This is a genomic window from Nostoc sp. (assembly GCF_036917155.1).
Lineage (GTDB): Bacteria > Cyanobacteriota > Cyanobacteriia > Cyanobacteriales > Nostocaceae > Nostoc.
This window is the reverse complement of record NZ_JBALDZ010000199.1, coordinates 1-52135: the sequence shown is the minus strand read 5'-3', so window position 1 is coordinate 52135 and position 52135 is coordinate 1. Positions and strand designations below refer to the sequence as shown.

Below are 52135 nucleotides of genomic sequence, written 5' to 3'. Positions count from 1 at the left end.
ACGCCCAGACGTTCATATGTGTTTGGTTTGATTTCAATTACCGCATGGTGGAGCGAAGCTCCGCCCATATTTTGTGCCAGTTGCGTAAGTCCTGATGCTAAACAGCAAAATATTCAATACTAGAAATAAATAGGTAATACCATCGATGACTGACAATAACAATCATTCTGGCAAGAAAAAAGTTGCAATCCTCTAGGATTGGGTCAAACTCAATTTCATAACAAGTCTAGTATTTATATAGCAGCAACAGCGAAATCCGTCTCCTGCCAGGATGAGGTTTCGGCGGATGCAGGAAGAAAACGCTCCAAAGCAGTTACAGGAAAGCTAATGGCAATCCGGTATCTGTTGGATGAACATCTGAATCCTACATATCGCTCCCAACTTGTGCGGCGCAACCCTGAATTGGTCGTGCGAATCATTGGGGATTAGGTTGTTTCAGGCTTTTACAAAGCATCCTTTGTTAATTGCGATCGCAAAAAGATAATTGAAAAATCTAGCTAAAAGCCTTGAAAGGCATATCTGTCATTTAGGCTTTTCTGTCAATGCGTAAGTCCTAGTAATAATTCATCATTTATTTCGCTCATAACCGAAAGTTCAGTACATATTAAATAACAAGATAATTTTACTCAAATTACGTTCTAGTTTAGACCGTGCGTTATAAAAAATTAGCCCTCTCCTTGTAAGTAAAGAGAGGGCTAGATTAATTTTAAAACGTCTCGTAATGTTCCGCTGAATTACGAATTACGAATTACGAATTACGAATTACTTAATATCCGCCTTCTTCTTCGTATTCTGGCTGCCTTTCCTTGACTTTCTTGGGAATATTCACAGGCTTCGGTGCATCTTCCCAAGCATCGCCGTCTACGTCGTCATAATCATCGTATTCGTCAACGTAAGGCTTGCTATAAGGCTTGGCTTCATACTTTAGCGGCTGCGGTTGTTGATATCTGTCGTTGCCCGTTGCTTCGCTCCAGTTATCTTCTTCCTCGTCTTCTTCGTATTGAATAGACTCATACTGCCGTGCCTTCATTACCTGACGCTGTGGCCTTTCTTCTTCCACATAGTCTTCATTCCATTCTTCTTCCCGCGCTACGGGTTCAGGAGCGCGAACTTTTTGCCTGGGTGGCTGTAATGGCACTCCACTAGGTAGTTGATTAGCTGGTGCAACTTGGCGCGGTGGAGTATAGCCGTATTCTTCTTCTGCATCGCGCTCCCACGGCGCTTTACCGATACCCAAGCGCTCTAGTAAACCAACTGTCAACTGGTTCACCCGTTCTTCGGCTCCCTCAAATACAATCAACCGATTGGGACCAGTGCTGACAATTTCATCTACTGAGAACTCATAAGTACTCACAAATTGATCGGGAATTTGGGGCAATCCTAAAGAAGCAATGACTATAGATTCAAGCTTCCCGTTTTCACCATTGAACTTGAAGCCCCGAACTTTGCCTAAGACTTCACCTGTTTCTGTGATTACTTCCCAGTTAATCAGATTACTGAGAGATTCAACTTCGATATCTTCAATGACATCTTCGTTATCAACCAGGATGACATCACCAATCTGGCTGATGTTGTTGAGGTACATATAGCGCGGTATGCCCGAAATGGAGATCAGGCTGTCTCGCAAACCAAGAGCCACAACCTCTCTTTGATCGATATCTACCCAGACTTGACTGATGATGCCTAGCCGCTTGCCGTTGTCGCGGGTAATCACCTGGGTATTTAATATGTCGGAACGCCTAATTATCTGTTCGGAGGTCATTCTATACCGAGTCCTGATCTCGAATCCGGTTTAACGCGATGTGCGACTTATTCTTGGAACCCCTCTCCAAACCTCTCATCCACTGGAAGAGAGGCTTTGATTTTTGCTCTCTTTCGCTGGTAGGGAAGGGGTTGGGGGTTAGGTTTGAGAGAAAGTCGGACATTACGTGGTTTATCTATACACTATTATTAACAAAAACTCAAGCAGATGTATTGGATGATTGTAACTTAATCCCCAAAACTTGAGTGTAAGCTCCTCGTGCTTGAGTAACGCCAATTGTGCGTTCGGCTGATTCTATCATCGGACGACGCAAACTCACAACTATAAATTGCGCTTGTTGTGACTGTTGTTTAATCATTCTAGCTAATCGTTCTACGTTTGCTCCATCTAGAAACATATCCACTTCGTCAAAGGCGTAAAATGGCGATGGACGGTAGCGTTGCAGGGCAAAGATAAAGCTCAAGGCTGTGAGTGATTTTTCTCCCCCAGACATGGATGCTAGGCGCTGTACGGGTTTGCCTTTGGGGTGCGCGACTAAATTCAATCCACTGCTAAAGGGATCTTCGGGATTTTCAAGTTGCAAGAAGCCGTCGCCGTCGGAAAGAATGGCAAAAATTGATTGAAAGTTTTCGTTGACAGCATCGAAAGCTTCTTTAAAGGCAAGTTGTCGCAATGTGGTAAAGTTTTCAATCCGCAAAAGTAGTTCGGTGCGTTCGCCTTCTAGTGTCTCTAATTTTTGGGTGAGTTCCTGGAGACGGTTTTGCGTGCGTTCGTATTCTTCCAATGCCAGCATATTCACAGGTTCCATTGCCTGTAAGCGTTTGGTAAGCGATCGCAATTCTTTCTGTAATTCTTCTAAATCTACCTGCTCTGGAACTTCCGGCAAGGGATTTGGTAATTCTGCTCCCACATCCCGCAATTGAGTTTGCAATGCAATTAGTTCCTCGCGCCGTTTCTCTTGGGTTTCTTGGAGTTTTTGGATTTCCCATTGCAATTGTTGTTGGCGTAAAAGGTGCGATCGCACTTCCAATTCTGTAGCGTCGCGTTTTTGTTTCTCTTCTCCCAAATTTTGCTCCATTTGACTCAACGATAAACGGGTTTGGGTGATTTGGTCGTCTATCGTTGTGATTTGTGTGGAGACGCGATTCATCGCGTCTCTACAAGAGATTTGTTGGGTTTCATATTCGGTGATTCGCGTTTCACCTTCTTGGATTTTTTCTTGCAAACGTTGTTGCTGATTTTCTAAATTTTTTAATCTTTGTTCCGCTTCCCGTAAGGCTGTTTCGCGTTGTTGCAATTGTTGCTCTTGAATTTTAATGGTTGCCTGGATTTGTTGCCATTCACTGGGAGTTTGAGACGCTTCTAACTCTGCTAAGGCGTGTCGCAATTGTTGCAACTCATTTTCTTGTCCTGGTAATTCCCGCTCTAAAATTTCTAATCGAGATTGAGCAGTGGTTAACTTTTGACTGTTTTGTGAAAGTTGCGATCGCGTCCCCTCTAATTGCGCTGTTAAATTCTTAATGTCTTTCTGCAACTGTTCCAATTGCAACTGCTGTTCGCGCCGCGCCTGACGCGCTTCTGTGAGTTCCTGGGTGAGTTTTTTGGTTCTGGCTGACAAAGTTGCGATCGCTTCAGTACAACGCTCTAAAACCCGTTCAATATCCACCAAGCGACTTCTTAAAGCGATCGCTTCATCAGATTCCGCTGCTTCCGCATTGCCAAAGCGCAAAGACGAACGCTGGGTATTACTACCACCAGTCATTGCACCGCTAGTTTCCAGGAGTTCCCCGTCTAAGGTGACGATGCGATATAGTCCTAAATTTTTCCGCGCCGCTTCCAGGTTAGCAAATACTACCGTGTTACCGAAAACATAGCTGAAGACATCTTTGTAACGGCGATCGCAATCGACTAAGTTCACAGCATAGTTAACGAAACCACTGGCAAAACGCAGTGTTGCATCTTGAGTAAATTTGGGGGCGTGAATTTTATTTAGCGGTAAAAAAGTCGCTCTCCCTGCACGTTTCTGTTTGAGGAGTTCAATCCCGGCTGCGGCGATGCTGTCATCTTCCACCACAATATGTCCCAAGCGTCCCCCAGCAGCCATTTCCAAAGCTAGCTGATGGCGAGGTTCCACCTTTGCCAATTGCACAACTAAGCCACAAAGTCCAGGTATTCCCGATTGTAAAATGACTTTACTCGCTTGGGTTCCTTGAACTTCTTGCTGTGCTTGCGCTTGCGCCTCGATTTTATCCAACTGGCGTTGTTTTTCCCGTTGTTCAAAAAGTAAGCGTTTTTGGGTTTCCTGTTGAATTTGCAGTTCTTGTTCTGTGGCTGAGAGATTTTGAGCTAAATTTTGGATGGGTTCGCTAGAGACGTTAAATTCGGTTTCAACTCTACTACACTCAGTTTGTTTTTCTGCTAACAGGGGTTCGTCGCGTTCAATTAACTGGGTTTGCTCTTGGAGAAGCTGTTGTAACTGATTATTGCGTTCCCTGAGTTGTGCTTGTTCGGTGCGTTGCGGTTCTAGGGTGTGCAGTAAAGCTTCAATTTGACGGTTGAATGCTGTTTGTTGTTGCACCCATGCTTCCGAAGCCGAGGCGATTTCTGCGGCGGCTTCGCGGGAGGTTTCTAGAGCTTGCTGTGCTTCATTTCTTTGGTGCTGGGAAGACGCGATGAATCGCGTCTCTACAATGTGTGTTTCGGCAATTTCTTCTAGGGAATGACGGTGTTTTTGAATTTCTTGCTGAGTTTGAGTTAGACGTTTGGCAGTTTCTTGGGAAGCTGTTTGTAATTCGGTTAGCTGACGCTGGAGTTGTTTACGTTCTGCTTCTTGGGTAGCGAGGGTAGATTGTACCGCCAAAAGTTCTTCTTCTCCCAAGGCTTTGACATGGGCATTGAGTTGTTCAAGTTCAGCAGTTTTTTGGACGATTTCGGAATTTAGGTTGGTGAGTTGGGTAGTCAGTTCAGTAAAATTACGATCGCCTGTTTGAATTTCGTGAACTAACTTTTCTTGTTGCGCTTGCAAGGAACGCCATGATAAAACAGCTTCCCAAGATTGTTTCGCGAGAAATTCCGTGCGGAGTTTTTGATATTTCTCAGCTTTCGCCCGATCTTGGGAAAGGCGATCGCGCTGTGCAGTTAATTCCGTTTCAATAATCCGACAGCTATCTTCCTTTTCCTTCACCTCATCTAAAGTTGATTTGGCTTGGACAATTTTGCGATCGAACGCCGCCACCCCAGCCAATTCATCAATAATTTCCCGTCGTTCCCGCGCATTCATCGAGATAATGCTGGTGACATCCCCTTGCAGTACCACGTTGTAGCCTTCAGGATAAACCCGCAGGTTACTTAATTCCCCATGCAATTCTGTCAACGTACAAGCTTCACCATTGATATAGTAATTCGAGGTGTAAGTCCCTTGGTGAGTAACTCGCAGCCTTCTAGTGACGCTCCACTCTGCCGATTTTGGATTTTGGATTTTGGATTTTGGATTTTCTTCCTCTACTTCCCCTGCTTGCTCTACTTCGTCCCTTTGTGGCTTTGTGTCTTTGTGTGAGATTTCATCTGACAAATCAAATGTCACAGTGACGCTAGCCTCAATAGAAGCGCGTCCTTTAGCTGTTTGAGTATTATTTACCAAATCCGGCAGGCGATCGGCTCGCATTCCCTTAGAACTGGAGAGTCCGAGGCAAAATAGCAGTGCATCTAAAATATTTGACTTACCCGAACCATTTGGCCCAGATATGACAGTACACCCCGGTAGCAAAGGGACTGAGGTAGTGCCACCGAAGGATTTGAAGTTGGTAAGTTCCACGCGCTTGATATGCACCATGCAGCTATTCACGTATTATCAAAACTTTCAGCCTTTACTCTCACCAAAATGCTCATACAATGCTCAAATAGCCTATTCTCAGCGTTTGAGTATCAATATTAGGTATGGAATAATACTCAGTAGTCATGCTCAAAGGATGCTCACCATCTCAGGGATAAATGTCTCTCTATCTTATGTGCAAATTTAGTCTAACTAAGTAGTTCAGCTAAATTCGCGCTACTTCCCTTTCTTCTCATCTAGTGCCTTTTGCACAGCGTCTCTACAGAACTGGGGAGGGTCGTCTTGTGCTTTAACCTCTTCCTTCATTTCCTTGGTGACACGGAAGCTTAATTGGTCGGTTAATTCCTTGCTTGGTGGATTATCAAAATTTTCAGGTTTACCTTTAGCTTTAGCCATTTATATAGAAACGTAAATATAGCTTGAAATCGATGAAACCATCGGAGTAGAGTTTCAATCGGTAGGCGATTAACCGTGGAAAGTTGCTACCTACCGATACCACTTTTACAAATGGGTAATTCTATTTTATGTTCACACGGTCAGAACTCGAAATCAAAACCATTGCTGAGTTGAGAGATTTGTGCAGGCGGTACGGCATCAAGCCAACTGGCAACGCTGGTTACAAGGTCAGCTACATAACCTCGTTAATGGCATTCCCGGCGATCGCACTTCACCAGCTACAGGAAGGTAAGGGATTAAGGAAGCTCACTTTTGAAGCCTTTCAAAATATCGGCGTAGCACTTGACCAAATGAATTCACCCACAGATGAGCAAGCAGCGTTGATCAAGCTGACAATGGAAGGGAAACGCTACAAAGCACCTCAGAGGCGGGAGCAAGAGAAGCTGCTAAACCTCTATAAGGCAAAACTGAAGCTAGAAGAGGTATTGGAACTGCTAGGGGAGTAAATTACAGCTACAGGCATTTTACCGGGGAGGCAATCAAATCTCCCCTTTTTACTATTTCTTGCAAGACTATTTTACAAGTATGTAAGATGATTTTATAGGTAAATATAATAAAGTAAATTATGCAACTAGAAGATTACTTCGACTTTCAGCGACCTGATGATATTCGACTCAAAGGTACAAGAGTAGGAATTGAAACTATCCTTTACGAGTACATCCACCGCGCTATAACTCCAGAAGAAATTGCCAACATTTATACATCACTAACGCTAGAACAAGTTTACGCGACTATTCTTTATTACTTGCACAACAAAGAAGCTGTAAGCAACTATATCGCTGATTGGTTGGAGTGGAGTCATAGAATGCAGGAAGAACAGCGACGTAATCCCCCACCAGTTGTAATCAAATTAAAAAAACTGATAGCTGAAAAAGAAGCGATGAAAAAACCACAAGAAAATGACTCTCAAATATCTGCTGGATGAAAATGTTGCCCCTCTTTATCAGGTTCAACTCAAACGACAAAAACGCGATTTAGTTGTCTGGGTAGTTGGTGATCCTGGTACGCCTCCTAAAAGTACATTAGACCCAGAAATATTATGCTGGTGTGAGGAACACTACTTTTTATTGGTTACGAATAACCGCAAATCTATGCCTGTACATTTGGCTGAACATATCGCGCAAGACCGTAATATACCAGGTATTTTTATTTTGAATGATAAATTAACCATCGGTCAGAATATCAATGAATTAATTTTAATTGCTGAAGCATCTTTAGATAACGAATATCAAAACCAAATTCTTCACTTACCACTGCTTCAAGAGCGATAATACTTATAATCTTGTATAGTTATTCTGATAAAGACTATAAAGGAGTAAATTGATGACTACTACTTTAGATGCAAGCAATCTCAGACTTAAAGATGTTCAAAGCCTTCGGAAATTGACAGAACATTTAAATGACTCATTTACATCATTGCTATCGTTAGAAAATCTCACAGAATTTGAGCAACAAGAATTACAGGTGATCCGTAATATATTCCGTGAATACTACTCAGAGGGTAAAATCTCCGATATAGTTTAGGAGTCACAGCAATGTATATGAAAAAATATAAATTTCTTTGGGACGTGACTACTAATTAACTCACCCTTATTTACAGCTATTTTCAGGTAAATAGACCACGCGGTAGGGGCACAGCAATGCTCATAGGTGTCAACTTAACGCGAAACCGCTTGTCCGCCGGGAATTGAAATTCCCGTCTCATAGCTAAAGTCATCTGAAGATGACTCAATATCGCCAAAAATTTCCAGTCTACTTCAGTAGACTTAAGCTATTAGCCCGAAAATTTATTTCCGGGCGGGCATGGAAGCCAACAGATAAGCTATTTCCAGCTTAAGTTGACACCTATGGGCATTGCCATGCCCCTAGCATAAATCTATATGTATCAGGATTTTCGTGAATTGGTATAACGTCTCCCTACCCGCTTTCAACCCTTCTGGGTGACACAAATCCAAAATTCAAAATTTAAAATCCAAAATCTGTTGATTACCCCCTTTTGCCTGGGACAGGGGAAAATAAAGACATATAAGAGCGATTGCCTGTATGAGCTACTGCCTTAATCCCCATTGTCCCAAGCCGGAAAATCCCCATCATGTCAATTTTTGCGTGACTTGCGGTTCTAAGTTACTCCTCAAAGAACGTTATCGTGCTATCAAACCAATCGGACAAGGTGGTTTTGGCAAAACTTTCTTAGCTGTGGATGAAGATAAACCCTCCAAACCACGCTGCGTAATTAAGCAATTTTATCCCCAATCCCAAGGCACAAACACTCTTGCAAAAGCTGTAGAGTTATTTAATCAAGAAGCGGTGCAGTTAGATGAGTTGGGCAAACATCCCCAAATTCCTGAACTACTGGCATATTTTACCCAAGAAGCTCGGCAGTATCTTGTACAAGAATTTATTGACGGGCAAAACTTAGCCCAGGAATTAGCACATAAAGGGGCTTTTAGTGAAACGCAAATCTGGCAACTATTAAATGATTTATTGTCAGTTTTGCAATTTTGTCACGCCAGACACGTAATTCACCGTGATATTAAGCCAGAAAATATTATTTTACGTAGCAGTGATAGCAAACTAGTATTAGTAGATTTTGGTGCGGCTAAATCTGCCACTGGCACTGCCTTAAATAGAACCGGTACTAGTATTGGTAGTCCAGAATATGTTGCACCTGAACAAATGAGAGGTCGGGCTGTTTTCGCTAGCGATATTTACAGTTTGGGTGCTACTTGTGTTAATTTATTAACCCAGCGATCGCCCTTCGATTCTTATGATACCCAAAATGATACATGGGTTTGGCAGCAATACTTGCAAACTCCTATTAGCAATCCGTTGAGTCGCATTCTGAACAAGATGCTAGAAAGTATTCCAATTCGACGTTATCAAACAGTCGATGAAGTTCTCAAAGACTTAAATCAATACTCACAAGTTGCAGCTACACCAGCGAACGCGGCAAAACCTATCCCTCAATCACCACCCAATTCTCCACCCGCTTTTTTATCGAAATCTCCTAGTCAACTTGATAGGGAATTAGAAGAAATGAAAACCCAATTTATGGGTAGCAGCAAGCCTCAACCAAATAAATTACAGTCACCAAACCCCACATCTCAGTCTCCTATTACAAATAAAATAGATCAAGAATTAGAAGAATTAAAAGCTAAATTTCTTGGTAATAACAACCCGTAAAACACACTATGAACTCTCTCATAACAGACTACTGTATAGACACATCTCCGTGCAAATTAAAGAAGAATTCAGAAGTCAGAAGCGGAGCCGGAGACGTTTCCGTTGCTCCGGCCAGAATCAAGACGCTCTCTACGTTCGCGCTGCGCGTAGCTTGCTTCCCCGTAGGGGTACGCGGACTCACTACCGCTACGCTATCAGTTGCGGGTCTGAATCCCCGACTAATTGTTCGCCTTTGGGAGAAGACTACCAAATTTTCAATTTGGTGGTGATCTTAAACCCGATTATTCATCTACCAGTCGTACAGAATTCATTCTGTAGCTTGCTTCCCTGAAAGGTTATTCTGACCGGAGGCGGAGCGTCTCCGGCTCCGCTCCTGACTCCTGAATTCTGTTCGATAAAAATAGTTATAGTAAGTTCTAAATACAGGTGATTTTTTTAAATGTTAAAACAATATGAAGATTTATAAACTTTTAATTATCTTGGTAGGAGCGATCGCACTCCTCACTAGCGCTGGTTATTATTATGTATTCATCTTAGGTGCGCCACAACTAGACCCACCCCAAGAAGAGGTCAATACTGGGCTAAAGTTTCAATTAGCTACCTTCAACTCCCAAGCGATGGGTACAGTCCGTAATTATGGCGTGATTTTGCCCCCTAGTTATAGCAAAAATCCGCAAAAGCGCTACCCTGTAATCTTCTTACTACACGGTGGTCATGATGATGCCCGTGCTTATGCTGATAAATATGCACTCTTAGACGTACTGCATGAACTTTATCAAAGTCGAAAATTACCACCATCAATTGTGATTACACCTGATGGTAATGATAATCGCGGTTCCAGTCCTTTATACGACCCTGATTACTTTGATGGGCCAAATGGTAAAGTGGGAACTTTAATTGGATCAGAATTAGTGCAAGTTGTCAAGTCGCGCTACCGCACTTTAGAAAAACCCCAGTCTTGGGCGCTGGGAGGTCTGTCTTCTGGAGGATGGGGGGCTTTTAATATTGGGTTACGGCATCTTAACAACTTCCAGATTTTGTTTAGCCACAGCGGTTATTTTACCGATAACAGTGGTTCACAAAATAGTCCCCAGCAAATTGTACAACAGCTATCACCCCAAGATCGGAAGCAATTGCGTGTTTACCTGGATGCGGGTATGAACGATAGTAATTTACTAGCTTCTACCAAAGCTTTTAACGAAACCTTGAATCAGTTAGGCATTGCTCACGTATTTTATGCGTTTCCTGGAGGTCATGGTTTGTCTGGTGCAGATATCGGCTGGAACTACTTTCACAAACATCTTAAAGATTCGCTATCGTATGTAGGTGAACAGTTTCAAAAAAGTTAGGAGTTAAGAGAAAAAAGTTAGGAGTTAGGAGTTAGGAGTTAAGAGTTTTAACGCCAAAACAAATAACTAATGACCAATGACTAATGACTAATGACTAATGACCAATGACCAATGACCAATGACTAATGACTAATGAATAATAATTTAAAAACTCAGATTGGACTTTGGAGTGCGGCATTCCTTACAGGTTTAGTCGGAGTAGTAAATTTGTTATCAGCAGTGACACCTAACCTGTATGGTAGAAATCACTGGTTGAAGGAATTTTTGCCATTTGATATCCGAGCCAGTGGTCATATATTTGCAGCCCTGACTGGGTTTATTTTACTAGCACTTGCTACTAACTTATTACGCCGAAAAAAAATAGCCTGGTTGCTTACCATTGGTTTACTAGTAATTTCCATTTTCAGCCATTTGCTGAAGGGATTGGACTATGAAGAAAGTCTACTCTCAGGAGTTTTACTAATGCAATTAATCTTGATGCGCCATTTTTTCACGGCGCAGTCAGACCGTCCTTCCATCGCACGGGGAGTCAGGGCGCTGATAGGCGCTTTATTATTTACTCTGGCATACGGAACTATTGGATTTTACTTGTTAGACGGCAAATTTTCCGAGAATTTTAATTGGCGTGAAGCGATAGTTCAGACTTTGGCGATGTTCTTCACTGCGGATAATTGGGGACTGCAACCAAAGAGTCGATTTGGAGAATTTTTTGCTAACTCTATCTATATTATTGCAGCAGTTACTATTACTTATGCAATGCTAATGCTATTGCAACCTGTGTTTTGGCGGAATCTAGCAACTACAAATGAGCGAAAAAGAGCTAAAGAAATTGTCGAGCAATATGGATGTTCTTCTTTAGCAGCGATCGCACTCTTAAATGATAAAAGTTATTATTTCAGTCCTTCTGGTAACAGTGTAATTGCTTATGTTCCCAAAGGACGGGGTGCGATCGCCTTAGGAGATCCCATTGGCCCTGTTGAAGACCGCAAAGAGACAATTGTTGCTTTCCGAGAGTTTTGCCAGCGTAACGACTGGTATCCTGGCTTTTATCAAACTTTGCCCGATGATATTGAGCTTTACAAGTCATTGGGGTTTAGAGTACTCAAGATTGGAGAAGAAGCGATCGTTGACCTGAAAAGTTTTACGTTACAAGGTAAAGCCGGTAAAAACTTTAGACCATCAATCAGTCGTTTAACGAAGCTAGGATACCAAATCGACTTTTACCAACCACCCATCGCCAATGATTTATTGCACCTCCTCAAACCTGTCAGTGATGAATGGCTAAAGATGGTACAAGGTTCGGAAAAACAATTTTCTTTGGGTTGGTTTGATGAAGCTTACCTGCGAGAGTGCGAGATTGCTGTAGTGCATAATCCTGAAGGTCAGATCAGCGCCTTTGCCAACATTCTCCGGGAGTACCAACTTAACGAAGCCACTATTGACATGATGCGACACCGCTCATCTCTTGAAAATGGTACAATGGACTTCTTATTTATTTCCCTACTCCAACATTTTAAAGAGGGTGGCTACGACAGCTTTAATTTTGGTCTTTCTGCCCTTGCGGGAGTTGGAGACAACCCAGAATCGCGCCGCTTAGAAAAAGTATTGCACTATCTTTATGGGCACTTGAATCGCTTCTACAACTTCAAGGGATTGCAAGCTTACAAAGAGAAGTTCCGCCCGCGTTGGGAACCGCGTTATTTGGTTTACCCCAGTTTAACCGCCTTACCCGATGTAGTTGTGGCATTGATTCGCGCAGATTCAGGCGATCGCCTCTTCGATTATTTCAAACCTGGAGCTTAAATGTGGACAGAAAAAATTCGCAATGATTTTAACCGAATTGCTTTGCATGAGCAAGAAGGATGGAATCCAATACTGCGTAGGTTAAGAAATTTCTTGGTTGAGGCAAGCAGGGGAAGCAGGGGTAGAAATGGAGGCTGGCGTTGAGTTTTGCCTCCCCTGCTTATCCGAGCTGTATTGGGATGGAATCACAACAGTCACTATCACAATTTTCTACTAAAACAGTTACCATTCCACTGCGAAAATGTTCTTGATATTGCTTGTAGAACTGGTTTATTCTCGCGTCTTCTAGCTAAACGTGCTGATAGAGTTGTTGCAATAGATTTATCTCCCAAGATGATAGAAGTTGCTAAACAAAAATCTCGACAGCATGTCTACTAGGAGCTACGCCTACATAACTTGGCATTTGTATGATACAATTGTACTATAAAAGGATGAATATCCGGTAAGTATGCAACGCGAAGTACAGCTTTGCCCAAGTTAGTAGCGAATGAACTCAAACAAACTTTGCGCTCCTCTGCGCTATACTCTGCGTTTAAAATTAAACCCTCAATTGTCCACGAATTTACGAAACTGTATACAAAGTTTGGTAATAATTTTTTTGTGTGTTTGCCCTTCAATTTTGCACGGTTGTAACCAGCTTATGTAGGAAGAATAATAGACTTCAACAACCGTGACTTTAAAAGATTATTGACCTTTATACGGAAGGTAGCAATATGACAAATAATCAAATTTGTCTGGTAGAATTAATTCAAATTTTTACACAGTACCGCAACAATATTATCGTCAATATCAAGCACCTACAAGAACATTATCAAAGAACAGGTATCAAGCGTGTTAAAGGTGTTAGAAACGAAAATGGGGAACTGCTTCAACCTTGGTTGAGAACAGAATATATTGATAATGCTGAGTATGTAAGTATGGGTGATTTTCAGTTTAATCGCAATACTGCTACTATCAATATGCTTATCAAACGTAAAGTCAAACTTGCCAAATTTGAAGACCAAACCCCCACTATTGAGGTAGCAGGTCTGCTAGTGAATGACCTCAATACCTTTAATAACTATACAATTGTCAGCGATGGCAAAATTAACGTAAAGTCTTTAGTAGTCAAAATCAGCAGTAAAAAAGCCTTTGACTTACTCAAAGAAAAAGGCATACTGGATGCAGAAGAATTTGACTTCCGTGCTGAACATACCATTCAGTTAGATGACTTGCCCCTTGTCGCTGCTAATAGTTGTTACAGCAGCATTGATGGACTATTCAATGAACTAGCAGAAATAAAAGTACTAACTAGTATTATTTGTGCTCAATTGAAAAAGGAGTCAGATGTATTTATTGAGGCGCAGTTAGATGAATTTAAAAAGCACTATCTGTCTAAAAATATTTACATCAACGTCAAATTCAATTTTTTTAACGTAGACGCGGAGCGGCTTGCCGCAGGCTACCGCCTTCTCTGCGAGAGGCTTTGCCAACGCGCAGCGTCTCGTAAGAGTTGGACGCCAAGGACGCAAAGAGAAGAAAGAAATGCTTAACTGAACTGTATTGCACTATATTGGCGTGGCATTGTAGGTTGGGTGGAGGCTTTGCGTAACCCAACCTACGTCTAATGCACAATTTTTTTGCTTGCCACGCCACTGCGATTAATAGCTCATTTTTATGTTTTTATGACTCAAGACAGAGTCGCTATTGTCTTGTGATTTTCATATATCACTTTGCAAAGTTAATTTTATTACCTGATATAGCAATAGATTTACTAATAATCTTTAAGAAAATTACGCAGAAATCAACTTCAATGAGACAATCTGACCTAATCTTCTCAACCGAAAGGAAGACATGAACGATCGCACAAAGGCTCTTCAGGCTCTCGCCGCTGAACGTTGGCGGATATCCCTGATTCTCAGTGGAGCCATGATATTTATTTACTTCGGCTTTATCCTATTAATTGCGTTCAATAAGCCCCTGCTGGGGTCATTAGTATCTCCTGGTCTTAGCCTGGGAATTTTACTAGGGGCGCTGGTAATTGTCTCAGCATGGGTATTAATTTTTATCTACGTGCGTTGGGCAAATAGCAGTTACGACGACCAAATCGCAAGGCTGACACGTAAGTGAAAATTGGGTATGGGGCATGGGGGAGGTGAGGGAGGTGAGGGAGATGGGGGAGATGGGGGAGATGAGGGAGATGAGGGAGTAGGGGAAAAAGAACATTGATTTATTTACCAATGCCCCATGCCCCATGCCCAATGCCCAATGCCCAATAGCTATTAGCAATTTCTAGTCCCAAATTCAAAAATACTAAACCAAAAAAGCATGAATAGTGTGTGGTTCAATCTGCCACTGGCGGCGGATATTACCAGTCTTGGTCACTTTAACCCGTTAGCGATCGCTTTCTTCTTTCTATTTGTTATCAGTTCTTTAGGCATTACCTATTGGGCGGCAAAGCTTACCAAAAATACGGCACAGTTTTATACAGCTGGCGGTAAAATCAGCGGTTTCCAAAATGGGCTGGCCCTAGCAGGAGATTTTATGAGTGCAGCTAGCTTTTTAGGTATCGCTGGACTGGTTGCACTCAATGGTTTTGACGGCTTAATTTATTCTATCGGCTTCCTGGTAGGCTGGCCGATTGTCATGTTCTTAATTGCCGAACCACTACGAAACTTAGGTAAATACACTTTTGCCGATGTAGTGGCTTATCGCTTGCAGCAAAAACCTGTACGTATCGCCTCTGCGATTGGAACGCTGGTAGTGATTAGCTTTTACTTAATCGCCCAGATGGTAGGCGCTGGGGAGCTAATTAAACTGTTGTTTGGCTTTGATTATGAATTAGCTGTGGTCATTGTCGGTTGTGTGATGATGGCTTATGTGATTTTTGGCGGGATGATTGCCACCACCTGGGTACAGATTATCAAAGCAGTTCTGTTGCTCGGCGGAACTATCTTATTAGCTATTTTAGTACTGGCACAATTTGGCTTTAACCCACTTGCTCTTTTCGCTGCTGCATCTGAGAAGTATACAGGTGTCTTAGCTCCGGGCAAACTGGTTTCTAACCCCTTGGATGCTATCTCTTTGGGACTGTCCTTGATGTTCGGCACTGCTGGATTACCTCACATCCTAATGCGTTTCTACACAGTACCTGATGCCAAAGCAGCGCGGCTCTCTGTTACTTATGCCACAGCTATTATTGGCGTTTTTTATCTCCTTACCTTCATCCTGGGCTTTGGCGCGATGGTATTGGTAGGTAAAGATGCCATCGAGAAAATTGGTACTGGTGGTAACATGGCTGCGCCGATGTTGGCAGAATTTCTCGGTGGTGATGCTTTCTTAGGTTTTATTGCGGCTGTTTCCTTTGCAACGATTTTGGCGGTTGTCGCTGGGTTGACACTTTCAGGTGCGGCTGCACTGTCCCATGATTTGTGGGTGAACGTGGTGCGTTCAGGTCATGCTGACGAGTCAGAACAACTAAAAGTAGCTCGCGGTGCGACAATGCTTTTGGGGTTAGTGGCGATATTCTTGGGTATTTTGTTTAAAGGGCAAAACGTCGCTTATATGGTAGGTTTAGCATTTGCGATCGCTGCTAGTGCAAACTTCCCAGCATTGCTTTTATCAATGCTTTGGCGACGCTTCACTACCAATGGTGCAGTTGCAAGTATGTTAGTAGGTACTGTCTCCTCTTTAGTACTGATTTATTTGTCGCCTACGATTCAAGTAACGATTCTTAAGCACGCTTCTGCACCCTTTCCGCTAAAAAATCCTGGATTAATCAGTATCCCACTGGCGTTTATTGTGGCGATTGTGGTTTCCCTATTGAGTACTGAAGAGCAAGCACAGGAAAAATTTGCGGAAGTTGAGGATCGCATTCACATTGGTTCTGGGATGTGATTTTGTTAAGCACAAAGAAGTTAAAAGGGCGGTTAGAAACCGCGTCTACAAAGGCAAAACCCACCTGCGTGGGTTAAAAAACCCTGAATTTTCTTAGTCCGCGCAGGCGGACGAAAGTTTGTGTAGCTGCGAATTCTATTCGCCTTGGCTTTTGACTACTGTCCAAGTTCTTTGATGTTATTCATCACTTGTTGGTATAAGTCATTGTTACCCTGACTTTGAAAAATGTTTGCTGCTTGTTGTAAGTCTTTGAGTGCCCCTTGTTTGTCTCCGTTAGTGGCGCGGGCGTTTCCCCGGTTATTGTAGGCAGGGGCAAAGTTAGGATTGAGGCGAATGGCTTGATTGTAATCTGCGATTGCACCCTTGGGATCTCCATTGGCAGCACGGGCATTTCCTCGGTTATTATAGGCGATGGCATATCTGGGGTTGAGAAGAATTGCTTGACCAAGATCGTCTATTGCCCCTTTTTTGTCTCCATTGGCGGCACGGGCATTTCCTCGGTTATTGTAGGCTTCGGCATAGTTGGGATTGAGGCGAATCGCTTCACTGTAATCTTTGACTGCTTCTCTGTTACCTCCTAATGAGGCGCGGGCATTTCCTAAGTTATTGTAGGCTTCAGCGTCGTTAGGGTTGATGCGGAGTGCTTGATTGTAATCTGCGATCGCTTTTTCCTTGTCTCCCAAATCGAAGTAGACTAATCCCCGGCCGTTGTAGGCAGCACCATATTGAGAATTTTGACTAATTGCCTTACCATAAGATGCGATCGCAGCTTGCAAGTCGCCATTTAAATGCTGATTCTTTCCCTGAAGATAGAATTCTCCACCTTTAGAAGTTGTAGCTGAACGACGGCTAGGTTGACTGACTCCTATTTCTGTCACCAACACATTGTCATTCTTACTACAAGAAATACTGCTAGTTGCAGCCAATGTAGTAAAAATAGCTATGGTAAATAAAGTATTTACCCTTGTTCGCTTTTGCCCAAATAAACGCCGTCTCATAAGTTAATATAAACTGCCATAATACCTGAATCGAATTAATACCAAAATCTAGATTTTAATTCTTTAACTCAATAATTATTTTAACTTTTAATAGACCTTTAAAGTTAATTGACAAATTTCCCTCATATTTTATAGATTTATCAGGGTAGGTACGAGAAAATAATTATTAAATTTCAAGATTTATGCTTCACAATAACTCTATAAATTTCGATATTTGTAGCCTGATGAACAATTTACTCATCCTCAGCTTCACTCTCTTGAGTTTTGGGAATTAGCCGCCAAGAGGTATTTTTATCAATATCTACAGACAATTGCTCTAGATTTTGCCCTAAATCTTTTTGGAGTTTCTGAGTTAGTGTAATCGGAAAATCTAAATTAATACCTTGAGTTTGTGCTAGCCTTGCCAATTCGGTAAATGTAGCTTTGATTGTAGTGCGCTCATAACTAGTCAGCTTATAATCATAAGTTTCAGATATATTCTGAGCCTGCATAGATTTTTTTATACGTTCTTGTAAATGCTCAAATTCTGAATTCAACAACTTCCATTGCTGCTCAACTTCCGAGTATCTGGTACTTAGTGATATTAAGTCTTCCGTTGCCGGATCGGGGCTGGCTTGGGCTTGTAATCGTAACAATTTTAAGTGGATTTGAGCAAGATAAATACAATCTAAGTAAGCATACTCTATCTGTTCTTCAGTTAGGGGACGTTTTCCCCAATCGCTTGTTTGTTCTTGTTTATCGATATTGTTAAAGCTACAAAGCGCTGTAGCTATGGTCTTAAGTTGGTAGTTGGGTAATGGTAAAAGATAGTAGGGAATTTTTTTTGCCGTTTCCAAAGTGCAAGTAATATTTTTGGCTTTCTTGTTACCGAGAAGCTTTAGATCGTAACTGGCGTTGTGAAAAACTTTTTCAATAGCAGAATTTATCATAATTTCTTCAATAAATTCAGCTATAATATTAGGCTGATTCAAGACATCTAAAAGATAGATGCGATCGCCACTCATATCTTGAGGATTATCTAATACCTGAATCAGTGACAGTCGGGGACTACGACTTTTATAGTCAGCGACTTCTGTATCTATCCACAGTGTTTTAGCATTGGTATATTCAGCGACAATGGCACGAATTTCGCTGGCGGAAGTAAGGTAGGGCATTGGCTAATATTTCCTGATATTTAGGGCATTGTAAGTAACCCATAGTTTTCTAAAGTAACATTTTGTTGCTAAACTTGTTCGCACAGGATTGCAAAAACCCTGAAGTTTGGAATTCGTCATAGACATCGCCAAACTGACTCAAATCTGATAATATCGAGTCACGACTGTAAAGCGGTACAGTCTCAGCTTAATAAAGCTTGTTAGCATCTACCTTAAATTGACAGATAACCACAGACTGTATGCAGACTATACTGGTCAGCAACCGTTAGGAAAATTGAATTGGCGCTTTTCAAAAATGGCTGCAAAATCTTAGCCTCCAGAAATCGTTTAAGTTTCAATTTTAAGTAACCTGAGTGCTTGCTTGGGTACTTTTACTGCCTCATATTTAATTGCTTTTTAACATCTGCTCCTCACCATGACACACATCTTAATTAATCGCTTCAAGTACTCAATTCGGAGATGATAATGAAAAAGCTAATTCCATTACTAGTTAGTAGCATTTTGGTAGTTGGTACTTTTGGCTGTCAAGAGGCTCCTAAAACTGGTTCGGAAACTCCTAGCACTACAAATGAAGCCGCTCAAGTACCAGCAAAACCAGCTTCTCAGACAAATCAAACTACGGATAAAACTATTGCCAACATTCCAGCAACAGAAACGACTCCTTCAGTAGCTAGTCCAGGTACTAAAGTTAAAATTGATTCGGAAAAAACGGCTGCAACAAAAGCTAAGAGCGACTTAAAAACGGAAGTTAGCGAAAAGTTGAACAAAGGCTTACCAGGCAATAAGTTACAAGTTGAAAACAAAGAGGGTAAAATTATCCTCAAAGGCACAGCCGCTTCTAAAGAAGAACTCAAGAAAGCTGAAACCTTGGCTAAAGAAGTTAAAGGTGTGAAAACGGTGAAAGTGGAAGCAAAAGTTGAAGCTGCGAATAAGCCAGAAAATAATAACTAAAGTTTTCAGTTAATCGTGGACTAGCTAAATCAGCTTACATCATCAAAAAATTTAAACAGGACTTACATCTGCGTAAGCCCTGTTTTTTTGCTTACAGCAGTTTTCATGTATTTGAACCACATCTGTCGTAGGGGCACAGCATTGCTCATAGGTATCAACTTAAGCTGGAAAAGCTTATCTGTTGGCTTCCATGCCCGCCCGGAAATAAATGAGTAATGAGTAATACCCATTACTTATTACTTCAAAAATAAATTTCTTTGGCTTTTAGCTTAAGTCTACTGAAGTAGACTGGAAATTTTTGGCGATATTGAGTCATCTTCAGATGACTTTAGCTATGAGACGGGAATTTCAATTCCCGGCGGACAAGCGGTTTCGCGTTAAGTTGACACCAATGGGCAATGCTATGCTTACCAAGCCCCTTCGGGGCGGGAACAGGGAACTCTTAACAGGGAACAGAAAAAAAATTAGCCCCGAATACAGGGTTTAAAGCCCCTAAATTTATTTATGAAAAGAGATAAAAATATTTGAAACGAGATGGCGTCAGCCACGATGTTTCAATGTGTCCTTGTACAAATCCCCTGATTTTAATTATGGGGATTTCCCTGTTGCCTGTTGCCCGTTCCCTGTTCCCTTTTACCAGCGTATTTGTATCATTATTAAAGTGAAATGGTATTAGAACCAAAAGAATCTAAAATCTAAAATTGGCTCGCGATGTCTACGACAGGCTACGCCTATGCACTGTTAACTACCCCATACTTTCTATAACTGGATGGAAGTAGAAGGCGAACCCCAATACTGTATAGGCAGCTAATAACAAAGTACCTTCCAGCCAATTGGATTTACCATCGGAACTAATACTGTTGGCAATTAATACTGACACAACCACAGCGACTAATTCAAAGGGTTTGAAATCCAAATCCATTGGTTGGCCTAATATCCGCCCTGCGATAACTAACACGGGCGCGACAAATAGGGCAATCTGCATACTCGATCCCACAGCTACCGAAAGGGAAAGATCCATCTTATTTTTCATCGCCACGGTGACTGCTGTAGCGTGTTCAGCTGCGTTACCGACGATGGGAACCAAGATTACCCCTGTAAACAACGCCGTCAAACCTAGCTGAGATGTCGCCACTTCCAGAGAATCGACCAACATTTCTGACTCAATTGCCACTAGCAAGGTACATACTAGCAACACGCCAACCCACAACATCATATTTGGTTTCGCATGGGGTGTTTCCTCTTCTTCTGTCTCCGCTACACCCACATCATATAGATAAGAGTGGGTTTTCATCGAAAATAGCAGCGTTAGAGCGTAAACCAAAATTAATACTACAGCAACAGCAATAGAAAGATTTTGCAGTGTTTCTTCGTTAATTCCTTGAGAAGTGTAATTCATCGCCGTTGGCATCAAAATGGCAATCACCGCCAAATTCATCGAAGCAGCATTTACCCGCGCCACAATTGGCTGAAATGTCTGTTCTTTATAGCGTAGTCCTCCCAAAAGCATGGAAAAACCCATCACCAATAGTAAGTTGCTAATAATCGATCCCGTAATACTGGCTTTGACTACATCGATTAATCCAGCATTCAGCGCTACTAGGGCAATGATTAGTTCTGTAGCATTGCCAAAGGTGGCATTTAATAATCCCCCCAATGATGGACCGACTACGACAGCAATTTCTTCTGTGGCTGTACCCATCCAAGCTGCTAAGGGCAAAATTGCTAATCCAGCTGTAATGAAAACGATCAATTCTCCCCACTCCAGAAAGTGGGCTGCTACAGAAACCGGGATGAACAGTAGTAAAGCGAAAAGAATAATGTTTTTGGTTGACATTTCTTGTTTTGGGTTGAGGGTATCTTATCGGAGTGCTGAGTTATGAGTGAAGAATAAAGAAAAAGTGTGAAGTAAGTGAGCATAATTAACTGAAAATACTTCATGGTTAGTAGTTGGTTAGCGCTTTAACGCCAACTAGGAACTTTAACTTAATTCATATTTAGCTATTTATCTTCTTTCCTTTCATTTACTCAGCACTCAGCACTCACTACTCCCATAGGATACTCTCAACCGACTGTAGACCAATTCAGAGATTGTACTGTTTTCAGTTCACCACTGCGGATGTTGTGTAAAATCAGATTGCGATATAATGAGTTTTCGTAATCTTTTGTTGCAAAAGTATGAATTTGAGCCAAGATATTACATCAAAAATGGGGTTTAATATATTAAAAGACAATTAAAATTTTGATTAGCGCCCAAGAAGAGAAAACCCCTAACTGAGGCTTTGTTCAATGGCTAATAATTTTGAGCCTTCAGGGAAAGGGCTGTGCGATAACGCAGATTTCCCACTACAATGAAACCGCTTTGTCAGAAATTTAGTTGGATTCCATAGTTGTTGTTTATACCGGATTTTGTGTTCAAACTATTGGAGAAAGGTTTACGCACAATGTTTTCGGTGCAACTGCAAATTTTTTGTTTTGGATAAATATACATGACTTCTGCTGCCCAAATGCCAGCTAGCTCTGGCTCAACGTTAACATTACATTCAGATCCCAATAACGCCAAAGAAACTGATCCCCTGAGAAAGGCTAATGGTGTTTATGTGACGGTGCATGGTCATTTTTACCAGCCACCAAGGGAAAACCCTTATCTGGACGCAATTGAACGCCAACCGAGCGCTGCACCTTTCCATGATTGGAATGAGCGGATTCATTGGGAATGCTATCGTCCGAACGCCTTTGCCAGAGTCTTAAATGACCAAGGCGAAGTGGTGGGGATCGTCAATAATTACGAGTATTTCAGTTTTAATATTGGGCCAACGCTGATGTCGTGGCTAGAACGCTACGATGTGGAGGTTTATCAGCGAATTTTAGAGGCGGATGCCAAGAGTAGCGATCGCCTGCATGGTCATGGCAATGCGATCGCGCAAGTATACAATCACATCATCATGCCTCTGGCCAATGAGCGCGACAAATATACCCAAATTCGCTGGGGTAAAGAAGACTTCCGCTCACGTTTTGGCCGCGATCCCGAAGGAATGTGGCTAGCAGAAACCGCTGTAGACTACGCCACCCTAGAAGCTCTTGTTGCTGAGGGTATTCGCTTCATCGTCCTTGCACCATCTCAAGCACTGCGTTGCCGTCCACTCCCTACTCAAGAACATCCCCATCCTGAATGGATCGAAGTTGGTGGTAGTCAGATTGATTCTACCCGTCCTTATCGTTGTTATTTGCAGCCGACACTAGACACTTCATCTTCACCGCTGAGTGCGATCAAGGAAGGGAGTGGGGAGTGGGGAGTAGGGAATGGGGATACCGATCACTCCCTCCCGTACATTGATATCTTCTTTTATGATGGCCCGATATCGCGGGATATGGGTTTTAGTGATGTCGTTTATAATTCGAGTCGCTTTGCCGGACGTATCGGTTCAGCAGTGCGTGGGGATCATCGCCCAGCACAGTTGATTTCGGTGGCGACAGATGGGGAAACCTTCGGACACCACAAAAAGGGAACTGAGAAAACTTTAGCCTACGCCTTTACCAAAGAGTTTCCTCAACAGGGTTGGACGGTGACGAACTTTGCCCACTACCTGAGCTTAAATTCTCCCCGTTGGGAAGTGGAATTAAAGTCAGTCACAGCTTGGAGTTGCGCTCACGGTGTCGGTAGATGGGAAGATGATTGTGGTTGTGGTGGAGAGGGCGGTGTTTGGCATCAGAAATGGCGCCGTCCTTTGCGGGATGCCCTAAATTGGCTACGGGATCAGCTAATTGAAGTATATGCAGAACATGGTAGACAGTTATTTCGCGATCCCTGGCTAGCACGAGATGAATATATCCAAGTATTGCGCAATCGCTCTGCTAGTAATGTCAACCGTTTTCTCTCCCGTCATCAAACCCACAAACTAACGGCAGCCGAACAAGTAGACGCCCTGCGCCTATTAGAAATGCAGCGTCACGCTTTGTTAATGTTCACAAGTTGCGGTTGGTTTTTTGAAGAAATTTCCCGTCCAGAGGGGACGCAAATTCTGCGCTACGCTGCCCGTGCTTTAGAATTGGCAGGGGATGTGGCAGGTGTGCAGTTAGAAAAAGGTTTCGTCAAACGCCTTGGTTTAGCTCCTAGTAATGTAGATGAGTTCAAACATGGTGCGGAAATTTATCGGCAACTCGTGTTAACTGCCCAACTTGGCTTTAAGCAAGTCGCAGCCCATTACGCCATTACTTCCCTATTTACCAATCAGAAACCAGCAGAAACGCACAATTCACTACCGAGAAAAGATGCTGCTGACAAACAGTCTCAGCGTTACCATAAGCGGGTTTATTGCTATGCGGCCAATGAGCTAGATTACCAACTGCAACGGATGGGATCGCTAACTCTGGCTGTGGGAAATTTAAAGCTAGTATCAGAGATTACTTGGGAAAGTGAGCATTTGGTATTTGCGGTTCTGCATTTGGGAGGCTGGGATTTCCACTGCGGCATTCAACAATTTACCGGGCGGCGTGACTACAGCCAATTAAAAGAAAAGCTGTTTGGGGCACTAAAACAAGCTAGTGCGGCTCATACGATCTTGGCGATGACGCAGCTATTTGGAGAAGAAGCTTTTAGCTTGCAAAATCTATTTGCTGAAGAACGCCACCGGATTATGCGGCTGCTGAGTCAGGAAACACTGACACGTTTAGGACAGTTATATACCCAAGCCTATCGTGATAATTATGGTGTGCTGATGGCGTTTCATCGCGACGAAATCGCAGTCCCCCAAGAATTGCAGGTAGCAGCAGATATTGCTTTAGGGCATCGCTGTCTGATGACATTGCGATCGCTTGAGCAAGATATCGCTGATTCTCAAAAGAGTTGGAATCACATCTTAGAATTGGAGGCAATCGCTACTGAAGCAAAACATCTGCGTTGTCGGCTAAATATTCCCGACGGTAAGCAAATGTTAGAACAATTAATTGCGCGATCGCTCTGGCAATTGTTGCACGATGCCAATGGTAGCTTTAATGCAGATATCCAACTATTGGAACGATTGATTGATGTCGGGGATCAACTAAATATTGATGTTTCCCTACAGCGATCGCAAGAACTATATTTTAGTTGTCTGCACAGTCAGATAGCGCCGGTGTGTATTACTAACCTTGACAATGAAGGAGATAATCAGTGTCTTCAGTTGCTCAAGTTAGGCAAAAAGTTAGCTGTTGATGTCAGTATGATCTCAAATCAGTTGCGATAGATATCGGGTAGCACAACGGTGCGCCCAAAGCGCGCCTGACCCCTCTCTCCTAAAAGGCTACGGTGTACACACAAGTCTTGTAGAGTCACCCTATAGCCTTTTACCATACTCAGTACTGAGTACTGAGTAAAGAAGATTGAATACTCAGTACTTTTGCGCTATGGTAAAAGCCCCGCCCCTTGTGGGTGGAATCTTTTGGTCAGGAGAAGGTTGATACCCCGCCCGCAAGTGGCGCGGTCTTTCAACTCAGCACGATCCTTTTTATAACCTCATGGAGTTTAAGTACTATACTCACCCAGAGGCGATTTTTGGAAGTTACGAATATACGCAAATAGGGAATAGGGCTTAATAAATTCAAAATTCAAAATTCAAAATAAATCCAGCGTGGTAAGCATTCTAGCTACTGATTGGATTTTTTATTTAGCAAGGGTTGCTTGATAGGCTCTGCTAAAGTTGCTGTGACTACTGCTAAACTTCTGGAGTCTGTCAGCATCCAAGGGTGTAGAGCAACTGGTACTGTTACTTCCCGTCCTACGGGCATTTGTGAACTATTTGCTGGGACAATCATCAAATCATAAGGTGTCCAGATGGACGTAAAATCTAGCTGCCCCAATATTACAGCATTAGAATTTAAATCCTTGAGAAAAATGCTGTTAGGGCGCATTTGTACACAACCAGGACGCCGGGAACCATAAGCAAAAACAGTTCCATGATGGGGTGAAGAGATGGTAAGAAACCTCTGCACACGGTTAATTCCTCCTAGTCGCTGGATATAGTAACGGCTAACAATTCCTCCCATGCTGAAGCCTACTAAATCTAGGCGTTGTTCTGGTGCAAAGGAAGCTGTAACAAAATCGGCTACTTGATTTGCCAATTCATCAAGACCCACATCACCATTATTAGGAACTAGATTCAGACTATAGACAGACCAACCCCGTTGTATGAGGTATGCCCTCATTTTATGAAAAACTGCCTCTGTGTCGTCAATGCCATGTATTAATAAAACGGGATTGCGTTGTTGATTTTCAATATTCATTTACAAAATCTAGCTGAATTAAGGGGGTATATTTTACCTTTGTCGGTACATACTGCTCTACAAACTGAAGCTATTGCTTTTCGGATTCTTTAAAAGATATTTTTGCAAAACAGAAATGCTTCCACAAAGATAGTTTGTATAAAATTTAACTAATCAATCTTGCCATCTGCCAATAGGCTATCACTGGTTGAGAGTAAACTGCTTGCTTAACTTCAAATAGGTATTTACCAAACAAAGAAATGTTAATTCTTGTAAAGCTTGCTTTCAGAATCTTGCTCTTAGTTACAGTAAAATTTAATAATTAGTTCTTGGTGTATGTAGTTTGCAAATGCTTGCAATAAAACATTTGCCCTGTGATTTTACTACAATGTTAATTAAGCACAAGCCTATAAAGGTTGTCACCAGAACGAGGTGACGCAAAGTAGAAAATGTAATATTTTGTCGTAATTTTTAACAATTACGGTAGAGTTCCCAATATAAAAGGTAAAAGGCAGGAGTAATTGTAATGGATTTCATCAAAAAGTTAATTTCGGGTATTCAGGGTTTTCTTGGCGGTATTCTGGGTTTCATTACGGGACTGTTACCAGGGAAGAAGGAAAGCAATGGCTACTTCTTAGAATTGGATGAAGCCAAAGATGCTGTTAAAGAGGTCGCATCCAATGCGAAGAAAGTAGCAGACACAGTTGCATCAAATGCTAAGAAGGTAACAGCAACAATTGCATCAGAAGCACCAACTTCATCCAAGCCAGATTCATTGAACGGAACAAAAACCGCTGCGGCTAAGGCAAAATCAGCTAAAAATTCTAAAGCAGCTGATGTTCAACTAGTTCAGACTGCTGAGGGTCTTAAAGTTGAACCGGCTAAAAAAGCAAAAGCCGCAGCAGCCAAAGTCATTAAAGAGCAGCCAACTGAAACCACCTTTGCGCCAAAATATCTTGCTCCTTCGACTACAAGCTCTAATGGTCGTCGTCGTCCAGGGGCGAATATGAGTGCTTATCTAGAACTGGCACGTCAGGTTAAAACCCCTAAGAATTAATTAATTTGTAGAGACGCGAAATTGCATTTCGTGCCGAAATACTAACGCGTCTCTAAAAATTAAACGTGAAGATGTAAGGTTAAGATAACTTTGCCAGTTGTAGATGGAGAAACTCTCCAAAGAAGGAGCGATCGCTTAATTTTCTCTACTACAACTGGATCTTTTAGGGTAGAGGCTTCCTCGTCTAACATTACCCGTTCTACCCGACCTTTATTGACGGTGAACTCAAAGACGATTTCACCATCGAAGCCGGAAGGAAAGTTTAGTTGTTGAAGGTGTTGGGTTAGGTTAGCAATTTCTGCTTCATCCAAGCCAGTAACACTGATGACCTCTAACTGATGGTTGATGGCTGCGTCTGATATTTCATCTTGTTCTATCTCTTCTAAATCAAAGCTCAAAGATATCTCGACTTCTTTGGCTACTGGAGATGGTGGCGATCGCTTTTGCCGGAGAAAATCGGGAGCTTCTGCTGAGGCTAGTGCTGACAATTTCATTTGAGGCGCAAAACCACCAGCCGGAAGACTGCCAAACACTCCTTGGTAACTAACGGCTTCAGGCATTTCCACTGGCACTTGCATAGACAAGTATTCGCTTCCTGGTTCAACCCGCACGTCATCGCTGACAGCCACAAAAGCGGTGTATTGAGAAAGCAGTTGATAAGTTAAGGCTGTTTCTGTAACTGCTTCTACACCAGCTTTGGTTTCAAAACTCACCATTTGATTCATCAAGTATTTGATCCGAGCGCGTCCCCACAACTGCGCTACAGCAACATTTCCTGTTTCCTCAAATATGAGGTGAAACGTTTTTTCATAGTGTTTACCGCCCGCAGCAATGCCGGAAATTTTGAGATTACCACTAGCTCTATCTTGTTTGCGACCAAATAAAACTAATGGTTGTTCGCTGAATAAATCAGGGGCTACCTTTGGGTAAATCACAGGTGATTCTGTGTCACCTTGCCAAGAGATTTGAATATTCGTAAGTACGGGATTGTTAATTTGCCTGTAAAACTTTTCGGCAACTTCTTCTGTGGGTTCATCATGACGAATAATTGTAGATATTCCCCGGCCAATTTCGGCGATGCGATTCAGTAAAAAACGGTTAACTGAACTACCAGCACCAAAACTGTAAAGGCGATTTGCTGGTTGTAGGTGCTGTTGTACCTCTGCTAAAATCTCATTTTCGTTACCGATGTAGCCATCGGTTAAGAGTACAACACTGCGTAATCTTCCGACTGGTGTGGGGAAATTTATCGCTGTACGAATACCACTGAGCATTTCTGTGCTGCCATCAGCTTGTAAATTGTTAATGTAAGCGATCGCTTGGGCACGATTTTCTGGTGCATTCGGCAGAGGTGTTGGCGATAACTGTCTGACTCTATCGGAAAAATCGATAATTGTGAAAGTATCGTTGGGATTCAACCCATTGATAAATCGCCGCATCAATTCTTGACACTTTTGCAACGGATCGCCAGATTGAGAACCAGAAGTATCCAACAAAAATACGACATCTTTGGCGACAATCTCATCCGTGGAATATTCCAAAGCTGGAATCAGATATATCGCAAAATGTCCGCCGCGATCGTCGGCTTGGGTTAATACTGTAGATTGAGTTTCCTTACCAGAAACTTGATAGCGGAGAATTAAATCTTTGTTGGGAATTGTATCTTCTCCAGCTAATTGAATCCGCACAATTTGACCTGAGTGTTCAATTTTTAATTGATGCGAAGGAGAACGCACTTGAGAAATTGGTAAACCTGTATCAATTTCGACTGTGACATTAATATTGTGACGTGAGCGCATTCCTTCTGGGACTACAGGCGGTGTAATGCGCGAAGCATCAGGAACTTGGTCTGTGTCACCGCTACTATCTATCGGTGTTCCTGGAATATATCTTGGCCCCACCACCATCGGGAAAACAAACTCGTAGTTTCCCGCCTCAAATTTTAAGCTTTCGGTGTAACGGATTGTGACATCAATTTGTTCACCAGGTTTGATATTAGCGAGAGACTGGGTAAAGATGTTGTCTCGTTCCTGTTCTAGGAGTCCAGCAGTGCGTCCTTCTTGTTTTGCCTTTTCGTAGATGGCTACAGCTTCTTCACGTTTTTTAATATTACCTTTGATGGTGCGATCGCCTATTTTGATTTCCATGTCATCCACCGCTGCCTCATCAGGTAACGGAAAGACATACACTGCCTCTAAAGGCTGCGTAAAGGGATTCTCAAAGCTTTGGATGACCTCAACTCGTGACAAGTTACCTGCAATTTTTGCTATAACTTCTGTGTGTTTTAGGGGAAAAACTAGCTGTTGTCCTTCAGGGGATTGGACGTATAAACCCCCTAGCTGTTGGTTTTTAGCACTTACTGTATTCATCGGTTTGATAGCTTTCTTTGTGTGGAACATAACCCTAGAGTAACCAAAGCAACAAGTAACTGTAACCTAACCACTCTTAGGAGCAAAACTAAATAGCCAAATTGTTATCCAACATGCATCAAAGTTCATCAGTTTGATCAACTTTAGTTTGCACCCATGTTTCAATCACTTCCTTCAACTCATTCGTCCATTGAGGGATTGATCTGAGGGGGTGACAAAACTCTTTGAACCAAAAACGCAGCAAGGGTTTTGAACGCTTGTGCCATGAAAAGATAAACATCATTTTTCGGGTTTATTGATTCCATTTTCAATAATCACAGCCCAAAAGTCTGATTTTTCTGTTGGGATAGGTTGCCAATTTGTTTTGAGCGTTTCAAGGCTCACCCTTTGATAATCCTTATTTGATAAGGCTTTGAGACGAAGTTGTCATCCCCTCAGAACAATGACACCAATTCCCCAACCCTTTACACAAGCAGTGTCTTAGCCTAAAATCGGTTCTACCGATCCCTTTATTAACATTCAATACTTCTGGCTCAATGCCTATTCTTCGTGTCTTTAGCAGTTGTAGTACTAGTGACTTCCAAATCATCATACTTATTGACTTTGTAGATGATGCTCGAAAGTAACCAACTGAATATAAAAATGGCAATGATTAAGTAACCAATTGTGCCAAAGTTATCACCTAGTTTACTAATGAAATCCCAAAATGGACTTTTCAGTTGTAACTGATCGCCAATAATATTCAAAGCCTCAATTCCGCCAATGACCACAGCAACTAGTACAGAAACAAGGGTGATGGTCATGTTGTAGTAGAGTTTGCGGATTGGTTTGACGTAAGCCCAGCCATAAGCACCAAGCATTAAAATACCGTCAGTGGTGTCAATCAGGGACATACCTGCGGTGAACAAAGCTGGAAATAATAGGATCGACCAGATAGGCAAACCTTTAGCGGCTTGATTTGCAGAAATCCCTAGCAGTGCTACCTCTGTCGCTGTATCAAAGCCTAAACCAAAAAGGAAACCTAAAGGAAACATTTGCCAGCTACTATCTATCAACCGAAACAAAGGACGGAAGATGCGACCAAGTAGCCCGCGTTGGTTCAAAAATTCATCTAAGGATTGCTCATCATAAATTCCTCCTCGCTTGACGGTTTGGAAGGTCTTATAAACATCCCACAGCACCACCATATTAATTGCTGCAATTGCTAGTAGGAAAAGTGCAGAAACGCTACTGCTAATTAGCCCCCCAACCTTTTCAAAACTGGGAAAGTTGTTATGGATAGTTGCAGTAGTTAAAGCGATCGCAACAGAGGCGGCAATTACAACGGTGGAATGACCTAGAGAAAAGAAGAACCCAACGGAAACAGGTCGTTTGTTCTCCTGCATCAATTTACGGGTAACATTGTCAATCGCGGCGATGTGATCGGCATCGACAGCATGACGTAGACCAAAGCTATAAGCTAATACGGCAGTCCCAAGTAGAAGGGGGTAGCTGTGGAATGCAATTAGGGCAACTACCCAGACCAAAATATTCACGCTAATCAAGAACGCATAGATGTTGATCACTTTACGTCTAACGTTTCTGGAACTATCGTTGAAAACACGCGAAAATCTGGATAGCATTTATCACTCCTTATAAAGACAGGCATACTTCGACAAGGTGAAAAATGAATCTCTGTATGAACCAGAGTTTTCATTCATCAATATTACTTACATTGACATCCACGTAAGGTTAAGTAAAACCTATCTAAATGACAAAGGCATTGCAAAATTATGTCAAAAGTGTGACTCATGGTGTTGCTTCCTACGGTATTTGACAGTCGATACCTTGGGGTTGATTGTTTATAAAAGCGATCGCCACTACTACGATCTAGGCTCTTGTCTCCACAAGACACCAGCCTACACTAACCCTGATTATTTACCCTGAAATGCTGTATACTTTCCTCCTAAACCTTCCACAATCGTGCGTGTATTAGCAATCAACATTTTCTGGTAAGTCTCACCCTCTGTTCCTTTCTCGCCCAAACCATCAGCAAACAGTTCTCGGTCTGAAACCTTTACTTTTGCCTCTTTTGCTACCGCCTGTATGAGTTTCGGGTTAATCGTCGTCTCTGCAAAAATCGTTGGCACGCCCTGTTTTTTTATATCCTTTGATAATGCACCTACCCGCGCAGGTGTTGGCGCTTCTTCTGTGCTAATACCCCCTAGCGCCCCTTCAATGGGAATTCCATAAGCTTTGGAATAGTAACCGAAAGCATCATGGGTGGTAACTAATTTGCGTTGCTTGGGTGGAATTGTGGCAATTTCTGATTTAATCCAGGTATCTATCTGACTGATTTCATTTGTGACTTTTTGCGTGTTGCCAGTATAAGTTGCAGCATTGTTTGGGGCTAATTTCCCTAACTCTTGAGAAATTGTCTGGGCGATCGCTATGCCATTCTGGGCATTGTGCCATACATGAGGGTCGGTAACAGTTTTACCATCATCCTCAAACTGCTGAGGTTTGGGGACTGCAATTTCATCCACAGCCACCTTGGAAGCAGGATTTGAAGTAGCTTTAATTAACTTGATTAAGCCTGGTTCAAAATTGTAGCCACCATAGAGAATTAACTTTGCTTGCTCAATTGCTTTGCTATCCTCCGGCTTGGGTTGGTATACGTGTGGATCTGAGCCTGGATCAATTAAGCACTTGAGGTCAATGGTATCACCTGCAATTTCTCTAGTTAAGCCACAAGTAACTGTGTTGGTGGCGACTACTAACGGGCTTTTCCCACTGGCTTCTGGTGCGGGTGAAGTACCTGTTTGCGGCGCTACCACATTATTAGCAGGTGCGGGAGTCGATTGGTTGGTTTCTGATGTCGGACTACATCCAAAGACTCCACAGGTTAAGGCAAGAGCCGCTAGGGATTGCAATCGCAGTTTGTAGGATATCATAAATCTGGTTGCCTCAATTATATTGATTATCATTATCATATAAATGGTAAATTTATGTTAGAAGTTAAACATTTAGCTGTAAATTATCGGGGAGTCACGGCGGTTGAGGATGTGAGTTTCCGTTCTTTACCAGGACAAATTGTGGGTGTGATTGGCCCCAATGGTGCTGGTAAAAGCACGATGGTGAAGGCGATTTTGGGCTTAGTACCAACTACGAGTGGAGTTGTGAAGTTTCGCGATCGCGCTTTGAAACAGCAATTAAATTCTGTTGCGTATGTACCACAGCGATCGCAAATTGACTGGGATTACCCGATAACAGTCTGGAATGTAGTGCTGATGGCGCGGACTGTGCATACAGGCTGGTTTCGCACACCTTCACGGCCATCTCAAGAAATAGTCAAAGATGCTCTGGCGAGAGTCGGGATGTTAGAGTTGCGATCGCGTCAAATTGGAGAATTATCAGGAGGACAGCAACAGCGAGTATTTTTAGCAAGAGCTTTAGCACAACAAGCCGAATTATTATTCTTTGATGAGCCATTTGTTGGAGTTGACAAAAAGACGCAAGGCATGATGTTTGATGTATTTGAAGAACTAAAATCACAAGGTAAAATTTTGCTGGTAGTTACTCACGATTTAGACACTACTTTGACTAAATGTGACCAGCTATTGTTATTAAATAAACAAATAATTGCTAACGGTTCACTAAAAGAAGTCATGACAGCAGATAATATTCAACGTGCTTATGGAGATAACATATTTCTATTAAATAGAGAAGTAGTTTAATGTTAAATTGGCTAATTGAACCCTTAAGTTTTGAGTTCATGCGCGGAGCTATTATCACAGCAATTTTGTTGGGTATTCTTTGTGCTGTTGTCGGTAATTATCTGATTGTTCAACGCATGGGAATACTTGGTGATGTAATCGCTCATGCGGTTTTACCAGGACTAGCTATAGCCTTTTTCTTAGGCATCGATATTTTCTTAGGTGCTTTTATCTGTGGAACTCTCAGCACTTTTGTAATTGCCTGGATTCAATCTCAATCTCGCATCAAAGTTGACGTGGCAATGGCGTTAGTTTTTTCAGGTTTTTTAGCATTAGGTATCATGTTAGTTACTTTACTAAAAAGCAAATTAGACCTGCATGAATTTTTATTTGGTGATATTTTGAGCGTGACTACAGATGATGTCAAGCGGACTATAATTATTACAGCTGTTGTCTTGCTTTTAATTAAACTATTTTACAAAGAACTGTTATTTTACACTTTTGACCCACTTGGCGCTCAAGCGAGTGGTTTACCAGTTAACTTGATTCATTTTGCTCTCAATGGTGCTATTACCTTGACGATTGTTGCGAGTATGCAAACTGTGGGTGTAGTCTTAGTTGTTTCCCTGCTGATTGGCCCAGGAATTACAGCTTATTTATTAGTAAAAGAATTACACCAGATGATGCAATTAGGTACAGTTATTGGTGTGTTTAGCAGTGTAACTGGAATGTATATTAGCTACTATTTGAATGTGCCATCAGGCGCGGCTATAGTTTTAGTTGTTTCTGTACTATTTTTATTAGCATTATTTTTTAGTCCTACCCAAGGAATTTTGACCAGACCAGAAATGGCCCATCGTTCAGTTAGACTATTTAGCCAATTTAAATCTCAAAATCCGAAATGATTTCAACTAGCTCATTCAATCTCAACTACTGTGGTGTGGGCAGTTGACTTTGTGGTCGCATCTCACTGGCAAGGGCTAGGCATTAGCACTATCTGAGTCTAGGTGAAAAGACTAAAAATTACCATTATAATGTTCAAATTGCCCGCATAAATGCGGTAAGCAAAGTCATTCTGTCAGACTTATCACCTACCTATACTTGCAATTCAAATCCAGGTAAGATATCTTCGCCAGAAAGAATCGCTGGCATTTGAATAACTTCTACAGCTTTTAAAAGTCGGTAAATTTCCACTTGCTTATCTTGAGGATTAATTAGCCAACCCAAACGCAAACCATTTTCTATGTATTCCTGCATTTTCCCTTGGATAGGTACAAGCCGGTCTGTCTCGGAACGCAGTTCAATTGCAAAATCGGGTACAAGTGGCGGAAATTTTTTTCGCTGTTCTAGTTTTTTTAGTTGCTTACAGAATGCTATGGATCTTCAGGAAAAACCCATTTTGGCGGTTCCGTCATTTTTTTTCGCAGACGTTCTTGTGCCAACTCCAGCATTTTGTCTAAAGGAGTCTCTTCAATAAATTTTGCAGCTGCCTCTCTAAACTCGATATTGGGGCATTTATCCCCTAAAACACATCCGTTAACACAGGCTTGGGCACAGTTAATCTTTTGCTCCACAGTATATTCCTCTCTCTAAAAGTTATGAGTTATAGTTTACATCTCTAACTCTTCAATATCAGGTATAACCCTCCAGGTAAATTTTACCTTGCCAGTTGCTATCTCATTAATCTAAATACCTATCATTCAGAAAGTTATGAGTTATGATTTTTACTCCTAACTCTTATAAAGGGCGCTCATGTCAGAACTCTTTGCTACTACTGGAACTATAGCCGCGATCGCTACTGCTGTTGTCCCCCAACAGGGTAGTGTTGGTATTGTGCGGATATCGGGTTCCCAAGCAATGGCTCTAGCCCAAAGTCTCTTTCATGCACCAGGGCGACAAGTTTGGGAAAGTCACCGGATTCTCTACGGTTACATTCGCCATCCCCAGACGCAACAACTAGTGGATGAAGCCCTGTTGCTGATTATGAAAGCACCCCGTTCTTATACTCGTGAAGATGTAGTGGAATTCCATTGCCACGGGGGAATTATGGCAGTGCAGCAGGTATTACAACTATGTTTGGAAAATGGGGCCAGACTAGCGCAACCTGGAGAATTTACTCTTCGCGCCTTTTTGAATGGACGATTGGATTTAACCCAAGCCGAAGGTATTGCTGATTTAGTGGGAGCTAAATCGCCCCAAGCCGCTCAAACTGCCTTAGCTGGTTTACAAGGAAAATTAGCTCATCCGATCCGTCAGTTACGCGCTAACTGTTTGGATATTTTGGCAGAAATTGAAGCTAGGATTGATTTTGAGGAGGACTTGCCACCGTTAGATCATAAACTAATAATATCAGAAATCAATAAAATTGCCGCAGAAATAACTAGGTTATTGGAAACCAAAGACAAAGGTGAGTTGCTACGTACTGGTTTAAAAGTGGCAATCGTTGGGCGTCCAAATGTGGGTAAGTCGAGTTTATTGAACGCTTGGAGCCGTAGCGATCGCGCCATTGTGACTGATTTACCTGGTACAACCCGCGATGTTGTTGAATCTCAGTTAGTTGTCGGGGGAATTCCTGTACAAGTGCTAGATACTGCGGGTATTCGGCAAACAACAGACCAAGTGGAAAAAATTGGCGTCGAGCGATCGCATCGTGCCGCCAATGTAGCTGATTTAGTCTTACTGACCATCGATGCTTCCGCAGCTTGGACGGAAGGCGATCAAGAAATTTACGACAAGGTACAACACCGTCCGTTGATTATAGTGATTAACAAAATCGATTTAGTAGAAGAAAGTGATAGGAAAAATATTCAATCCCAAATCCCAAATCCCAAATCCCAAATTCTCACAGCCGCAGCCCAAAATCAAGGTATTGATGCTTTAGAAACAGCAATTTTAGAGATAGTTCAATCTGGAAAAGTACAAGCTGCTGATATGGATTTAGCCATTAACCAAAGGCAGGCAGCAGCTTTAACTCAAGCAAAAATTTCTTTGGAACAGGTACAAGCAACAATTGCCCAGCAGTTCCCTCTTGACTTTTGGACAATTGACTTAAGAGGTGCAATTCAAGCTCTAGGAGAAATTACTGGAGAAGAAGTAACAGAATCAGTTTTAGAGAGAATTTTTAGCAAGTTTTGTATTGGAAAATAATCTAATCAGAATATACTACCTCACAGCCAGGGTTTGAAGGCTTGATAACCAATTTTTAAGTAGCATTTGAGTAGCACGAAAGATGGCAGTCATAACCTGTCTCCGAACGGATTTCTGAAATTGCTAGGCTCCAAGCCATTTAGTGTTTGGAGTAATCGTCCTATAACGCCTGTCAATAACTATGGCAACTGTAATCTATAGCTAAACAGCCAGTTTATTCAGCGTGGTTCTAATTTAGCAACTCGCGCCTCTAATTTATTGACTTGTTGCTTCAATTCAATCACCAAAGTTGCCAGGCGATCAAACATTGGATCTTGCTGTGATAAATTCCCTCTATAACCAGTTGACTGTCGTGGGGTAAGTGTTGTTATTGAGGATGGAGAGTGGCGGGTTTTACCTAGCTGAGACTCTATTTGATTTAACCGCGACTCAACACGATTAAAGTCTGCTTCCAGGTTATTGATGCGAGACTCAACTTGCTGCGATGAGGCAGTTTTGGGAAAAAAACTGCCCCAGATAATTGTTATTAAAATCCCGGCGATTACTAGCACCTTGATTTTTTTCATAGAAATAGCTGACTTGTTATAACAGTCTATTTAAGTAGACTTTGTTGATATAGTTATAGACAAAAAACCTATAGATATTTCATCTCTTATCCGGTTGTAAGTTAGAAAATAAATTTTGCCAATCGATAGAGTTGACAGTATTTTCTCCCTGTTTAACCTCAAATGTAATATTAGACACTTTCTCTAGTTTGAGCGCTTGCACGCAAAGTTCTGCCACATCCTCACGACTGATTTTGCCTCTAATATTATCACCTTGCTCAAATATTAATTCCTTACCCCCTATATCTTCAGTTAAAGCACAAGGTCTAATAATCGTATAAGGAATACCGCTTTCTCTTAAACTATCTTCTCCTTTCAACTTCCAAGTTAAAATTCCTCCTAATTGGTCATTTAATTTTACTGCTGGCGGTTCTTCATCTAAATTAATCCCAGGGCGGCCGGGACGAGTTACACCTGCTGAACTGACGAGGATAAATTGTGGTAAAGTTGTTCCACCATAAGCTTTAATTGATTCTAACTGCAAAGCAAAACCACCTGGGGAAAATTTGGGATTCAAAGCGCCATCATATTCAAATTTGCTCAACATCAGTTGGAATGAGCAAATTCTACTTTGTTCAATTGGCGGCGCATCTTTAACAATTTTTGCCCGAAAGACGGGAATCAAATCTGCAAAGGGAATGTGAATATCTATCCAAGTATTAGCTACGGTGTCGAAAGAATAGCTGTAGCCAATACCATCCCATTTTGTATCTGTCCGCAGAAAGATTTTATAACGCTGACCGTCACCTTCGACACGTAATTTTACACCAGTGTAACCAGATAAGTTAAAGGGTGGATCAAAATTCTTCGTCCTGACAGAAGCAAATCCGCCAGAGTTAGCGGTAGAGACATTACCAGCAAATAAAGCTGTATTATCTAGTAATTGGATATTACTGGCACTTACGCCACCCATGACGACATCATCCAACGCTCCCCAGTTATCCTTTAATTCTGCTGATGGCTTGGTGAAATCAAATATCGGTTTTTCGTTTGCTTGGGGTAAATATTTTGCCGCAGCTTGGACTAAGTTTTTGACTCCTTGATATTCTACATTTTCGGGAGTGTCGCCCACAATTTCCGGTTGGTAAAATTTAACACCTTGATAATATTTGGCTCTATCTGCTGTGTCTCCCTCAACAGGTTGTACACGTACTGCTGTGCAACAAACTACAGCTTGAACATCAGCTAGAACTAAAGAAGTTAAAGTTTCTGGTTGCGTGATATCCGCAACTACTAAATCTATATCATTACCAAGAATTGACCGTGCTTTGTCAATGTCTCGAACTAGGGCGCGAACTTTATAACCTTGTTGGAGCGATCGCAGCACTACTCGTTTACCTACACCACCAGTTGCACCTGCTACTAATATTACACCCACGTTTCTTCCTCCATTGGGTCTATCTTGATTATCCTTAGGACGGCCTTGGATTAACTGCTGTACCCAGTTAAGGAAAGGAATTACCTCAAAGTAAGTCAGGGTTTCGATAAACCTGCCTAAGTCCCATTGAGAACGATCTTTGTCAGTCACATTTGCGTCCTCATAACTTTATTTACTCTAACAATTTTGGGGGAGTGGGGAGCGGGGAATAGGTAAAAGTCAGTAAAATTTAGCCAGATGGTGTAAAGCATCGACGACACCAGCAAACGCAAGTTTTACAAGCTTCCGAAAATGGTATAGGTGCGATCGCACATTTCTTCCATAAGAAATTTTCATAGAAGCATCATCAGGCACTAAGGGTAGTGTGGGGAAGTATGCGTCTACGTGTAGTTTATTCACCACCTGCTTTTAAATTTATTTTCTTTAATAAAAATTAAAATAGGTTTATTATCCTTTAAAATCTTTTGCAGATATTGAGGTTAAGATATATGGCTGATATAGTTGATATTGCAGTTACGGCTGAGTCTTTTAAAACACTGGTAGCGGCTGTACAAGCGGCTGGTTTAGTAGAAACATTAAAAAGTCCTGGACCGTTCACAGTCTTTGCACCAAATGACGAAGCTTTTGCCAAGTTACCAGCGGGAACTATCCAAACTCTATTACAGAATATTCCCCAGCTAACGCGGATTTTAAAGTATCATGTTGTTTCAGGAAAGCTGCTACAAGCTGATTTGGCACAACTCGGTACGGTTAGTTCTGTGGAAGGTTCACCCATTAAAATTGATTCTTCTGATGGTTTTGAAGTTAAAAATGCCACAGTTTTAGCAGCAGATATCGAAGCTGATAATGGTGTAGTACACGTTATCGATACGGTAATTTTACCGGGTTAATTCAGCTAGGGTGGGTGTTTTCCACCCTAGTTATTCAAAGATTTTATAATTAACTAACTATTGATAGTATCAAAAGACAACTAAATAGTTTAATTTATGTTATATTTGCAAGTATGATTACTCACTCTTATGTTAATATATATTTCTTTATAAAATAATTTAAATTCCTAAAAAGCTAACATCTATCCCAACAAATTAATGCTCGATTTTAACACCTTAGCTGAGTTCTCTCGTGGCAACTGCATAAGTATTTGTGCATTTCTCGTACCAGCGAACTTACTTGTCACAATTTTAACGATGGGTCTGGTAGCGTTACGTCGTCCATCACATCAAGTATGGCAATCTGCTGGAATTGCTAGCTTTTTTGCTTCTGTAATGATATTTCACGTATATACTTGGTTCATGATTGGCGTGGTGATGGCTCCTACTTATATCTTGCTATGGCTAGCAATCACCTGTCTAGTGATTAATTTAGCAGCAATTCTTTTTCAAAGACGCTATAGCAATAGTCCTAGTCTTTCCAATTGAAGTCTATCGGGCGTTTATAGATGATATTTTCAGAAAATCAATAGACGCCTCTCCATTCATGCTCAAGGATGGCATATAACCAAGAGTCTCGCCATTCTCCCTTAATCCAATGATGTTCTCGCAAATATCCTTCTTGCTGCATTCCAATTTTTTGCATAACTCGTGCGGAGGCAATGTTTTCTGGGTGACAAGTCGCAAAGATGCGATGTAAGTCTAACCCCTGAAAACCAAAGGATACAACTGCTTTTACAGCTTCAGTTGCATATCCTTGTCCCCAAAATTCCTTAATGAAAGAGTATCCAATAGAGCCTATTTTGTTGCCAGTATCCTGAACGGATATGCGACATATACCAATTAATTGCTTTTGGGGTACAAAATGAGTTCGATCTCAACTTGGTGGTGAAGGACGGGTTGCTCTTACTTCTTCCACTTCTACTCAGTATTCTTTCCAGCAAGAAGGAGCAAATCTTTCTACTTATACTCATTACCTCGTCGAGGGTATTGAAACAGGAGCAGCAGACTTAGATAATGATGGTGCAGTTTCTATTGATGAATTGCATGAGTACGCTAAAAAGAAAGTTCAAGAAGCAGCTCCAGCGATGCGACCAGAAATCTATGCACACAGCGAAGGCTTCAAAATTCTTTTGGCTAAAGCACCAATTGGCAATCCAAAACTGAGGTATCGCAAAAAAGTTGAGACTTATGCTAGTAGAGGAGGTTTAAAATGGTGCAACGCTAAATATTCAGTTTTCATGATCAGGCGATCGCATAAGCCATGACATCAAATTAGTTAAAATTCAACCAAATAAGTTTGTGCCGATTCAACCTGAGTTTTGAAGCTTTACTTAATAGCGATCGCACTTGTTCATTCTGCTATTTCCAAATAGCGATCGCACTTGTTCATTCTGCTATTTCCAAATAGTGATCGCACCCAGTCTTTTAATTTACCCGACTTCTTCAAGAAGTCGGGGATCTCACTGAGTTGTTGAGCGATCGCTAATCTTGCTTCCAACTTAGTTATACTCAAGCTGCTTCCCGCAGTTGTGGTTGTGATGACACACTCACCTCTGGAAATGAAAGCGAGAGTTGTTCGGCTTGAGGTACTGCGGCTTGCTGTAAAACTTGAACTTCGATATTCACGCTCACTAAATAACTACCAGTATCAGCACCAACTGCTTCAGCAATTAGTTTAGCAATGTCTGGGCGTTTGGCAGTCAGCGGATCGCGTAAAATACACCGATCCCATTCATGCTTGGCAGTCGGATTGAGGTTGAGAATATAATGCTTCATCATCGAACTAACCCTTGAATCCATCTTCCAGAAGGTTTTCACAGAGCCGTTATGCATTTGGCTAGGCTTTGTGGACGCTATCCATATTATAGTATATTTGTACTAAAATGGGCAATATCTGAGTGAGAAAGTGGGGAATATAGATCATTGGTAGGTGCGTAAATAGGTAGGCGTAACCTGGATTTCTCACAAGCGAGAAATTGAGAAGCAAAGGGACAGAGGAGAGAACTTGCAGTGAGATTTTCCTTCCCCTCTGCACCCCTGCACTTCACCGAACAAATTTCTTATCCGAACCTGATGGCCTTTGCCCCTCGCCCCCCCAATACTGCTTGGATAAGCAGGGGAGGCAGGGGAAGCAGGGGAGGCAAAACTCTTCCCCTGCTTGCCTCAACCAAGAAATTCCAAAACCTACGCAGTATTGCCTCGCCCCCTACCTCTTTTCAATGCCCCATAACCAATTCCCAATCCCTGTTCAGTCGATTTAACGTCCTTGAGTTGCCAGAAAATGACGCAAGCTTAACAAACTCAGGGTTTGACCCAAATTTAAAGGCAAAATTGAAACTCCTTCCAAGCGCGACTGTACCCAACCTTCTCCCCAATACCACTCGTGGAAACCGTCAATACCTCCGCTGAGTACCAAGCGGAGACAGTTAGATTTGACAATGTTTACTTGATGATGAATAGCAACTGGCCCAGTCCAGGTTGTAAACTGGAATCCGGGCAGCAGTTCTTCTGGCATTCCTGGCGCAAAGTGTTGCCCTAACAGCCATTTTTCTAGTTGCACCGGATGCAGCAGGCTGTCACGAATTGCATCTGTTGATGCTTCGATTTCGATCCGCAGTTGGCTTTGTTGAAAATTACCCAGCATTTTTCTCGAATTACCTAAAGATGAAACATCGCTATTTCTAATATTGCAAATAGTTTTTGTCATTAGTCATTAGTCCAAAGTCCAATTGTAAATAACTCATGACCAATGACTAATTACCAATGACCAATGACAGCCGTTTATTTGCGTAGCACCCTACTAAGTTACTTTTCTACCAGCAGAGAACTTAGAATAGAAAATGTGAACTTGTTAAGAAATGTAAGGTTATTCATGGCGGATCAGTTAATTCGTGCAACAGCAGCCGAAGGTGGAATTCGTGCCGTAGGTGTGATCACCACACGTTTAACAGAAGAAGTACGGCAGCGCCACAAGCTTTCTTATGTGGCAACAGCAGCACTGGGCCGGACTATGGCGGCGGGCTTGTTAATGGCTTCTAGTATGAAGCGAACTGGATCGAGGGTCAATGTTCGGGTGAAGGGCGATGGGCCTTTGGGTGGCATATTAGTAGATGCCGGCTTAGATGGTACGGTACGCGGGTATGTCGGGAATCCATCTGTGGAATTGCCTCCCAATGCTAAAGGTAAGCTAGATGTTGGTGGTGCAGTGGGTGGCGGCTACCTCTATGTTGTGCGGGATATCGGTTATGGTTATCCTTACTCTAGTACGGTAGAACTAGTCTCTGGCGAAATTGGTGATGATGTGGCTCATTATCTGGTAAATTCCGAACAAACACCTTCAGCTTTAGTTTTAGGTGTGTTCGTCGGATTAGGGGGAGTAACTGCGGCTGGAGGATTACTGGTACAAATATTGCCCAAAGCTGCCAGAGATGAAGCCTTGGTAGAAATATTGGAATCACGGGTTGCCAGTCTAGCAGGATTTACGCCATTGTTACAAGCTGGGAAGACCTTACCGGAAATCTTTGGCGACTTGTTGGGAGATATGGGGCTGGAAATCTTTTCCGAACGGCAAATGCTACGCTTCCACTGTGGTTGCTCTTTCGATCGCGTTTTGGGGGCATTGAAGATTTTGGGAGAAGCTGAACTGCAAGATATGATTATTAAAGATAATGGTGCTGAAGCAACTTGCGACTTTTGCGGCAACATCTACCAGGCAAGCCGCGATCAGTTAGCTCAACTAATTGCCGATTTGCAAGCTGAATCTGCTATTTCAGGATAAAGTATAAAATAGCACTGATTTTTTAGATTAATAATGGTACTCTGTGGAGAGAGATAATCAAAAAAGTAGCTTTTTAATCATGAGAAAGTTACTATGTCAACAATGGAATTATCGACCTAAAACAGAGCGCTATTCAATTATTTTGGTGTGAGAGATGACAGAGCGGGATATTCCAGACAGTTGGTCTTCAGCCAGTGGAAGAGAGCCAGATCAAAACAAAAGATTATCCCGAACAGAACAATTCGGTGAAACTCAGCCATTTGATGCCCCAGCTACTGGTTCTAACTCCAAGTCAGTGAAGCGGCGAAAAAAAAACCATAAGAAAGGATTACCTATAAATAGTAATTCAAAAGAAACAGCCCAAATCAGTAATAATTCTGGGAAATGGCCACGCTGGATGAAAAGCTGGACATTGTGGCTAGTACTATTAATGTTGATTCCCGGCAGTGTAGGATTCTTGGCAATGGCAATGCTATTCAAGTTGCCAGCTGCTCCTAATTGCCCCTCGATTTTCTGGCCTCTAGCTAGTGCTTCTGTGCGGTTACACTGCGCTCAGTTGGCGGCTTCTAAGCAAACAGTTAACGACCTATTGCAAGCGATCGCTCTGGTGAAGCAGCTACCACAAAATCACCCGTTGCATGGAGAAATTGATCGTTTCATCGAAGAATGGTCGCGGGATATTTTGAAGCTAGCCGATCAAAGTTTCCAAACAGGAAATTTAGAAGAAGCGATCACCACTGCGAAGAAAATACCCGAAGATGTGGCAGCTTATAAGTTAGTTGATGAACAAATTGGTAAATGGCAGTTAATTTGGTCAAAGGCAGAAACCACATACGACAGTGCGATCGCCGAAGTAAAGGAACGACGCTGGCAATCGGCCTTTATGTTATCCGCCAAAATGCTGCGCGTGGACAATCAATATTGGGCGGGTACGAAATACGACCAATTGAATCGTCTAATTGCCACAGCGCGGGAAGATGGCGATAAGTTAGGCAAAGCCGAAAGTTTAGCAAATAGCAAAGTAGTCGATAATTTATTAGAAGCGATCAAGTTAGCCGAGTCAATTGGGCAAGAAAGTTACCTTTACCAAAAAGCTCAACAAGCGATTCCCGCATTTGGACGCCAAATGCTGGAATTGGCAAAGGCAAAACTAGATAAAAAGGATGCGGATGAAGCGCTGAATATTGCTAGGCAAATACCGGAAAGTACGAAACTACAAGGTGAAACCGATGACTTTATTGCTATAGCTGACGCAAAAAGGAGTGCTTGGATAGGTAACGTTTCTGGTTTACAGGCAGCGATCGCTCAAGCACAACAAATTGCTCCTTCCAGACCAGTATATAACGAGGCGCAGCAACTAGTTGCTCGTTGGCAGTTGGAAATTGAAGATGTTGCCAATCTAGAAAAAGCGAGAATATTGGCTAGCCAGGGAACAGTTAATAATTTAACAGCAGCGATCGCCCAAGTACAGCTTATCCCTGCTAGTAATCCCAGGGCCACAGAAGCTAGGCAAGAGATGGATCGCTGGACTGCCCAAATAGAAACAATTGAAGACCAACCTTACTTAGACCGCGCCGAACAGATAGCAATATTCGACGATATTAACTCCTTGCAAGCTGCGATCGCCCAGGCCAGCGAAATTCGTAGAGGTCGTGCGTTATATCCCGAAGCACGGAAAAAAATTCGTACTTGGGTCGGAAAGATTCAGCGAATTCAAGACCAACCCTACTTAGATCAAGCACAAGAACTGGCTCAGAGTGGAAATCTCACTGCCGCTATCAATGCAGCTCAACAAATTGCCTCGTCGGGAAGGGCGCTTTCTGGGGACGCACAAGCTGCGATTAATGACTGGGAAGGGCAAATCCGCACTAGAGAAAACTGGAAAAAAGCCCAGGAAGTGGGAGCAGTTGGCACTCCAGAAGCCTTAATTGAGGCAATACGACTAGCGGATCAGGTTTCCAACAATAGCATCTTACGTATGGATGCGAATCAGGCTATTGACCAATGGAGTCAGCAATTGTTAGAAATAGCACGTTCTCAAGGTCAGTCTGATATTGCTAGAGGCATTGACATTGCCAAATCGATTCCACGCGGTAGCGCTGCTTACAGTGCAGCGCAAGAGCAAATTAAGGCTTGGCAGGATTTTCTCAATCCTCAGCCGAAACCTCAGCCTCAGCCTGAATCTCTACCATTTCCTCAATCAACAACTACTAATGGGCAGTAATATACAGCATTTTTCATTTAATTGACCCGTGGTCTATTTATAGAGGAAGGCAGGAGGCTGTTTTTGCTGGAGGAAAACTGCCCCCTGCCTCCTTCAATCCCCGATCGCTTCTCCCCATTCCTTAATTACAGAAAATAGTGATGAGTAATCATCATCGGCAAATGACATTTTTACGGCTGTTTGCAAAATTTGCCGCACTCCTTTAATACTACTGAGATCCAAACTCTGAGATTTCGCTTCTGAGATAAACAGTTCTGTATCTTTAAGCAAGTGTTTTGTAGGGAAATTTGGATCAGCATAGTTACCATCCAACATCCGTTGTAGCTTTTTATCAAAGGTAGGTGCGTAGAGTGGACTGTCGCGCAATATTTGCATAAACACATCTACATCCACACCCTGGCGCTGGACAAAAGCTAGACTCAGAGCAAAGCTGCTTGTTAGGGAAGCTATTAGTTGATTGAGTGCCAATTTCAGCGCCGCCGCAGATCCCACTGGCCCTATAAGTAAGGGTTCTGTCCCAAAATTTTGGAGTAACTTTAAGTGGCGTTGATATTGTTCTGGCTCGGCTCCTACCATAACACTCAACTTGCCAGCTTTTGCTTCCGAGATACTCCCTAATACAGGTGCTTCTAAATACTCACCACCACCCGCAACAACTGCATCTCTAATTTCTTGGCTTTCTGTGGGAGTAATTGTTCCCATTTGAATGATTGTGCTACCTTCTAAGGTTTGCCAAGCTGTATCTGAAAGCAACACATTATAAATAGCCGAGGCATTAGTAAGCATGAGAATTACGCACTCAGCAGCACGAATGGCGTGGCGGGGATGTGTGACAATTTCAGCCCCAGCAGCTTGTAGTGGTGCTAATTTTTCTGGGGTGCGATTGTAGGCAACTAGCTGTATATCTTCTGCGGCTAATAACCTTTGAGCCATTGGTAGTCCCATCAGTCCAGTTCCCAGAAATGCCACCTTCATTTTTTAAGTTCCTTTAATGACGTGTTAGCGAGTCTTCTCCCAAAGAGAGACGCCAAGAGCGATAGCGAGTCAGACGCTCGTGCTGTCGAGCGTCACGAGCGTTACAGCCTATCGTGGACATCGCGTTTGTATTGTTTGATTCAAATTAATTGGGAAGCAGTTATTTGAGACTTAAGATACAATCCTAGATCCCAGTTTTCCTACTTCCCACTCCCTAGTCTCTAGCTCTGGCAATCAACCACCAGCCGCAAAAGTCACCATAATTATCACTGAAAGTAAAATACCGGGGGTAAGTAGTGTTGCTAGCATTAGCAGGTCGTGAGTAGTCATAATTATTACTTCGGTAGTGTGTTTGACTTTACAGTAATCACTGTTATGCTAGTCTAAATCAGACTGATACGGCATTCTTAAATAGAGTTTTAACGTGTCGCAAAAGTCCCCACCTTCAATGTACTCTAATGGTAGGTATTGTGAGCGGGGGATGTTCGCGAACAGCCTCACGAAGTGAGGATTGCATCTGGAATTGATTTAAAACCCAAGTAAAAACTTTCTTCCAGATGTATGACGAATCCGCAATTTTTTCGGGTATTATAGTGGGTGTCTTGACCATCAATGCCACAAGCGAAAACCAAGCTAATAGGTATATGTCGCAAGAGAAAGATTTGGGTCTTGGGAACCAGGACTCCTGACAAGAGGAGGGAATGTCAGACTTCCTAGTACTACGAAGACAAGAGAGGCTATTCCCCACGAATTGGGAGCGATCAACTTCAGCCGTAGGCAAGTCTGAGTAGTTCACCTTTTCAAATTTACATTTACTCTGGCAAGGTCAATCCTTTTAGTGGTTGATAAGTTTCTGTCTTCTCCAAACCTTTGCTCTGAATTAGGACTCCAAAGGCGCCTAAGCCTGTGGGAGCTATAAGTTGGTGTAGTGCGTCCCGCCGCTGTAGTAACTGTGAGAGGGGTTGCTTTTGATCGGAAAGGGCCGCAATGCAATCGCCTAACCCCAACGCCATTAAAAATAATCCCTGCTGGATAAAACCAATATTCTCTAAATTACACTTCTCGCCCCAACGCTCTAAAGCCGTAAAGTCAACATGGGCAGTAATATCTTGCCTGCCAATATTAATATAGGGGTTGTCATGGAAACGATGATGGTAATAACACTGTAGTGTTCCTTGCGATCGCCTGGGATTATAGTAACGACTAGCAGGGTAGCCATAATCAATTGTTAGCACATAGCCGCGCTGTAAGCGGTCTGCTACTATACTCAACCAGTTTAAAGCAGCTAAATTAATTTCACTACGGTAGGCATCTGGATAGGCACTTTGGGTTAAGTCGATTCCCAGTAAATCTAAATATTCAGTTAGTTGGGGCGTTGAAGGTTCCCCTGTGACTTCTACAAATGATGGGTATGGGGCATTGGTTTCTTGCTCATTCGGATCTGTGGTTACATAAATTTCTCGGAGTTTTCCCATTTCTAGGATAAATTGATGCACGGGGAATGCATCTACTAACTCGTTAGAAAAAAAGCAGCCTGCGATCGCATTTGGTGGTATTTCCTCTAGATTACACCAACGCACAGGTAAATCTTGCAAGCGTTGCTGCTGTTCTTCTCTTAGAGTTGGTGACTTTTCAACAATGATGTACTCCAGCGCGGTAAAAAAATCTGGGTAGTGCAGCTGATGATATTTCAGGATATGCAATGCCAGCAATCCTTGACCTGCTCCCATTTCTACCAGAGAAAAGGGTACAGGTTTTCCTAAAATCTCCCACATTTGTAAAAATTGTTCTGCTAATAACTCGCCAAAGTCAGCACAGAGGTTAGGAGAGGTAAAAAAATCACCACCCTGAAAGCCAATTTTGACAGCATCGCTGGAATAGTAGCCATGTTCAGGGTGGTATAATGCCATGTCCATGAATTCAGCAAAAGTAATTCGCTGTTGCGGACTGCTGGTAATGTGATGAGCGATCGCAGCACACAATGCTGGATTTGAATCCATAAAATTTCAGGTTTGAGATTGAGGAGTAGAGAAAATCAATGAATTATGAATGATGCAAAACAAAATTCATAATTCATAATTTCTCTAACGGTCTACAAACCCCATAATATCGACCACTATGGCATAAGCGCTGGCATTTATTGACAGACAAAAGTTGAGAAGTTTGCGGTTCCATGCGATCGCCCACCAGTGTCATGCAGGAGCATGACTATTTTGTCAATACTTCCTTCAAAGCAGAAATCGACGGTGCAAAGAAGTAGCCGCCACCAGTAGGAATTACCCAGTCTTCAGGTGCAGTCAACTCCTGAGTTTGAGGTTTACCTTGGTCATCCTCAAGGTGGATAAAGAACTTGCGTGTGCGATCGCCATTTGGTTTGTTATTTGCACTTTGACCAATAATTGGATCGTGACCAAGAGTTAATTTCCCTTCAAACTCGTGACCGGTAGCAGCCTCCTTGCTGAACTCTGGATTGTTAACCCAGAATTTAGTGACAAACTCAAATTGGTCTACAATCGAGGTTTGATAAGCCAAAAAGTGAAGACCACGGTCAACAAACTTCTCATCTTTTAGTGGATTGTTTGGCGTCGAAGCAGACACTGGGCCATAAGGAATGCCGCGACGGAGTAAGCGGTGTGTTTGAGTGGTCACTTCACTGCGGTCAATCTCTTCGGGCCCTGGGCCTCCACCTCCTGGTGTTTTGTCGTTGCGTGGATAAGTCTTGCGGGTATGGGCAATAAAGGGACAGCGCAGACCCGTTGCATCGTCGGAAGGTGGAACTACATCGTTTTTGAAGAAATTATCCTTCGGTGGATCATCACCGTTGAATTCAAAATCATTGTTGGCATTGTCATCATCACCCAATTGTGGGGCATCTTTTTCGGGTGTGCGGACAGTGGGAGCGCCACTAGGCCAACGACCAATCAGCTTTGCGCTCACCTTTCGTGGGTCAGTGTTCAGGTTAGCAGCTTTTTCGTTCAAAAAATGGTGGAACTTGTATACATCTTGGCGTAATCGGCGGAATACAAGGTAAGAGCCATCATTCGCCCAGTGTAGTCCTGCTGATACAACCTGACCTTTGCTATCTTCCAACGTTTTAGCATCATTGTTTTGACCTTCATAGCCAAAAACAAACTCTCCTGGCCACAGAAGATCCTGTCCTGGTTTGCCCTGATTTTTATTCTCTGGGTTCTGCCGAGGTGTGAGAAGTTCTTTCGGATTATCAGCAACCCGGCCACGAATACCAGGTTGTGATATTCCATCCAGGTTGCCGAAATGCTCATGTCCAGACAGAGGTGGGGGTAAATTGGCTCCTTCTTCCAAGAAAGTAATTCTGGCTCCACTGCTCTTAGACTTGCCTTCATCGTCTGTAAATACCACAATGCTTTCTAATATCCGCGATACTTCTGCCAACAAGTCCGCGCGGTCGTCACTGGCAATGATGAAAACCACATCAGTTTTGCCATTATCCGGCACACCCACAATCCAGCCAATAGGCTTACCATCTTTATCCACCGGGTCATTCAAATCAGCAGCGCGTGCTGCTAGCCCAGCTTTAAATGATTCATCCGTAAACGAGTCGGCATCATTGGTTAGTTTCTTCAGCCCCTCAAAGGAGAAAGCTATATTGACCCAGGTTGCCTTAACAGCACCTTCGCGGCCTCGTCGTTTTCTGGCAGACTTGAATAGGCGGTTGAAGGCAATCACTTCTGAGGCGGTGGCAATAAAGTCGATTTGTGACTCCAGCCAGTGCTTGAAGGCATTTGGATTTTCAATTTCCAGGAACAAGAGGGCCTGGTAATCTTTATTGAACCCACCGAGAATGTTGCCTTGAATGTTGTTGACATTGAGAATAGGCTCATTAGGCGCAGGGACGTAGAAGAATTCGTTTGTCTGTTGACCTTCTAACGGATCAGGAGCAGGTGCTTCACGAATAATTTGTTGTGTCATAATCAAAGTCCTGTTGATAGAAAAGCCTATTGGCTATTCCAGAATGGAAAGATGGAATCAGCTATACCTGATGGGAAGCTATGTTAAATTATCGGAGGTAGGTAAAGAATTTATGCAGCGCAATCCTCAGTCCAATTAATTGCGTCTAAGGAAATTTGCCATACATTACGCTGTATTCATCTAAAACCTCCATTCCTCCCGCCACTAATCGGAGTACCGATATAGTGGCGGGAGGAATGGAGGGGGAATTACGAAACGTTCCTTGAATGCCTTTGAGCGAATGCGAAAACAATGAGAGGAACAGTTGAGTAATTCCCAATCTCTTGGGTTTAGTATGCATAGGAGTAACCATCTTTTGCGTGAATGCGTTTACAAAACTCTTCTTGAGGTTAAAGCGTCTCGAATTGCAAAGCCTCTATGCTTCAATTCAGCAGCAAATACAACCTCTCCAGTAGCATCATTAACTAATGCAATTCCAGTTGTTTTTGCACCAGGGTCAATTTTTAGTCTCAAAGGGAGCCAGTGCGGTCTTCTCCCTTCGCGTAGCGTCTCGTAGAGAAGGGGAGACGCTAAAAGCGATGGGGTATCCCCAAGTGGAGCATCTGGCGTTGAAACAGGAGATTTATGACGTGACTCTTTCAAGATTAAAGTGAATGGAAATTGTCTATAAATTGCTGCTTTTTTGTTTCTTAATAACTGTCGTGCCTGTGCTGGATGAATTGGATCTAATGGACGTTTGTTTTGGTCAAACAATTGTAGATTGCCGATTGTAGATTTGAGATTGACTGCACCCACAAGGGATGCAGCTTGAGGATTTGAGATTGACGATTTTAGATTTATTCCGCCCACAATATGCTGGGCTTGTACCAAAAATATTCAATCTGCAATCTGCGATCTTCAATCTCCAATCTTCTCGGTCAATAACAAATATTTTGGACACGAAGTCCCTCCTTTCGGGTAAAGTTAGCCTGGACAATGATTTAAAGGCTTTTGACGCTAACAGCACGGACTCAAACCCAATGATTCTGTTTAACTGTTAACCTTAGAGCTACAAACTGGCTGCGTATTTGTAGGTAAGATGACCCAAAAATCGTAGTACTCAAGGTACTTAGTCGGGTAAACTCTGGGCTTTAAAGCCCCCACCATCTTGCTCTTAGCAATTGGTGGTGGTTAGTTTACATTTAATTTTCAATTTGTAATTTTTAATTCCGCCTTGCGGTACTAGGCACTCACCAATGACACCAGCACACCATTAGGATCACGGACACGAGCGATCGTTTGTCCCCAAGGCTGGGCTTTAGGAGCATCTGATGCTTTTGCACCAGCCCCGATCGCTCTCATGTAAGCACTGCCAACATCAGGAGTAACAAATGATATCTCGATTAATGTCGGTGGTTGTGTGGCATCGTTGGCATGGAAGCCGCCAGGAAATAACTTTTGGGCTTCGCTACTAGAGGAAAAAGCTAGTGTGGTGTTTCCGGTTTCGATTTCGGCCCAGGTAAACTGCCCCCTATCTTGGAGACTGCGCCGAACCAGACCAAATGCTTTTTCGTAAAACTCAACGGTTTTAACTACATCGTCTACCCAGATGACCGTATAACCAAATTTCATAATTCTTTCTCCTGATTAGAAAAATCAAATTGAGTATTTTCAACCCACAGAGGTGGGTAAAGCCTCGTGTAGACAAGCCAGTGCGTTGGGCGGCTCCGCCGACTTGAAGCAAATGGTGCGCGGTTTCTAACCGCCCTTTTAACTTAATTCCGAATTATATTTAACTTTCTAGTATGTAAGGGGCTGTTGCTAGAGTTTGTGCCCCTGTTTGCATCATTTCTATATCTGATGGCGACCAAGAATGAGACCCTTGACAATGATGTGCCGCTAGCAATCCCCATAATCCTCTGGGAATCAAAATTGGTACAACCAGATTAGCGCGAACCTGCATATTGCGGAGAAAATCTCGATGACAAGATTCGATTGGCTCTAATTCAATATCAGCGATCGCCTTTACTCGTCCTGCCAAGTATAAAGCAGCATACTCGTCATTAAAACAACCATCTGGGCCAGTGGAACCAAGTATTGAAAATTCTTTAGAACTCAAAGATTCAAAAGTTACTTGACCTTGCCACTGCCCGTAAAAATAATACAACACCACCCGATCAACCTGAAGCGATTCTCTGAGTTGATTGGTTGTTTGCCGCACTAACTCATCGCGCTGCATTGTTTTAACAAGGCGATCGAGCAATTTTTGCAAACCCTGTTCACGGCGATCGCGGCTATGGTTAAATTCGGAGTGAGGATGAATTTGCACGGTTCTAAAATTATGACTAATTGACATCCACCCCAGCCATAAATGGCGGGGATTCTAAGAAGTTGCCTTCTGAGGTTTTCTGCTTCTACGAGTCGGCTTGCTTGGAGGATTTGCA

Annotated in this window: 47 protein-coding genes and 2 pseudogenes; 24 read left to right on the top strand and 25 right to left on the bottom strand. The window is 42.5% G+C overall.

Annotated features, from left to right (window positions below; translation table 11 throughout):
- Nucleotides 1-198 precede the first annotated feature (198 nt).
- Nucleotides 199-429 (top strand): hypothetical protein, encoded by a 231-nt coding sequence (locus V7K67_RS25555; RefSeq protein WP_334733354.1) that lies wholly within the window; start codon nt 199-201, stop codon nt 427-429.
- Nucleotides 430-766: 337 nt separating this feature from the next.
- Here V7K67_RS25555 and V7K67_RS25550 read toward each other — a convergent pair whose 3' ends face one another.
- The 3 genes from V7K67_RS25550 to V7K67_RS25540 form a co-directional block, all read right to left on the bottom strand.
- Nucleotides 767-1762 carry a PRC-barrel domain-containing protein gene (locus V7K67_RS25550; protein WP_334695816.1) on the bottom strand — a complete coding sequence of 332 codons (996 nt, stop codon included), beginning with the start codon at nt 1760-1762 and terminating at the stop codon, nt 767-769.
- Between the two features lie 199 nt (nt 1763-1961).
- On the bottom strand, nt 1962-5594 hold the full coding sequence (smc, locus tag V7K67_RS25545) for a chromosome segregation protein SMC (RefSeq protein ID WP_334733353.1): 3633 nt from the start codon (nt 5592-5594) through the stop codon (nt 1962-1964).
- Between the two features lie 216 nt (nt 5595-5810).
- Nucleotides 5811-5990: a hypothetical protein gene (locus tag V7K67_RS25540; RefSeq protein ID WP_334733352.1), complete on the bottom strand. Its 180-nt coding sequence runs from the start codon at nt 5988-5990 to the stop codon at nt 5811-5813.
- Nucleotides 5991-6118: 128 nt separating this feature from the next.
- Between V7K67_RS25540 and V7K67_RS25535 the strand changes: the two genes are divergently transcribed.
- From V7K67_RS25535 to V7K67_RS25485, 11 genes are all read left to right on the top strand, one after another.
- Nucleotides 6119-6496 carry a hypothetical protein gene (locus V7K67_RS25535; RefSeq protein WP_335168915.1) on the top strand — a complete coding sequence of 126 codons (378 nt, stop codon included), beginning with the start codon at nt 6119-6121 and terminating at the stop codon, nt 6494-6496.
- A 119-nt stretch (nt 6497-6615) separates the two neighbouring features.
- Nucleotides 6616-6975 carry a DUF433 domain-containing protein gene (locus V7K67_RS25530; protein WP_334711603.1) on the top strand — a complete coding sequence of 120 codons (360 nt, stop codon included), beginning with the start codon at nt 6616-6618 and terminating at the stop codon, nt 6973-6975.
- Nucleotides 6950-7321 (top strand): hypothetical protein, encoded by a 372-nt coding sequence (locus V7K67_RS25525; RefSeq protein ID WP_335168913.1) that lies wholly within the window; start codon nt 6950-6952, stop codon nt 7319-7321. Before V7K67_RS25530 ends, V7K67_RS25525 begins: the two co-directional genes overlap by 26 nt.
- 52 nt (nt 7322-7373) lie before the next feature.
- Entirely contained in the window at nt 7374-7574 is a 201-nt protein-coding gene (locus V7K67_RS25520) for a hypothetical protein (RefSeq protein ID WP_334733349.1), read from the top strand.
- Between the two features lie 519 nt (nt 7575-8093).
- Nucleotides 8094-9233: a serine/threonine-protein kinase gene (locus V7K67_RS25515; RefSeq protein WP_334733348.1), complete on the top strand. Its 1140-nt coding sequence runs from the start codon at nt 8094-8096 to the stop codon at nt 9231-9233.
- Nucleotides 9234-9685: 452 nt separating this feature from the next.
- Entirely contained in the window at nt 9686-10582 is an 897-nt protein-coding gene (locus tag V7K67_RS25510) for an alpha/beta hydrolase (protein WP_334733347.1), read from the top strand.
- A 132-nt stretch (nt 10583-10714) separates the two neighbouring features.
- Complete coding sequence (locus V7K67_RS25505; protein WP_335168910.1) at nt 10715-12385, top strand: phosphatidylglycerol lysyltransferase domain-containing protein; 1671 nt, start codon at nt 10715-10717, stop codon at nt 12383-12385.
- 147 nt (nt 12386-12532) lie between these two features.
- Nucleotides 12533-12763: a class I SAM-dependent methyltransferase gene (locus tag V7K67_RS25500; RefSeq protein ID WP_334733344.1), complete on the top strand. Its 231-nt coding sequence runs from the start codon at nt 12533-12535 to the stop codon at nt 12761-12763.
- Between the two features lie 335 nt (nt 12764-13098).
- The gene (locus tag V7K67_RS25495; RefSeq protein WP_335168908.1) at nt 13099-13917 is read left to right on the top strand and encodes a hypothetical protein; all 819 of its coding nucleotides are present in this window, start codon (nt 13099-13101) and stop codon (nt 13915-13917) included.
- A 301-nt stretch (nt 13918-14218) separates the two neighbouring features.
- Complete coding sequence (locus V7K67_RS25490) at nt 14219-14494, top strand: DUF485 domain-containing protein (RefSeq protein ID WP_334711614.1); 276 nt, start codon at nt 14219-14221, stop codon at nt 14492-14494.
- Between the two features lie 198 nt (nt 14495-14692).
- Nucleotides 14693-16261 carry a sodium:solute symporter family transporter gene (locus tag V7K67_RS25485; protein ID WP_334711612.1) on the top strand — a complete coding sequence of 523 codons (1569 nt, stop codon included), beginning with the start codon at nt 14693-14695 and terminating at the stop codon, nt 16259-16261.
- Nucleotides 16262-16416: 155 nt separating this feature from the next.
- On the opposite strand, the gene V7K67_RS25480 is transcribed toward V7K67_RS25485, so the two are convergent.
- Nucleotides 16417-17259, bottom strand: coding sequence for a tetratricopeptide repeat protein (locus V7K67_RS25480; RefSeq protein ID WP_335168906.1), 843 nt, complete (start codon nt 17257-17259; stop codon nt 16417-16419).
- Between the two features lie 233 nt (nt 17260-17492).
- Nucleotides 17493-18413, bottom strand: coding sequence for a ribonuclease D (locus V7K67_RS25475; protein WP_334733341.1), 921 nt, complete (start codon nt 18411-18413; stop codon nt 17493-17495).
- 465 nt (nt 18414-18878) lie between these two features.
- Between V7K67_RS25475 and V7K67_RS25470 the strand changes: the two genes are divergently transcribed.
- The gene (locus tag V7K67_RS25470) at nt 18879-19364 is read left to right on the top strand and encodes a BON domain-containing protein (protein WP_334733340.1); all 486 of its coding nucleotides are present in this window, start codon (nt 18879-18881) and stop codon (nt 19362-19364) included.
- A 745-nt stretch (nt 19365-20109) separates the two neighbouring features.
- On the opposite strand, the gene cax is transcribed toward V7K67_RS25470, so the two are convergent.
- The gene (cax, locus tag V7K67_RS25465; protein ID WP_334733568.1) at nt 20110-21201 is read right to left on the bottom strand and encodes a calcium/proton exchanger; all 1092 of its coding nucleotides are present in this window, start codon (nt 21199-21201) and stop codon (nt 20110-20112) included.
- 652 nt (nt 21202-21853) lie between these two features.
- On the opposite strand from cax, the gene V7K67_RS25460 reads away from it, so the two are divergent.
- Both V7K67_RS25460 and V7K67_RS25455 read left to right on the top strand, forming a co-directional pair.
- Nucleotides 21854-24589, top strand: coding sequence for a DUF3536 domain-containing protein (locus tag V7K67_RS25460; RefSeq protein WP_335168903.1), 2736 nt, complete (start codon nt 21854-21856; stop codon nt 24587-24589).
- A gap of 253 nt (nt 24590-24842) precedes the next feature.
- Nucleotides 24843-24938: pseudogene (locus V7K67_RS25455) on the top strand (VOC family protein); the annotation flags it as partial.
- A 51-nt stretch (nt 24939-24989) separates the two neighbouring features.
- Here V7K67_RS25455 and V7K67_RS25450 read toward each other — a convergent pair.
- Nucleotides 24990-25625: an esterase/lipase family protein gene (locus V7K67_RS25450; RefSeq protein ID WP_334733570.1), complete on the bottom strand. Its 636-nt coding sequence runs from the start codon at nt 25623-25625 to the stop codon at nt 24990-24992.
- Between the two features lie 505 nt (nt 25626-26130).
- Between V7K67_RS25450 and V7K67_RS25445 the strand changes: the two genes are divergently transcribed.
- Nucleotides 26131-26661: a hypothetical protein gene (locus tag V7K67_RS25445; protein WP_334710174.1), complete on the top strand. Its 531-nt coding sequence runs from the start codon at nt 26131-26133 to the stop codon at nt 26659-26661.
- A 59-nt stretch (nt 26662-26720) separates the two neighbouring features.
- Here the strand turns inward: V7K67_RS25445 and V7K67_RS25440 are convergent, their stop codons facing one another.
- Together V7K67_RS25440 and V7K67_RS25435 are read right to left on the bottom strand one after the other, a co-directional pair.
- On the bottom strand, nt 26721-29060 hold the full coding sequence (locus V7K67_RS25440; RefSeq protein WP_335168901.1) for a VIT domain-containing protein: 2340 nt from the start codon (nt 29058-29060) through the stop codon (nt 26721-26723).
- 503 nt (nt 29061-29563) lie between these two features.
- Nucleotides 29564-30652: a HoxN/HupN/NixA family nickel/cobalt transporter gene (locus V7K67_RS25435; protein ID WP_334710176.1), complete on the bottom strand. Its 1089-nt coding sequence runs from the start codon at nt 30650-30652 to the stop codon at nt 29564-29566.
- A 37-nt stretch (nt 30653-30689) separates the two neighbouring features.
- Here V7K67_RS25435 and V7K67_RS25430 point away from each other — a divergent pair, with 37 nt between their 5' ends.
- A complete protein-coding gene (locus V7K67_RS25430) occupies nt 30690-30956 on the top strand; it encodes a hypothetical protein (protein ID WP_334733572.1) in 267 nt (88 codons plus the stop codon).
- Here the strand turns inward: V7K67_RS25430 and V7K67_RS25425 are convergent.
- Complete coding sequence (locus V7K67_RS25425) at nt 30944-31963, bottom strand: metal ABC transporter solute-binding protein, Zn/Mn family (RefSeq protein WP_334733573.1); 1020 nt, start codon at nt 31961-31963, stop codon at nt 30944-30946. The genes V7K67_RS25430 and V7K67_RS25425 overlap by 13 nt on opposite strands.
- 54 nt (nt 31964-32017) lie before the next feature.
- On the opposite strand from V7K67_RS25425, the gene V7K67_RS25420 reads away from it, so the two are divergent.
- Both V7K67_RS25420 and V7K67_RS25415 read left to right on the top strand, forming a co-directional pair.
- On the top strand, nt 32018-32746 hold the full coding sequence (locus V7K67_RS25420) for a metal ABC transporter ATP-binding protein (RefSeq protein WP_334733574.1): 729 nt from the start codon (nt 32018-32020) through the stop codon (nt 32744-32746).
- A complete protein-coding gene (locus V7K67_RS25415; RefSeq protein ID WP_334710179.1) occupies nt 32746-33630 on the top strand; it encodes a metal ABC transporter permease in 885 nt (294 codons plus the stop codon). Before V7K67_RS25420 ends, V7K67_RS25415 begins: the two co-directional genes overlap by 1 nt.
- A 190-nt stretch (nt 33631-33820) precedes the next feature.
- Here the strand turns inward: V7K67_RS25415 and V7K67_RS25410 are convergent, their stop codons facing one another.
- Together V7K67_RS25410 and V7K67_RS25405 are read right to left on the bottom strand one after the other, a co-directional pair.
- A complete protein-coding gene (locus V7K67_RS25410; protein WP_334733588.1) occupies nt 33821-34102 on the bottom strand; it encodes a Uma2 family endonuclease in 282 nt (93 codons plus the stop codon).
- Nucleotides 34099-34299, bottom strand: a complete 201-nt coding sequence (locus V7K67_RS25405) for a hypothetical protein (protein WP_334710182.1) — start codon at nt 34297-34299, stop codon at nt 34099-34101. The genes V7K67_RS25410 and V7K67_RS25405 overlap by 4 nt, the downstream gene beginning before the upstream one ends.
- A gap of 178 nt (nt 34300-34477) precedes the next feature.
- Here V7K67_RS25405 and mnmE point away from each other — a divergent pair, with 178 nt between their 5' ends.
- Nucleotides 34478-35872: a tRNA uridine-5-carboxymethylaminomethyl(34) synthesis GTPase MnmE gene (gene mnmE, locus V7K67_RS25400; protein WP_334733575.1), complete on the top strand. Its 1395-nt coding sequence runs from the start codon at nt 34478-34480 to the stop codon at nt 35870-35872.
- 218 nt (nt 35873-36090) lie between these two features.
- Here the strand turns inward: mnmE and V7K67_RS25395 are convergent, their stop codons facing one another.
- The 3 genes from V7K67_RS25395 to V7K67_RS25385 all read right to left on the bottom strand — a co-directional run bounded on the left by V7K67_RS25395 (nt 36091) and on the right by V7K67_RS25385 (nt 38254).
- Entirely contained in the window at nt 36091-36438 is a 348-nt protein-coding gene (locus tag V7K67_RS25395; protein ID WP_335168897.1) for a hypothetical protein, read from the bottom strand.
- Nucleotides 36439-36517: 79 nt separating this feature from the next.
- Nucleotides 36518-38005, bottom strand: a complete 1488-nt coding sequence (locus tag V7K67_RS25390; RefSeq protein WP_334732241.1) for a CIA30 family protein — start codon at nt 38003-38005, stop codon at nt 36518-36520.
- Nucleotides 38006-38074: 69 nt separating this feature from the next.
- The gene (locus V7K67_RS25385; RefSeq protein ID WP_335168895.1) at nt 38075-38254 is read right to left on the bottom strand and encodes a hypothetical protein; all 180 of its coding nucleotides are present in this window, start codon (nt 38252-38254) and stop codon (nt 38075-38077) included.
- A gap of 89 nt (nt 38255-38343) precedes the next feature.
- Between V7K67_RS25385 and V7K67_RS25380 the strand changes: the two genes are divergently transcribed.
- Complete coding sequence (locus tag V7K67_RS25380) at nt 38344-38745, top strand: fasciclin domain-containing protein (RefSeq protein ID WP_334710186.1); 402 nt, start codon at nt 38344-38346, stop codon at nt 38743-38745.
- Nucleotides 38746-38943: 198 nt separating this feature from the next.
- Nucleotides 38944-39273 carry a hypothetical protein gene (locus V7K67_RS25375; RefSeq protein ID WP_334710187.1) on the top strand — a complete coding sequence of 110 codons (330 nt, stop codon included), beginning with the start codon at nt 38944-38946 and terminating at the stop codon, nt 39271-39273.
- A 37-nt stretch (nt 39274-39310) separates the two neighbouring features.
- Here the strand turns inward: V7K67_RS25375 and V7K67_RS25370 are convergent, their stop codons facing one another.
- The 4 genes from V7K67_RS25370 to V7K67_RS25350 form a co-directional block, all read right to left on the bottom strand.
- The gene (locus V7K67_RS25370; protein WP_334732258.1) at nt 39311-39628 is read right to left on the bottom strand and encodes a GNAT family N-acetyltransferase; all 318 of its coding nucleotides are present in this window, start codon (nt 39626-39628) and stop codon (nt 39311-39313) included.
- 510 nt (nt 39629-40138) lie between these two features.
- Nucleotides 40139-40300 (bottom strand): hypothetical protein, encoded by a 162-nt coding sequence (locus V7K67_RS25360; RefSeq protein ID WP_334732244.1) that lies wholly within the window; start codon nt 40298-40300, stop codon nt 40139-40141.
- On the bottom strand, nt 40297-40566 hold the full coding sequence (locus V7K67_RS25355) for a hypothetical protein (protein ID WP_094330359.1): 270 nt from the start codon (nt 40564-40566) through the stop codon (nt 40297-40299). Before V7K67_RS25355 ends, V7K67_RS25360 begins: the two co-directional genes overlap by 4 nt.
- Before the next feature lie 478 nt (nt 40567-41044).
- Nucleotides 41045-41431, bottom strand: coding sequence for a hypothetical protein (locus tag V7K67_RS25350; RefSeq protein ID WP_334711194.1), 387 nt, complete (start codon nt 41429-41431; stop codon nt 41045-41047).
- A 228-nt stretch (nt 41432-41659) separates the two neighbouring features.
- Here V7K67_RS25350 and hslO point away from each other — a divergent pair, with 228 nt between their 5' ends.
- On the top strand, nt 41660-42565 hold the full coding sequence (gene hslO, locus V7K67_RS25345) for an Hsp33 family molecular chaperone HslO (RefSeq protein WP_334732259.1): 906 nt from the start codon (nt 41660-41662) through the stop codon (nt 42563-42565).
- Between the two features lie 154 nt (nt 42566-42719).
- The gene (locus V7K67_RS25340; protein ID WP_334732245.1) at nt 42720-44789 is read left to right on the top strand and encodes a chromosome segregation ATPase; all 2070 of its coding nucleotides are present in this window, start codon (nt 42720-42722) and stop codon (nt 44787-44789) included.
- Between the two features lie 93 nt (nt 44790-44882).
- Here the strand turns inward: V7K67_RS25340 and V7K67_RS25335 are convergent, their stop codons facing one another.
- From V7K67_RS25335 to V7K67_RS25310, 6 genes and pseudogenes are all read right to left on the bottom strand, one after another.
- Nucleotides 44883-45764: an NAD(P)-dependent oxidoreductase gene (locus V7K67_RS25335; RefSeq protein WP_334732246.1), complete on the bottom strand. Its 882-nt coding sequence runs from the start codon at nt 45762-45764 to the stop codon at nt 44883-44885.
- 812 nt (nt 45765-46576) lie between these two features.
- Nucleotides 46577-47764 carry a class I SAM-dependent methyltransferase gene (locus V7K67_RS25330; protein ID WP_334732247.1) on the bottom strand — a complete coding sequence of 396 codons (1188 nt, stop codon included), beginning with the start codon at nt 47762-47764 and terminating at the stop codon, nt 46577-46579.
- 208 nt (nt 47765-47972) lie between these two features.
- The gene (locus tag V7K67_RS25325; RefSeq protein ID WP_335168892.1) at nt 47973-49712 is read right to left on the bottom strand and encodes a Dyp-type peroxidase; all 1740 of its coding nucleotides are present in this window, start codon (nt 49710-49712) and stop codon (nt 47973-47975) included.
- A 372-nt stretch (nt 49713-50084) separates the two neighbouring features.
- A pseudogene (locus V7K67_RS25320) lies at nt 50085-50480 on the bottom strand (RRXRR domain-containing protein); the annotation flags it as partial.
- Between the two features lie 453 nt (nt 50481-50933).
- Nucleotides 50934-51323 carry a VOC family protein gene (locus tag V7K67_RS25315; protein ID WP_334732250.1) on the bottom strand — a complete coding sequence of 130 codons (390 nt, stop codon included), beginning with the start codon at nt 51321-51323 and terminating at the stop codon, nt 50934-50936.
- A 160-nt stretch (nt 51324-51483) separates the two neighbouring features.
- On the bottom strand, nt 51484-52020 hold the full coding sequence (locus V7K67_RS25310; RefSeq protein WP_334707951.1) for a GAF domain-containing protein: 537 nt from the start codon (nt 52018-52020) through the stop codon (nt 51484-51486).
- Between the last annotated feature and the right edge of the window lie 115 nt (nt 52021-52135).

What these genes read in the sequence shown, in the direction of transcription:
- V7K67_RS25510 (WP_334733347.1), top strand. Translation starts at nt 9,686, where the DNA reads ATGAAGATTTATAAACTTTTAATTATCTTGGTAGGAGCGATCGCACTC.
- V7K67_RS25395 (WP_335168897.1), bottom strand. Translation starts at nt 36,438, where the DNA reads ATGAAAAAAATCAAGGTGCTAGTAATCGCCGGGATTTTAATAACAATT.
- V7K67_RS25450 (WP_334733570.1), bottom strand. Translation starts at nt 25,625, where the DNA reads ATGAATATTGAAAATCAACAACGCAATCCCGTTTTATTAATACATGGC.
- V7K67_RS25350 (WP_334711194.1), bottom strand. Translation starts at nt 41,431, where the DNA reads ATGCTGGGTAATTTTCAACAAAGCCAACTGCGGATCGAAATCGAAGCA.
- V7K67_RS25325 (WP_335168892.1), bottom strand. Translation starts at nt 49,712, where the DNA reads ATGACACAACAAATTATTCGTGAAGCACCTGCTCCTGATCCGTTAGAA.
- V7K67_RS25480 (WP_335168906.1), bottom strand. Translation starts at nt 17,259, where the DNA reads ATGAGACGGCGTTTATTTGGGCAAAAGCGAACAAGGGTAAATACTTTA.
- V7K67_RS25540 (WP_334733352.1), bottom strand. Translation starts at nt 5,990, where the DNA reads ATGGCTAAAGCTAAAGGTAAACCTGAAAATTTTGATAATCCACCAAGC.
- V7K67_RS25340 (WP_334732245.1), top strand. Translation starts at nt 42,720, where the DNA reads ATGACAGAGCGGGATATTCCAGACAGTTGGTCTTCAGCCAGTGGAAGA.
- V7K67_RS25415 (WP_334710179.1), top strand. Translation starts at nt 32,746, where the DNA reads ATGTTAAATTGGCTAATTGAACCCTTAAGTTTTGAGTTCATGCGCGGA.
- V7K67_RS25470 (WP_334733340.1), top strand. Translation starts at nt 18,879, where the DNA reads ATGAAAAAGCTAATTCCATTACTAGTTAGTAGCATTTTGGTAGTTGGT.
- V7K67_RS25355 (WP_094330359.1), bottom strand. Translation starts at nt 40,566, where the DNA reads ATGATGAAGCATTATATTCTCAACCTCAATCCGACTGCCAAGCATGAA.
- V7K67_RS25460 (WP_335168903.1), top strand. Translation starts at nt 21,854, where the DNA reads ATGACTTCTGCTGCCCAAATGCCAGCTAGCTCTGGCTCAACGTTAACA.
- V7K67_RS25520 (WP_334733349.1), top strand. Translation starts at nt 7,374, where the DNA reads ATGACTACTACTTTAGATGCAAGCAATCTCAGACTTAAAGATGTTCAA.
- hslO (WP_334732259.1), top strand. Translation starts at nt 41,660, where the DNA reads ATGGCGGATCAGTTAATTCGTGCAACAGCAGCCGAAGGTGGAATTCGT.
- V7K67_RS25495 (WP_335168908.1), top strand. Translation starts at nt 13,099, where the DNA reads ATGACAAATAATCAAATTTGTCTGGTAGAATTAATTCAAATTTTTACA.
- V7K67_RS25315 (WP_334732250.1), bottom strand. Translation starts at nt 51,323, where the DNA reads ATGAAATTTGGTTATACGGTCATCTGGGTAGACGATGTAGTTAAAACC.
- V7K67_RS25535 (WP_335168915.1), top strand. Translation starts at nt 6,119, where the DNA reads ATGTTCACACGGTCAGAACTCGAAATCAAAACCATTGCTGAGTTGAGA.
- V7K67_RS25375 (WP_334710187.1), top strand. Translation starts at nt 38,944, where the DNA reads ATGCTCGATTTTAACACCTTAGCTGAGTTCTCTCGTGGCAACTGCATA.
- V7K67_RS25515 (WP_334733348.1), top strand. Translation starts at nt 8,094, where the DNA reads ATGAGCTACTGCCTTAATCCCCATTGTCCCAAGCCGGAAAATCCCCAT.
- V7K67_RS25530 (WP_334711603.1), top strand. Translation starts at nt 6,616, where the DNA reads ATGCAACTAGAAGATTACTTCGACTTTCAGCGACCTGATGATATTCGA.
- V7K67_RS25335 (WP_334732246.1), bottom strand. Translation starts at nt 45,764, where the DNA reads ATGAAGGTGGCATTTCTGGGAACTGGACTGATGGGACTACCAATGGCT.
- V7K67_RS25445 (WP_334710174.1), top strand. Translation starts at nt 26,131, where the DNA reads ATGGATTTCATCAAAAAGTTAATTTCGGGTATTCAGGGTTTTCTTGGC.
- smc (WP_334733353.1), bottom strand. Translation starts at nt 5,594, where the DNA reads ATGGTGCATATCAAGCGCGTGGAACTTACCAACTTCAAATCCTTCGGT.
- V7K67_RS25440 (WP_335168901.1), bottom strand. Translation starts at nt 29,060, where the DNA reads ATGTTCCACACAAAGAAAGCTATCAAACCGATGAATACAGTAAGTGCT.
- V7K67_RS25380 (WP_334710186.1), top strand. Translation starts at nt 38,344, where the DNA reads ATGGCTGATATAGTTGATATTGCAGTTACGGCTGAGTCTTTTAAAACA.
- V7K67_RS25330 (WP_334732247.1), bottom strand. Translation starts at nt 47,764, where the DNA reads ATGGATTCAAATCCAGCATTGTGTGCTGCGATCGCTCATCACATTACC.
- V7K67_RS25435 (WP_334710176.1), bottom strand. Translation starts at nt 30,652, where the DNA reads ATGCTATCCAGATTTTCGCGTGTTTTCAACGATAGTTCCAGAAACGTT.
- V7K67_RS25490 (WP_334711614.1), top strand. Translation starts at nt 14,219, where the DNA reads ATGAACGATCGCACAAAGGCTCTTCAGGCTCTCGCCGCTGAACGTTGG.
- V7K67_RS25525 (WP_335168913.1), top strand. Translation starts at nt 6,950, where the DNA reads ATGACTCTCAAATATCTGCTGGATGAAAATGTTGCCCCTCTTTATCAG.
- V7K67_RS25485 (WP_334711612.1), top strand. Translation starts at nt 14,693, where the DNA reads ATGAATAGTGTGTGGTTCAATCTGCCACTGGCGGCGGATATTACCAGT.
- V7K67_RS25420 (WP_334733574.1), top strand. Translation starts at nt 32,018, where the DNA reads ATGTTAGAAGTTAAACATTTAGCTGTAAATTATCGGGGAGTCACGGCG.
- V7K67_RS25475 (WP_334733341.1), bottom strand. Translation starts at nt 18,413, where the DNA reads ATGCCCTACCTTACTTCCGCCAGCGAAATTCGTGCCATTGTCGCTGAA.
- V7K67_RS25550 (WP_334695816.1), bottom strand. Translation starts at nt 1,762, where the DNA reads ATGACCTCCGAACAGATAATTAGGCGTTCCGACATATTAAATACCCAG.
- mnmE (WP_334733575.1), top strand. Translation starts at nt 34,478, where the DNA reads ATGTCAGAACTCTTTGCTACTACTGGAACTATAGCCGCGATCGCTACT.
- cax (WP_334733568.1), bottom strand. Translation starts at nt 21,201, where the DNA reads ATGTCAACCAAAAACATTATTCTTTTCGCTTTACTACTGTTCATCCCG.
- V7K67_RS25425 (WP_334733573.1), bottom strand. Translation starts at nt 31,963, where the DNA reads ATGATATCCTACAAACTGCGATTGCAATCCCTAGCGGCTCTTGCCTTA.
- V7K67_RS25505 (WP_335168910.1), top strand. Translation starts at nt 10,715, where the DNA reads ATGAATAATAATTTAAAAACTCAGATTGGACTTTGGAGTGCGGCATTC.